39 protein-coding genes and 6 pseudogenes are annotated in these 57,671 nt (G+C 70.0%); 28 read left to right on the forward strand and 17 right to left on the reverse strand.

Translation table 11 applies throughout. The annotated features are described in order from the left end of the window. Nucleotides 1-1,032: pseudogene (locus SNE206_RS31590) on the reverse strand (hypothetical protein); the annotation flags it as partial. Nucleotides 1,033-1,626: 594 nt separating this feature from the next. Here SNE206_RS31590 and cas7u point away from each other — a divergent pair. The 6 genes from cas7u (at nt 1,627) to SNE206_RS31620 (ending at nt 14,866) form a co-directional block, all read left to right on the forward strand. Then, on the forward strand, nt 1,627-2,847 hold the full coding sequence (gene cas7u / locus SNE206_RS31595; protein ID WP_407916970.1) for a type I-U CRISPR-associated RAMP protein Csb1/Cas7u: 1,221 nt from the start codon (nt 1,627-1,629) through the stop codon (nt 2,845-2,847). A 6-nt stretch (nt 2,848-2,853) separates the two neighbouring features. Then, entirely contained in the window at nt 2,854-4,326 is a 1,473-nt protein-coding gene (gene csb2 / locus SNE206_RS31600) for a type I-U CRISPR-associated protein Csb2 (protein WP_407916971.1), read from the forward strand. Further along, entirely contained in the window at nt 4,323-7,421 is a 3,099-nt protein-coding gene (gene cas3u, locus SNE206_RS31605; protein ID WP_407916972.1) for a type I-U CRISPR-associated helicase/endonuclease Cas3, read from the forward strand. The genes csb2 and cas3u overlap by 4 nt, the downstream gene beginning before the upstream one ends. 2 nt (nt 7,422-7,423) lie before the next feature. Beyond that, on the forward strand, nt 7,424-8,530 hold the full coding sequence (locus SNE206_RS31610; protein ID WP_407916973.1) for a hypothetical protein: 1,107 nt from the start codon (nt 7,424-7,426) through the stop codon (nt 8,528-8,530). 2,338 nt (nt 8,531-10,868) lie between these two features. After that, complete coding sequence (locus SNE206_RS31615; protein ID WP_407916974.1) at nt 10,869-12,935, forward strand: ATP-dependent nuclease; 2,067 nt, start codon at nt 10,869-10,871, stop codon at nt 12,933-12,935. Then, nucleotides 12,932-14,866, forward strand: a complete 1,935-nt coding sequence (locus tag SNE206_RS31620) for a UvrD-helicase domain-containing protein (RefSeq protein WP_407916975.1) — start codon at nt 12,932-12,934, stop codon at nt 14,864-14,866. Before SNE206_RS31615 ends, SNE206_RS31620 begins: the two co-directional genes overlap by 4 nt. A gap of 184 nt (nt 14,867-15,050) precedes the next feature. Here the strand turns inward: SNE206_RS31620 and SNE206_RS31625 are convergent, their stop codons facing one another. Then, nucleotides 15,051-15,383 (reverse strand): hypothetical protein, encoded by a 333-nt coding sequence (locus tag SNE206_RS31625; protein WP_407916976.1) that lies wholly within the window; start codon nt 15,381-15,383, stop codon nt 15,051-15,053. Between the two features lie 446 nt (nt 15,384-15,829). Here SNE206_RS31625 and SNE206_RS31630 point away from each other — a divergent pair, with 446 nt between their 5' ends. Beyond that, nucleotides 15,830-16,186 (forward strand): hypothetical protein, encoded by a 357-nt coding sequence (locus SNE206_RS31630; protein WP_407916977.1) that lies wholly within the window; start codon nt 15,830-15,832, stop codon nt 16,184-16,186. On the opposite strand, the pseudogene SNE206_RS31635 reads toward SNE206_RS31630, so the two are convergent. The 3 genes and pseudogenes from SNE206_RS31635 to SNE206_RS31645 all read right to left on the reverse strand — a co-directional run bounded on the left by SNE206_RS31635 (nt 16,178) and on the right by SNE206_RS31645 (nt 18,511). Continuing rightward, a pseudogene (locus SNE206_RS31635) lies at nt 16,178-16,925 on the reverse strand (transposase family protein). The gene SNE206_RS31630 and the pseudogene SNE206_RS31635 overlap by 9 nt on opposite strands. An 84-nt stretch (nt 16,926-17,009) precedes the next feature. Further along, nucleotides 17,010-17,561, reverse strand: coding sequence for a transposase (locus SNE206_RS31640; RefSeq protein ID WP_407916978.1), 552 nt, complete (start codon nt 17,559-17,561; stop codon nt 17,010-17,012). A gap of 110 nt (nt 17,562-17,671) precedes the next feature. Continuing rightward, nucleotides 17,672-18,511: an IS5 family transposase gene (locus tag SNE206_RS31645; RefSeq protein WP_407916979.1), complete on the reverse strand. Its 840-nt coding sequence runs from the start codon at nt 18,509-18,511 to the stop codon at nt 17,672-17,674. A gap of 466 nt (nt 18,512-18,977) precedes the next feature. On the opposite strand from SNE206_RS31645, the gene SNE206_RS31650 reads away from it, so the two are divergent. Further along, nucleotides 18,978-19,817 carry an IS5 family transposase gene (locus SNE206_RS31650; RefSeq protein ID WP_407916980.1) on the forward strand — a complete coding sequence of 280 codons (840 nt, stop codon included), beginning with the start codon at nt 18,978-18,980 and terminating at the stop codon, nt 19,815-19,817. A 114-nt stretch (nt 19,818-19,931) separates the two neighbouring features. Here SNE206_RS31650 and SNE206_RS31655 read toward each other — a convergent pair. Further along, a pseudogene (locus SNE206_RS31655) lies at nt 19,932-20,150 on the reverse strand (transposase); the annotation flags it as partial. Nucleotides 20,151-20,734: 584 nt separating this feature from the next. Between SNE206_RS31655 and SNE206_RS31660 the strand changes: the two are divergent. Continuing rightward, nucleotides 20,735-21,442 (forward strand): annotated as a pseudogene (locus SNE206_RS31660) (transposase family protein); the annotation flags it as partial. 690 nt (nt 21,443-22,132) lie between these two features. Here SNE206_RS31660 and SNE206_RS31665 read toward each other — a convergent pair. Continuing rightward, a complete protein-coding gene (locus SNE206_RS31665) occupies nt 22,133-23,371 on the reverse strand; it encodes an IS701 family transposase (protein WP_407917019.1) in 1,239 nt (412 codons plus the stop codon). 222 nt (nt 23,372-23,593) lie between these two features. Between SNE206_RS31665 and SNE206_RS31670 the strand changes: the two genes are divergently transcribed. Then, nucleotides 23,594-24,163: a hypothetical protein gene (locus SNE206_RS31670; RefSeq protein WP_407916981.1), complete on the forward strand. Its 570-nt coding sequence runs from the start codon at nt 23,594-23,596 to the stop codon at nt 24,161-24,163. A 682-nt stretch (nt 24,164-24,845) separates the two neighbouring features. Here the strand turns inward: SNE206_RS31670 and SNE206_RS31675 are convergent. Further along, the gene (locus SNE206_RS31675; RefSeq protein ID WP_407916982.1) at nt 24,846-26,459 is read right to left on the reverse strand and encodes a recombinase family protein; all 1,614 of its coding nucleotides are present in this window, start codon (nt 26,457-26,459) and stop codon (nt 24,846-24,848) included. Between the two features lie 53 nt (nt 26,460-26,512). On the opposite strand from SNE206_RS31675, the pseudogene SNE206_RS31680 reads away from it, so the two are divergent. Then, nucleotides 26,513-26,844 (forward strand): annotated as a pseudogene (locus tag SNE206_RS31680) (cytosine permease); the annotation flags it as partial. Nucleotides 26,845-27,693: 849 nt separating this feature from the next. On the opposite strand, the gene SNE206_RS31685 reads toward SNE206_RS31680, so the two are convergent. The 4 genes and pseudogenes from SNE206_RS31685 to SNE206_RS31700 form a co-directional block, all read right to left on the reverse strand. Then, nucleotides 27,694-29,136 (reverse strand): non-reducing end alpha-L-arabinofuranosidase family hydrolase, encoded by a 1,443-nt coding sequence (locus tag SNE206_RS31685; protein WP_407916983.1) that lies wholly within the window; start codon nt 29,134-29,136, stop codon nt 27,694-27,696. A gap of 204 nt (nt 29,137-29,340) precedes the next feature. Beyond that, nucleotides 29,341-30,807: pseudogene (locus SNE206_RS31690) on the reverse strand (endo-1,4-beta-xylanase); the annotation flags it as partial. 711 nt (nt 30,808-31,518) lie between these two features. After that, nucleotides 31,519-32,583, reverse strand: coding sequence for a LacI family DNA-binding transcriptional regulator (locus SNE206_RS31695; RefSeq protein WP_407916984.1), 1,065 nt, complete (start codon nt 32,581-32,583; stop codon nt 31,519-31,521). A 256-nt stretch (nt 32,584-32,839) separates the two neighbouring features. Then, nucleotides 32,840-34,354, reverse strand: coding sequence for a glycoside hydrolase family 43 protein (locus SNE206_RS31700; RefSeq protein ID WP_407916985.1), 1,515 nt, complete (start codon nt 34,352-34,354; stop codon nt 32,840-32,842). A 639-nt stretch (nt 34,355-34,993) separates the two neighbouring features. Between SNE206_RS31700 and SNE206_RS31705 the strand changes: the two genes are divergently transcribed. From SNE206_RS31705 to SNE206_RS31715, 3 genes are read left to right on the forward strand one after another with little or no spacing between them, the layout of a single operon-like run. After that, nucleotides 34,994-36,301 carry an MFS transporter gene (locus SNE206_RS31705; RefSeq protein WP_407916986.1) on the forward strand — a complete coding sequence of 436 codons (1,308 nt, stop codon included), beginning with the start codon at nt 34,994-34,996 and terminating at the stop codon, nt 36,299-36,301. A 36-nt stretch (nt 36,302-36,337) separates the two neighbouring features. After that, on the forward strand, nt 36,338-36,832 hold the full coding sequence (locus tag SNE206_RS31710) for a MarR family winged helix-turn-helix transcriptional regulator (RefSeq protein WP_407916987.1): 495 nt from the start codon (nt 36,338-36,340) through the stop codon (nt 36,830-36,832). Next, nucleotides 36,829-37,278 carry a MarR family transcriptional regulator gene (locus SNE206_RS31715; RefSeq protein ID WP_407916988.1) on the forward strand — a complete coding sequence of 150 codons (450 nt, stop codon included), beginning with the start codon at nt 36,829-36,831 and terminating at the stop codon, nt 37,276-37,278. Before SNE206_RS31710 ends, SNE206_RS31715 begins: the two co-directional genes overlap by 4 nt. Nucleotides 37,279-37,486: 208 nt before the next feature. Here SNE206_RS31715 and SNE206_RS31720 read toward each other — a convergent pair whose 3' ends face one another. After that, a complete protein-coding gene (locus SNE206_RS31720) occupies nt 37,487-37,879 on the reverse strand; it encodes a winged helix-turn-helix transcriptional regulator (RefSeq protein WP_407916989.1) in 393 nt (130 codons plus the stop codon). A gap of 148 nt (nt 37,880-38,027) precedes the next feature. Between SNE206_RS31720 and SNE206_RS31725 the strand changes: the two genes are divergently transcribed. From SNE206_RS31725 to SNE206_RS31760, 8 genes are all read left to right on the forward strand, one after another. Continuing rightward, entirely contained in the window at nt 38,028-38,873 is an 846-nt protein-coding gene (locus SNE206_RS31725; protein WP_407916990.1) for an NAD(P)H-binding protein, read from the forward strand. A gap of 226 nt (nt 38,874-39,099) precedes the next feature. Then, nucleotides 39,100-39,648 (forward strand): hypothetical protein, encoded by a 549-nt coding sequence (locus SNE206_RS31730; protein ID WP_407916991.1) that lies wholly within the window; start codon nt 39,100-39,102, stop codon nt 39,646-39,648. Nucleotides 39,649-39,907: 259 nt separating this feature from the next. Beyond that, nucleotides 39,908-41,320: a family 2B encapsulin nanocompartment shell protein gene (locus SNE206_RS31735; protein ID WP_407916992.1), complete on the forward strand. Its 1,413-nt coding sequence runs from the start codon at nt 39,908-39,910 to the stop codon at nt 41,318-41,320. Between the two features lie 328 nt (nt 41,321-41,648). Continuing rightward, complete coding sequence (locus tag SNE206_RS31740; protein WP_407916993.1) at nt 41,649-43,007, forward strand: family 2 encapsulin nanocompartment cargo protein terpene cyclase; 1,359 nt, start codon at nt 41,649-41,651, stop codon at nt 43,005-43,007. 14 nt (nt 43,008-43,021) lie between these two features. Further along, nucleotides 43,022-43,903 carry a geranyl diphosphate 2-C-methyltransferase gene (locus tag SNE206_RS31745; RefSeq protein ID WP_407916994.1) on the forward strand — a complete coding sequence of 294 codons (882 nt, stop codon included), beginning with the start codon at nt 43,022-43,024 and terminating at the stop codon, nt 43,901-43,903. 442 nt (nt 43,904-44,345) lie between these two features. Continuing rightward, a complete protein-coding gene (locus tag SNE206_RS31750) occupies nt 44,346-45,437 on the forward strand; it encodes a vWA domain-containing protein (protein WP_407916995.1) in 1,092 nt (363 codons plus the stop codon). Nucleotides 45,438-45,529: 92 nt separating this feature from the next. Continuing rightward, on the forward strand, nt 45,530-46,195 hold the full coding sequence (locus SNE206_RS31755) for a class I SAM-dependent methyltransferase (protein WP_407916996.1): 666 nt from the start codon (nt 45,530-45,532) through the stop codon (nt 46,193-46,195). A 156-nt stretch (nt 46,196-46,351) separates the two neighbouring features. Further along, nucleotides 46,352-47,128 carry a 2-phosphosulfolactate phosphatase gene (locus SNE206_RS31760; protein ID WP_407916997.1) on the forward strand — a complete coding sequence of 259 codons (777 nt, stop codon included), beginning with the start codon at nt 46,352-46,354 and terminating at the stop codon, nt 47,126-47,128. Nucleotides 47,129-47,233: 105 nt separating this feature from the next. Here SNE206_RS31760 and SNE206_RS31765 read toward each other — a convergent pair whose 3' ends face one another. Then, nucleotides 47,234-48,349 carry a hypothetical protein gene (locus tag SNE206_RS31765; RefSeq protein WP_407916998.1) on the reverse strand — a complete coding sequence of 372 codons (1,116 nt, stop codon included), beginning with the start codon at nt 48,347-48,349 and terminating at the stop codon, nt 47,234-47,236. Between the two features lie 438 nt (nt 48,350-48,787). Between SNE206_RS31765 and SNE206_RS31770 the strand changes: the two genes are divergently transcribed. From SNE206_RS31770 to SNE206_RS31780, 3 genes are all read left to right on the forward strand, one after another. Beyond that, on the forward strand, nt 48,788-48,991 hold the full coding sequence (locus tag SNE206_RS31770; RefSeq protein WP_030918248.1) for a cold-shock protein: 204 nt from the start codon (nt 48,788-48,790) through the stop codon (nt 48,989-48,991). A gap of 362 nt (nt 48,992-49,353) precedes the next feature. Then, nucleotides 49,354-50,931, forward strand: a complete 1,578-nt coding sequence (locus SNE206_RS31775) for a DEAD/DEAH box helicase (protein ID WP_407916999.1) — start codon at nt 49,354-49,356, stop codon at nt 50,929-50,931. A gap of 87 nt (nt 50,932-51,018) precedes the next feature. Beyond that, nucleotides 51,019-51,411 (forward strand): CBS domain-containing protein, encoded by a 393-nt coding sequence (locus tag SNE206_RS31780; RefSeq protein ID WP_407917000.1) that lies wholly within the window; start codon nt 51,019-51,021, stop codon nt 51,409-51,411. Between the two features lie 91 nt (nt 51,412-51,502). Here the strand turns inward: SNE206_RS31780 and SNE206_RS31785 are convergent, their stop codons facing one another. From SNE206_RS31785 to SNE206_RS31795, 3 genes are all read right to left on the reverse strand, one after another. Continuing rightward, the gene (locus SNE206_RS31785; RefSeq protein ID WP_407917020.1) at nt 51,503-53,209 is read right to left on the reverse strand and encodes a dolichyl-phosphate-mannose--protein mannosyltransferase; all 1,707 of its coding nucleotides are present in this window, start codon (nt 53,207-53,209) and stop codon (nt 51,503-51,505) included. Between the two features lie 125 nt (nt 53,210-53,334). Next, complete coding sequence (locus tag SNE206_RS31790) at nt 53,335-53,739, reverse strand: cellulase (RefSeq protein ID WP_407917001.1); 405 nt, start codon at nt 53,737-53,739, stop codon at nt 53,335-53,337. An 11-nt stretch (nt 53,740-53,750) separates the two neighbouring features. Further along, complete coding sequence (locus SNE206_RS31795) at nt 53,751-54,266, reverse strand: SigE family RNA polymerase sigma factor (protein ID WP_407917002.1); 516 nt, start codon at nt 54,264-54,266, stop codon at nt 53,751-53,753. 441 nt (nt 54,267-54,707) lie between these two features. On the opposite strand from SNE206_RS31795, the gene SNE206_RS31800 reads away from it, so the two are divergent. From SNE206_RS31800 to SNE206_RS31810, 3 genes are all read left to right on the forward strand, one after another. Then, on the forward strand, nt 54,708-55,457 hold the full coding sequence (locus tag SNE206_RS31800; RefSeq protein ID WP_407917003.1) for a GntR family transcriptional regulator: 750 nt from the start codon (nt 54,708-54,710) through the stop codon (nt 55,455-55,457). Between the two features lie 596 nt (nt 55,458-56,053). Continuing rightward, complete coding sequence (locus SNE206_RS31805) at nt 56,054-56,629, forward strand: VOC family protein (RefSeq protein WP_407917004.1); 576 nt, start codon at nt 56,054-56,056, stop codon at nt 56,627-56,629. 13 nt (nt 56,630-56,642) lie between these two features. Beyond that, entirely contained in the window at nt 56,643-57,602 is a 960-nt protein-coding gene (locus SNE206_RS31810) for a dihydrodipicolinate synthase family protein (protein WP_407917005.1), read from the forward strand. The last annotated feature ends 69 nt before the right edge of the window (nt 57,603-57,671 follow it).

Here is a 57,671-nt window from a genome sequence, read left to right on the forward strand (position 1 = left end):
GAGTCCGGTGCGGACGTCGTCGAGGTTGATGTGGCCCCAGCCGCCGGTGGCCTGGTCGACGACCTTGATCCGCAGCTGCTGTCCGATGCGGTCGCGGGCGTCCCACGTCACGCGGCGGTACGCCTCGTCGTTGGTGCCGGTGGCCTTCTGCAGCACGGTCCCGTCGGCCGCGACCAGCGCCACGTACAGGTTGTTCAGGTCCTGTCCGCCGGAGACGAGCAGGCTCACCATGCCCGTACCGGAGAGGGTGAAGGCGTCGGAGGTCAGGGTGCCGACCGCTGTGTCCGTGCCGCCCTTGTAACCCCACAGGTGGTAGGTGCCCTGCTGGTTGAAGCAGCAGCCCCAGCCCCAGCCGGCCTCCGAGGTGACCGCGTTCTGGAACGCGGTGCCCGAGGCCGCCCAGCCGTTCAGGTTGCCCGTCTCGAACCCCGGATTGACCAGGGAAGCCGTACCGGCGGGCGGCTGGTCGAGTCCGGTGCGGACGTCGTCGAGGTTGATGTGGCCCCAGCCGCCGGTGGCCTGGTCGACGACCTTGATCCGCAGCTGCTGTCCGATGCGGTCGCGGGCGTCCCACGTCACGCGGCGGTACGCCTCGTCGTTGGTGCCGGTGGCCTTCTGCAGCACGGTCCCGTCGGCCGCGACCAGCGCCACGTACAGGTTGTTCAGGTCCTGTCCGCCGGAGACGAGCAGGCTCACCATGCCCGTACCGGAGAGGGTGAAGGCGTCGGAGGTCAGGGTGCCGACCGCTGTGTCCGTGCCGCCCTTGTAACCCCACAGGTGGTAGGTGCCCTGCTGGTTGAAGCAGCAGCCCCAGCCCCAGCCGGCCTCCGAGGTGACCGCGTTCTGGAACGCGGTGCCCGAGGCCGCCCAGCCGTTCAGGTTGCCCGTCTCGAACCCCGGATTGACCAGGTCGGTCGTGGCGGCAACCGCCTGATGAGCGGTCAGTGCCGAGCCCACGGGCAGACAGAACAGCAGCGTGAGCAGCAGGCGAAGGACGACGTGGCGTCCGGGTGCGGCCGAGTGTCTACGCATGAGGTTCCCCCAGCGTTTCCAGCGTGCTAAATCGAATCTCCATGGGCGCAGATGCTGGTGGCGCTGGCCCTGCTAATACAAGGGCCATGACGTTACTGTTTGCCGATTTGTTACCTTGAGGGGTGTGGATGTCGTCTTGTTAATTCGGTTTAGCATGTTGCCGATGGCCATCAAGTCAAAGTAGGTCGGGAGGTGCGGAAGGTCCGGGGTCGACGGGTTTCTGGGCTGCCCCTTCGCCGTGGCGGTACAACGATCGGGCGCCTCAGGTGTGGTGACCGTCGCAACCAGGTTCGGACCGCCGACAGCGTCGGCGCCTGCGCCAACGGCCCGGAAGCAGCCAACTCGCCGCCGGGCGCGAAAGCCTGAGCCGGGCCCCTTCGCGCTGCTGGCAGAGGGTCGCGGCGAAGCCCGAACGGGCGGCCTTGTCGCCGAGGTGGTGCGAAGAGGCATTGCGCGGCAACGGTGGCACCCTTTACCGCAAACCATGCTTCGGTAAAGCACTTTTGACGATCAGTCACTCGAAGTGGTGAGGGCTGTCGGTGGCGGCTGCTTCGATGCGAATTGTCCGAGAGGTTCTGTCCGAGGAGGGTTTTCATGGAGGCGTTGTACGAGCGGCTGGCCGAGGCAGCGAGTGGGCTGTCGACGGACGGCGGGATCCGGATCACGGCCCGCTATGAACCGGTGGCCGGGGTAGGGGCGCCGGTGGCGCCGCCGACGGTGAAGGTCAAGCAGAAGGATCCGGCGACGGGCAGGGAGAAGGACACCGACGGGCCGGGCCACCTGTTCGAGGACCGGTGGATCGGTGGTGAGTCCGCGCGGGTGGTTCTGCTGGATCAGCGGCAGTCGCAGGCGAACCGCTGCGAGACGGCGTTGCTGGAGGCGGTCGACCAGGGTGAGGTGCTGGTGCCGCATCTGGCGCTGCACCTGACCGCGGAGGGCCGGGCGCTGCGGATGACGAACCTCGACGCCCCGCACCGCTCCCGGGACGCCTACTTCAGGGATGCGACGGACGAGTCCGGTACGAAGTTCGACGACACGGCTCTGGGGCGGGCGCTGCGCGATGCGGGAACGGGGGACGTACGGGCGTTTTTGGCGTCGGCGCCGACGGACCTGGTGTACGGGCTGTGGGACTCGCACCGCAAGCGCCGGGTGCAGCTGAAGGTGCCCCGCGCCTACACCTCGGAGATGGTGGGCCTGCACCCGCTGTCCGGTAAGCGGGCGGCGGGGCGTCTGGATGTGTGGAACTTCCCCGGCGACACGGTAGAGCTGACCGCTGATGGGTGGCGGCCGGTGGAGGGCACGGGCAAGAAGGGCAAGGGCAAGACGCTCAAGGCGTCGGCGGTCGGGCACGGCATGATCCCGCCGGTCGAAGGGCTGGGCGGGGTAACGGTGCGGGCGATCGAACGCAACGCGAGCCTGGCCCCGGCGGGCCTGCGGGCGCTGCGTTTCGGCGACGCGCCGAGGGAGTACGTGCGGGCCGCGCGGGCGCTGTTGGCGGCGCTGGCGCTGTTGGGGGACCGGCTGGCGTTCGCTGCGCCGGCGGTGCGGCTGCGGTCGGGCTGTGACCTGTTGCTGGTGTCGGAGCGCATCGAGTGGGTCGGGCGCGGGCGTGAGGGTGTGGCGGTGACGGAGCCGCTGGAGCTGGAGACAGCGGCGCAGGCGTTGGAGCTGTTCGCGTTCGCGCGGGCCCGGGCCGAGGAGGCGGGCCTGGTGTGGGCGAAGGAGCCGGTGCGGCTGTGGCCGAACGTCCAGGTGCAGCAGGCGATCGAGCGCTCGTTCCGCCTGGAGGGCATCGGCGAGGCGGAAGGCGAGTAGAGCGTCATGCCTTTCCACATCTCGGTGGAGCTGCTGGAGCCGCTCTACCAGGCGACGGGCATGGACGGTGAGCGGGCCGAGTGGCCGCCGCACCCGGCCCGGCTGTTCTGCGCGCTGGTCGCGCACGCCGACCTCGAGGAGGCCGGGCACCGGATGGCGCTGTCCTGGCTGGAGGCCCAGGAGCCGCCGGTGGTCACGGTGCCGGCCAGGCCGCTGGAGGCGGAGCACCCGCGGGCGGCGTGGGTGGTGACCAACATCGTGGACCCGAAGAAGGTGACCCACGGCCTGCTGCCGGGACGCACAGCCGGTGGGGTGCCGCGCACGTGGGCGCAGAAGACGCTGTCCGGGACACGGATGGTGTTCAGCTGGGCCGCGGACCCGGGGGAGGAGCTCGCCCCGGTGCTGAAGGAACTGGCCCACCGGGTACCGTACTTCGGGCGCTCCACCGGTGCCGGTCTGCTGGACGCCTGGTGCGGCCCTGGCCCGGCCGAAGAGCAGGACGGGGGGCGCCGGCGTTGGGTGCCGGCCGCCGACGGCGAGTACCCGGTCGGTGCGCTACCCATCCGGGTCCCCTACCGGGGCTATCTGGCGTGGCTGGAGGAGGCGTTTGCCGAGCAGCAGCCGACCTGGAGCCAGTCGGTCGTCCGGCACTACCTCGACCCCGACCACACCCTCAGGGACGAGGAGACGGTGGTGGACGGGCCGTTCGGTGACCTGCTGACGTTCTCGTTCGTACCGGGTGTGGCGCTGGATCCGCGGTGGACGCTGGAGCTGACTGGCCAGCTGCGGAGCATGGTGATGGGCACGTTGGAGGCGATGGGCCACGACGTCGAGGCGATGACCACGGTCCACGGCCACAAGAACAGCCCGGACGGCCCGCGCCCGGTCGCCTACCTCGCGCTCCCGTTCACCGGCCACCACCACGCCGATGGGATGCTGCGCGGCCTGGGCATCGCCCTACCCCGCGAGATGCCCAGGCAGGACCGCAAGGCACTGCTCGCCGCCCTCCTTCGCCACGACGGGGGCCTGCGCTGGATCCGGTTCGCGGACGGGGAACCCCTGGACCTGGTACGGGTCAGTCCTGCCGGCCAGGACTCGTGGCCGCAGACCGTCCAGCCCTGGACGTGGCAGAGGCCCTCGACCGTGTGGACCACGGTGCTGCCGATGGTCCTCGACCGCTTCCCCAAGAAGTACGAGGAAGCCGCTTGGGCGGACTCGGTCACGGCTAGCTGTACCGCAGCGGGGCTGCCCGAACCCACGCAGGTGCAGGTGACCCCACGCGGCGCGCTCGTACCCGGGTCCCGGGCCGTGGACGGGTTCCCGGTGCGCCGCAAGGAGGGGGAGCGGCCGTTGCCGAGCTGTCATGTGCGGGTGAGGTTCCCGGCGCCGGTCACGGGGCCGGTGGTGCTGGGGAGCAAGAAGAACTTCGGACTGGGCCTGTGCCGTCCCGAGCCGCACCTCCAGGAGGACGAGCAGTGACGGGATCCGAGCGGCTGCCGGTGATCACGCCGGCCGACTTCCCGGCCTTCTTCCGGGAGGTCCACCACCACACCCACTGCCCCGACGGGACCACGACCGTGGTGTGCGAGGGCTGCGCAGGTTGGGCGCCGTTCCCCTGGCAGAGCGCCTACCTGGACGCGGTCGCCGCCGGCGCGGACTGGCCGGACCTGGACGTGCCCACCGCGCTGGGCAAGACCACGTTCATCGACATCTGGCTCTTCCTCCTCGCCCAGGAACACACCCGCAACCAGCGCCAGGGACTGGGACGCGGGCACCGCAGGGTGCCGCTGCGGCTGTTCTTCTGCGTCGACCGGCGCCTGGTGGTCGACCAGGCCCACCAGCAGGCCCTGGACCTGGCCGGCGCTCTCAAGGCTGCGCCGGCCGGCTCGGTGCGGGCGAAGGTCGCTGCCGCGCTGCGCGACCTCGGCGGCGGAGAGCCGTTGGAGGTGGTGCGGATGCGCGGCGGCACCCGCTGGGAGGCGAACTGGGTCCGCAGCCCGGCCCAGCCGCTGGTGGTGACCTCCACCGTCGACCAGTACGGCAGCCGCCTGCTGTTCCGCGGCTACCACACCTCACCCCGGCGCGCCCCGATCGACGCCGCCCTGACCGGGCATGACGCCCTCCTCGTCCTGGACGAGGCCCACCTGTCGAAGGCACTGCTTGCCACCGCCGCCGACGCCGCGGCCTACCAGCAGACCGCGGTGCGCGGGGAACTGGCGGGGCGGGCACCGCGGGTGGTGAGCCTGTCGGCGACCAGCGCCCCCACCGGCCGCCCCCGCCTGGGCGTCGGTGATGCCGACCGCGACCATCCGGTCGCCGGACGGCGCATCGCCGCCCGACGCCACGTGACGCTGCTGGACGCCGCCGGCTGGTCGGCCAAGCCCGCCGAGGCGTTCGCCCACGCCGCCGAGGTTGGCCTGGACGCCGTCCTGCCGCTGCTGCACCTGCCGGTGGTCGCGGTGATCGCCAACACGATCGCCCACGCCCGCGCCGCCCACCAGCAACTGGCCCAACGCGCGGACGTGGACGTGGTGCTGCTGACCGGCCGCTGCCGCGGCGGCGAGCGTGACCTGCTGATCGCCGGACCGCTGGTCGAACTCCTCGACGGCGTCGACCCGGACCGCAAACGCCCCTTGGTCGTGGTCAGCACCCAGACCCTGGAAGTGGGCATCGACTGTACCTTCGGGGCGATGGTCAGCGAGTGCGGCGACTGGGCCGCCGTCCTCCAGCGCCTCGGCCGCCTCGACCGCCGCGGCGACCTCGACGCCGCCCCCGCCATCCTCGTGCGCACCCACCACCCCGAGGACCCCGACCGCATCCCCGTCTACGGCACCGCCGCCGCCCGCACCTGGCAATGGCTCACCCAACACACCCCCGCCCACGACACCCAGGACCCCACCGAGCTGACCCCGCTCCTGCCCGACGGCCTCCTCCTCAACCCCGCCACCCTGCCCACCCTCCTGGCCGGCACCGACACCACACCCCTCACCCGCGCCGGCGCACACATCCCCCCACTCCACCAGGTGCGCCTGGACGCCTTCGCCCGCACCAGCCCCATCCCCGTCCCCGACGAACCCCCCGGCCCCTTCCTCCACGGCCTCGACACCGGCGAACCCGACATCCAGCTCCTGTGGCGCGCCGACCTCCCCACCCACACCACCGACCCCGACACCCTCGCCGAACACATCCGCGCCACCCCCATCCACACCACCGAAACCCTCACCCTGCCCCTGCCCACCGTGCGCCGCTTCCTCACCGAACCCCGCCGCACACCCGACACCAGCGACCTCGAAGGCACCACCCCCGACACCACCCTCGAACCCCGCACCACCCCCACCCGCCTGCGCACCACCGTCCTCCAACGCGAACCCGACGGCACCTGGACCACCCCCCAAACCACCGACGACCTGAAACCCGGAGCCACCCTCGTCCTGCCCACCACCGCTGGCGGCCACGACGCCTACGGCTGGACCGCCGACCCCCACACCCCCGTCCCCGACCTCGGCGACCACCCCACCGACCACACCCCCACCCCGCTACGCCTGGACCCGATCGTCCTGGCCGCCACCACCGGCACCAGCCCCGAGACGTTCACCCCGACCGTCAAACAGGCCATCACCGACCTGACCGCCGACCCCGACCACCCCGGCACCCCGAGCACCACCGACACGGTCCGCACCACGATCACCACCCTGCTCGCCGCCCTGCCCACCGACACCCCCTTCGACGCACCCACCCGCCACACCCCTGCCCTACGCCGCCGCCTGGAGAACCTGCTGGAAGTCACCGCCTGGCGCACCAGCACCCCCACCCGGCAGGACACCCGCTCCGGACTCGTCCTGACCGACCGCACCGCCGCCGCCCGCATCCTCCTCATCCCACCCCGCCTTGCCGACACCGGCCGCTACCAGCTCACCGCCGACGAGGACCCCGACACCAGCAGCCTCACCCGCACCGTCACCCTCACCCACCACCACCAGGCCGTCGCGGAGCGCGCCCGCACCTACGCCCACACCATCGGCCTGCCCGACGACCTCACCCGCGCCATCGAACTCGCCGCCGCCGCCCACGACAGCGGCAAACAACACCCCCGGATGCAGTGCATGCTCTGCGCCGGCGACGCCCTGCACGCCGACTCCCTACCCGAACCCCTCGCCAAATCCAGCATGGACCCCAACAACCGCACCGCCCGCCGACAAGCCGCCCACCTCGCCAACTGGTCCAAAGACCTGCGCCACGAAGCCCTCAGCGCCGCCGCCGTCCGAACCTGGCTCACCACCCACCCCACCACCGCCCACGGCCTCGACCATGACCTCATCACCCACCTCGTCGCCGCCCACCACGGCTACGCCCGCCCCCTGTTCCCCGCCTTCCCCGACCCCGAGCCCGTCCTCGTCGAGTGCACCATGCCCGACCACACCACCATCGAGATCTCCAGCGCCGTGATCGGCACCGACTGGGACGGCCCGGACCGCTTCCGTGCCCTCAACCAGCGCTACGGCTTCTGGGGCCTTGCCGTGCTCGAAGCCGTCGTCCGCCTCGCCGACATCGCCTGCTCCGAAGAAGGCAACTGACCGTGCACCAGCTCGAACTCCCCGCCCTGCGCTCCGACGACGCGCTCGGCTTCCTCGCCGCCCTCGGCGTCCTCGAACTCGCCACCGCCACCCTGCCCACCCCGCCCCGCCTCCACTGGAAGGGCCCGGCTGCCCCCGCCGTCCTCACCACCGACCAGCCCCTCACCATCGAGGACCTCGCCGACCTCCTCACCACCCACCTCCCGCCCAAGCCCACCACCACGGCCGCCGCACCCGAAGAACCCGACGAGGAGACGGACGACACCGAGAACCAGGACGGCGACGAGACCGACACCCCTGATGGGGAGGACGCGCGCTGGGACTGCTTCCCCCACGTTCCCGGGCTCCTGACCCGTACCCGCGAAGACCGCACCGCCCCCAACGAAGCCCTGCGCATGCCCATCGACACCGCCCACCGGCTACTGCGCGAACACGCCGCCACCGAACGCGAGGGCGGCGGTCACCAGGCACGCTGGTTCGCCGCCCTGACCAACAGCATGCGCTTCGACGACGTCGCACCCAAAACCGTCAAAGGCGCCCCCCAACCCGCGGCCGGAGCCGCCACGGTGCCGCGCACCTCCGTCACCCCGCTGATCGCCGCCGCCGGCCAGATGACCACCGCCGTCCTGATGCAGAAAGCCGTCCAGGGCTGCCACCAGGACCCCCGGCAGATCCGGGCCGCCCTCACCGGCTGGCGACGCGTGCCCAACTACGCCTCCGCCAACCTCGACCACCGCTCCCTCGGGGACGCGTACACCAACTCCGAAGGCAAGGCCTACCAGCGCGGCGCCCCCGGCCCCACCTGGCTCGCCCTCCACGCCCTCGGCACCTTCCGCCTCACCGCCACCGGCCGCACCCAGGCTTCCACCAGCTGGGACACCACCGACACCCGCGGCGCCCTGCGCTGGCCCGCCTGGACACCACCCCTCACCACCACCGCCGTCACCGTCCTGCTCGAACACCCCGCCGTCCGCGCCACCGAACCCCGCACCACCCGTAATGCCAGAATGCTCACCAACCTCGGCGTCACCGCCCTCTACACCGCACCCCGAACCGGCCTCAAACAATCCAACGGACCCCTCGCCGCAAGCCACCGCCTCTACCCCTGAACCCCACCAGCCACCCACCACACGATCCTTGACAACTCCACACCGCCAACATGCCGTACCGAAGCCCCGCCGGCCTCGGCCTCGGAACCCCAAGCACACACGAAAACACCCCACCGCACCCAAGCAAAAAGACCGGAATGCCCGAAAAGTGAGCGACATGCCACGGCGGCTGACCCTCCTATCCGGAAAACCAGCAGCTCACGCGCCGTCCCTCCGCACCCTTCCGCTGCGGCATCATCGCAGGGGCGACACCATCTCCTGGATGCTCCGCAACGCCCTGTCCCTCCGCACCCTGCCGGTGCGGCACCATCGCAGGTCGTGATCGGCGAACGCCTGGACCTCCTCCAAGGGGCCGCTCCGCACCCTGCCGGTACGGCACCATCGCAGCAAGACCATGTCCCTGCAGGACGAAGGTGCGCAGACGTCCCTCCGTACCCTGCCGGTACGGCACCATCGAAGGACTGCCGAGCAACTTCGTTTCGTCCTCTGGTTCTACGTCGCTCCGCACCTTGCCGGTGCGGCACCATCGAAGCCCGAAGGGCGAGACATCGCGGGCCGTGGCCAATATGTCCCTCCGTGCATTCCTGGTGCGGCACCATCGTAGGAAGGGCGACCTCGGCGGCCTGGTCACAGCGGCGTAGGCCTTCCGCGCCGGCACCATCGAAGCCGCAGCGGAACCAGGACCTCGGTGCCGTCGGCGAGTTTCCTCCGCTGTAGGTTGAGTTCTCAGGTGTTCTGGCCACCGAAGCCGCCGTTCCTCCGCGCCCTTCCACAGCGGCAAGACCAGTGCCATGCCCGTGCCAGCCGCCGCGTCCCTCCACCCCCTTCCGGTGCGGCACCATCGCAGCAAGCACCCTGCCCCCGTCGACCTGCACTCGACCGAGTCGCTCCGTACCCTGTCGGTGCGGCACCACCGCAGGACCGCTCTCCACCCCGACGCCGGCCGTCTGGACGCCGTCGCTCCGCACCCTTCCGGCGCGGCAGCATCGCAGCCGCCCAATCAGCCCGTAGTACGGGCCGACGGGGTTCGTCGCTCCGCACCCTGTCGGTGCGGCACCATCGCAGCCCGGTGGCGGCGGTCCAGGTGATGTCCGCGCAGTCGAGTCGCTCCGCCCCCCCTTCCGGTGCGGCACCATCGCAGCAACGGCGGCGAGCACTACGACTTCGTGACGGACGACGTCCCTCCATACCCTGCCGGTGCAGCACCATCGCAGTGTCCTGCCCGTTGGCTACCGGCCCGCCAGCATCTAGTCCCTCCGTACCCTGCCGGTGCGGCGCCATCGCAGTTTCGGTAACCGCATCACGGCGGGTACCGGTACTTGGCTGTCTCTCCGCACCCTTCCGGTGTGGCACCATCGCAGGTTGCCGCGCGCCGCTAGGTCGCTACGGTCGGTATTGTCCCTCCGCGCCCTGCTGATACACCGTATCCAGCTGGTCGCCCCTGTCGGGGATCTTCGTACCCTTCCGGTGCGGCACCGTCGTAGCCCCTGCGCGTCGTACGCTGAGAAGCTGAGTTGGTCGTCCCTCCGAACCCTGCCAGTGCGACACCGCGCTGTTCGCCATGGCGACCAGATGCTCGCCGCTCCTTCGCACCTTGTCGAGGCAGCACCATCGCAGCGCCGACGATCTCATCTCCCTCGATCCGGCAGGCGGGGTCCCTCCGCACGGCACCATCGCAGCCCTGTGTCCAGCAGCCACCACAGTGCGTCCCTCTCGTGTCCCTCCGCACCCCGCTGGTGCGGCACCATCGCAGCCGCTGGTCGTAGACACCATGTGGGTGGGGGAAGTCATCCGGTGCGGCACCATCGCAGCTTCCGGGCATTCTTCCAGTCCTCTGTCAAATTGACGTGTTCAGGTCATTCTCCATGGGTCCGTAAGGTCCGCTGACCGTCTTGCCGCCCTTGGGGCGCCAGCAGTCCGCAGTCGGCCCACATCCCCTGAACTGCCGGAGCGGGTGCCGAGCAACCGCAGCTGGGTGGGTCGGCCTCCACGTCGGGCCTGAGGCGGGCCCGTTACCGATGGTACGTCACCTCTGGGGCGCAGCCAGGAACGTCTTTGTCTTCTCGGGCTGGTCCGGCTGGTGCCAGGTGTGGCCGCTCGTCGGGTGCGGTCGCTGTCCTGCCGTTTATCGCCGTTGGACATTCGGATGCGCTGGGGACGGGAGCAGCAGTGACGGGTTGGCGAGGGTCCAGCACTACCGGTTGGCGTGCCATTGGGGTTGAGACTGTTTGCTGCCTTGCGGACTGTCGCGCATTCACGCCCCACGGCCTCGCTACTTCGATACGATGATCCGCGCAATATTTCACCTGATGCCCCCTTGTGTGCGGGAAAGTGAAGAATGTTCATCGAGAAGCTGGTACTGGAGAACTTCAAGTGCTTTGGGCCGGGGCGTACCACCATTCGCCTTGATTCGGGCATGACCGCGTTCATCGGCGCCAACGGGGCAGGAAAGACCGCAGCGTGCGAGGCGCTGCTGAGGTTGTTCGGGATCACCACGCAGGAGCGGACCGTACGGGTGGACGACTTCCATGTCCCGCTCCGGGAGCACGCGGCGGTGGAGAACACCACCGCCGAGCACGCGGTCGCGGAAGCTCCCGCCGCCGAGCAGTCCGCGGGGGAGGCCAGGACGGACAAGCGCGAGCTGACGATCGAGGCGGTGCTCGCGTTCCCTGAACTCGAGGAGGAGTCCGAGCCCGAGGCGGGTGGCGCCGATGGTATGGGCGAGGAGGACGAGGGCGAGTCCCCTGCGCAGGTCGCTGTGGCGCGGGCGGTCCCGGAGTTCTTCAGGCGCATGGTCGCCAGTCAGGACGGTGAGCTGAAGGTTCGGGTGGTCCTCAAAGCCGAGTGGGTCGACGACGGCACGGTGGACGGCACGATCACCGAGGAGCGCGTGGTCGTCAACACGCTGGCCGACGAGTACGGTGATGCTGACTACGCGCCCTTGACTCCCGCTGAGCGCAGCCGGATCCAGATGATCTACATTCCGGCATCCCGCGATGGGGTGCGCCAGGTGGCGAACTTCCTGCGCGGCCGGCTCTGGCGGGCGGCGCAGTGGTCGAACCGCCTGCATGACGCCGTCCGCGGCAATGCAGCCGATGTTGCCCGGACGTTCACCGACGAGCCGGTAGTCAAGGCAGTCGAGACGGCGCTGAGCGCCCGCTGGCAGGAGCTACACGGCGGCGGCACCCACGCTAATCCCCGGCTGCAGCTGCTGGACGACGACTTCGACCAGCTGGTCCGCAACTCCGAGCTGATCTTTGAGCCCGACCACGGAAGCCAGCCCCGGCCGGCTCGCCTGCTGAGCGACGGTCAGCGCTCCCTGCTGCACCTAGCGCTAGTCTCGGCGGCCCTCGACGTCGAGGCCGCTGTCGTCGAGGGTCGCCACAGCGGTGACTTCACCCTGGACACCGCCCGGCTGCCGGACCTGACCCTGATCGCGGTCGAGGAGCCAGAAAACAGCCTCTCGCCGTTCTACCTGTCCCGCATCGTCGGCCAGTTGCACGCGCTGAGTGCCGGGCTCGCGACCCAGGCGGTCCTGTCCAGCCACTCCGCGAGCGTCATGACCCGCATCCGCCCTGAGGACGTGCGCTACTTCCGCGTCGAGCCGCTGACCGCGTCCGCGTCGGTGCGCGAGATCAGCCTTCCTGTCAGCACCTCCGAGGAGGGCAAGTACCTGCGGGAGGCGGTTTACGCGCACCCGGAGTTGTACTTTGCGAAGTTCGTGGTGCTCGGCGAAGGTGACTCCGAAGAGGTCGTCATCCCTCGTATCGCGCGGGCCTTCGGCATCCATCTGGACCCTTCGTTCGTCGCAGTGGTGCCCTTCGGAGGCCGGCACACCAACCATATGTGGAAGCTACTCAACGACCTGAAGATCCCTCACGCGACACTGTTGGACCTCGACTACGGCAAGGACGGCGGCGGCCCGGGTCACCTGCGCGACGTCTGCAACCAGCTCATCGCCAACGGGCACGACCCGCTGCAAGGACTTGACTACGACACCGTCGAAGCCATCCACGACGACCTCGACGTCGCCGCCATCCGGTCGATCCTGAGTCATCTGCGGACATTCGGGATCTTCTACGCCACACCGCTGGACCTGGACTACGCCATGCTGCGGCAGTTCAAGAATGCTTACACCCACCTCGAACCTGGTGATCGCGGCCCTCGGTCCAGTGACCCCAGCAACACCGTCCTGGGCGAGAACGGGGGCACCAGGAAGGACTTTTGGAGCAACGCCGATCGGATCGAACTGTTGCGCTGGTATCGCTACCTGTTCCTGGGCCGCTCGAAGCCGAGCACCCACCTGCGTGCGCTCACGCGTCTGAGTGACGAGGACCTGAAGGCCAGCGCACCCGATTTCCTCAAAACCCTCGTGGAGCACATCCGATGCGAGGCCGGACTGTGAGCCCGGACATCGGCGCCCCGGACCCAGCGCCTTTGCCAGCCTCGCCAGCCACCGGCGCACCCCAGTACGAGGGATGGAAGCCATCTGGGATCGACGACCTGGAGCCGACCGCGTGGGAGGCACTGCAAGACCCGGGCAGCGTGGCGGTCGTGGCGGGACCGGGCGCCGGCAAGACCGAGTTCCTCGCTCAACGGGCCGCTTACTTCCTGCAGACCGGCATCTGCCCGTACCCGCAACGCATCCTGGCGATCTCGTTCAAGCGGGATGCTGCCGCCAACCTGGGCCGCAGGGTCGCAGCCCGGACGCCGGAGCACGCCGGCCGTTTCGTATCGATGACCTTCGACGCCTTCACCAAAGGGCTGGTCGACCGCTTCGCGACGGCTCTGCCCCAGCCCTGGCGCCTGGCCGGGGGATACGACATCCACTTCGCGGCCCAGCGCGAGGTGGACGACTTCCTCAACACCATCGCGCGCACCACCCCTGCCGCCCTGCGGAACGGCGGCGCGCGGATCCAGTCCGGTCGGTTCCTCGCCGACGTTGTCGGCGGATGGGACCTGCCCGCGAATCTGCCCTCGCCTGCCGACCTCGACTCCCGGTCCTACGCCGCCTACGAGTGGTGGCGCACACACCACCTGCTCCGGGAAACGGCACAGCTCGACTTCACCATGATCAACCGGCTGGCCGAACTCCTCGTCCGTACCGTGCCGAAGCTCAAGCGCGCCTTGCGCCAGACCTATCCCATCGTGTTCGTCGACGAGTTCCAGGACACGACCACCGCCCAGTTCTCCTTTCTTCGCTCAGTGTTCGGCGAGGACACCGCAGTAACCGCCGTCGGAGACGGCAAGCAGCGGATCATGGGATGGGCCGGCGCCCTGCCGGAGGCATTCGAGCGCTTCAAGGACGCCTTCAGTGCCACGGTCTACCCGTTGGAGTGGAACTTCCGCTCCAACGCCGCCCTCGTCGAACTCCAGCACATCATCGCAAGCCGACTGGACCCAACCGCAGTGAAAGCCACGTCCAAAGCCGCCTCCGAAACCAGCCAGGATCCAGTGCAGTTGTGGGCGTTCCCCACCCCGGCCAGCGAGACTGAGACCATCGCCGACTGGATCGCCAACGACATCGCCTCCTCCGACCGACGACCAGTCGACTTCGCCCTCATCGCCCGCCAGAAGATCGCCGACTTCGAGCCACGGTTCCGCTCCCACCTCGCCGCCCACGGCATCAAGGTCCGAAACGACGACGAACGCGTCGGCAAGATGACCCTGCAGGACCTGCTGAAGAACGAGACCGCCCGCCTGCTCCTCGGGCTGCTGCGCCTGGCCGACGAGCCCGCGGGCCTGGTCCCGGTGTGGCGAGAGGTCGCGGCAACCATGAGCCGGGTATACGGCGCGGGCGACGACGAGGAAGCCCAGCGCCGCATCGGCGACAAGCTGGCCACCATGACAACTACGCTGCGCACCTGGCTCAAGTCCCACCCGTCGGCAACCACCCCAGCAGCGGAGACCCTCCATCAACTGCTCGACCTCGCCGATCCCGCCGCCCTACACCGGTATGTGAAAGCGACGACGCCCGGCGACGATCTCGACACACTCACCGGCGCCTTCCAGGCGCGCCTGGCGGCCGTGTCCCAGACGGCCAGCAGTTGGAAGGGGGCGCTCGACGATTTCGAGTCTGCGGATGCGGTCGTCCTGCTCACCGCTCACCGAAGCAAGGGCCTCGAATACCACACCGTGTTCTTCCTGGGCATTCGCGAGGATCAATGGTGGGCATTCGGGAACGACCCGGCTGAAGGAACATCCACGTTCTTCGTCGGCCTGTCCAGGGCTGGCCAACGACTGATCTTTACCACCGATCAGAGGCCCCGAACAGGCCTCCTCACCCCACTCTTCAGCTTGCTCAAGCAGGCAGGAGTGCCCGGGGTCCGTCACTGAGATCCACCACGAGCCAGCAAGACCTTCCTACCTCGTGTTCCAGGCGCCGCTGGACGGTGCGGGAGGAGGTCACCCATCTCGTCACTGGCGTGGTATAGATGATCGACCAAGGGCAATCGTCAGGTATGGATGCACTGGACAGCATCGACTAGCCCAGCCCGCCCCAGTCGCCGTTGATCCCCGGTCAGGAGCCCGGGAAACATACGACATTGTCAGGGTCGCCGGGCCGATCTCCGAACGGCACCCCCCGTGAGGACAGGAACGTCAACAGCGGCCGGATGTCCGTCGCGTAGTTCCGCTTCGCCTCCCGGTCCAGTCGCTGGAAGCCGCTCGACAGGACGAACTCCAGGAGTCCGGGGTCCACCGTTCCGTCCGGCGGGACGAACACCGGATCACCGGGCCGGAGTCCGATCCGGGCCACCGCCGCCGGCAGATCCTGGACCCCCAGGACGCCCTCCGGCGGGAGAGCGCCCAAACGGTCCGGATCGGGTACCCACATCACGTGCCACTCGGCCAACCGAAGCCTCCCTGATGCGTGAACTCACGCAATCATCAGGGAAGTATTGTCCAGCACCTACGTCCGAAGTCGCTTCGCACCCTTCCGGTGCGGCACCATCGCAGTAACTCACCTGCGGACTACACCCGGAACCACGCCAAGTCGCTCCGCATCCTGTCGGTGCGGCACCATCGCAGCTCGTGCAGGAACAGCTCGAACTCAGTCTCCATGGTGTCCCTCTGCACCCTGCCGGTGCGGCACCATCGCAGCAACCTGGTCGCCCGCGACCGCGCCACGGCGGCGCTGTTCCTCCGCACTTGCGTGGTGCGGCAACGTGTCAGAGATGCGGCGGGCCGTTCCCCTGCACCTGTGTGGTGCAGCACCGTCGCGGCCACAGTGAAACCCGGTCCTGGGTACCGTCGTTGGCGAGTTTCCTCCGCACCCTCTCGATGCGGCACCATGGCCGCTTGTTGAACACCGGCTGCTCGATCACCGCGCCCTCGTCCCTCCGCGCCTTGCCGGTGCGGCAGCATCGAAGCCTCTACTACTGGCTGGAGGAATTCGACGCTGCGGCGTCGCTCCGGACCCTGCCGGTACGGCACCATCGCAGCCCCGACGACTTGTCCACCAGCTGGACGTTCGACGTGGTCGCTCCGGACCCTGCCGTGCGGCACCATTGCAGCTTCCTGACGACCGGTGCCCCGAGCGTGCCGCTGTCGTCCCTCCGCACTCTGCCGGTGCGGCACTATCGCCCACTGCTCATCTGTCAGGTCCGACTGATACCCGCCCCCAATGCTGATCACAGTGAGCCTCTTTCATCCTGAATTTTCGCAGGTCATGAGGGTGTGGACGGCGGCGATCAGGCGGCTGATGCGGTTGGTCGAGCACCGGGCCTTGCGGAAGATCTTCCATGTCTTGAGCTGGGCGAAGGCGTGTTCGCCCGGGGCGCGTAGGGCGGGCATGGTCGCGGTTGTACTGCTTGTAGTGGTCGGGGAGTTCGTGGTGTCGGTAGTGGGGGGTGCGGACGGTCGCGCCGGCACCTTGGCAGGCCCGGTCGGCGAGCACCAGGATCTCGCGGGTCAGGCAGGCCTGGACGATGCCGTGGGCCCGGGCGGCGGTCAGGTCGTGGGTGCGCCCTGGCAGGGCTCGGGAGAACCACAGCGGAGTTCCGTCCGGTGTGGCGATGACCTGCACGTTCATCCCGTGCTTGCGGTGTTTCTGCGAGTGGTACGGCTCGTCCGCGGCGATCCGGTCGGTCGGGATCGGCGTGCCGTCCACGATCACGAAGTCGCCCTCGCCCAGGACTGCCAGGGCCTCACGCAGACCCGGCGCCCATGCGGCCAGGACCTCGATGGTCTCGTCGACGTACCTCCAGGCCGTCGCCTCCGGCACACCGAAGGCCGCTCCGATCTGCGCGAGGGTCTCGTTCTTGCGCAGGTGGGCCAGGACCGGCAGGGCCTGCCTGAAGCAGCTCAACTTCCGCCATCGCGATCCCAGTTCACGCCTTCGGGTACAGATCAGCCACGAGACGTGCTCGACCAGCTCGTACGGGACGTCGAGCATGATGCCCCTATGGATTTCAAGTGGCGGCCGGCAGAGGTAGGCTGGCACGGATGATCTTGTAGATGGTGCGGGCGAGATAGCGTTTCAGGCAGCGGATGATCTGATGATCTCTCGCTTCGAGAGGCCTTCTGTGGTGCGACGACGCATGTACTCCTGGGTTGCGGGGTCCCAGCGCAGACGGGAGAGAACTGCCCGGAACAGGGCGGCGTTGGTCTGCCGATTGCCGCCGCGGCTGAGCCTGCGCCGATTGGTCTTGCCCGAGGACGCCTCGACCGGGCTGGTTCCGCACAGGGCAGCGAAGGACGCCTCGCCGCGCAGGCGGTCAGGATTGTCGCCTGCCGCCATGAGCAGGGCAGCGGCCGAGTCCGGCCCGATGCCCTGCACCTGCATCAGTTCGGGGGCTGTTGCCTGGATCATCGACGTCATCCGGTTGAGGACGTCCTTGATCTCCGCATCGAGGAACTGGATGCGCCGGGCGAGGCTGCCGAGCGTGTGGACGACAGCCTCCTCCGCCGGTGCCAGTCCACTCCAGCCCTCTGCAGCACACTGGACGATGAGCCGAGGCAGCGGCAGGGCCTCCAGTGGTTCCCGCACCCGGGGGCTCGCGCTGATCAGGACCGACCTGAGCTGGTTCACGGCCTGGACCCGAGCCTTGACCGCGGAGTCCTTGGCAACCTTCGGAACCTGGATCGCCTCGACGGGCCCGTCGCCGTTCTTACTGGGCGTTTCGTCCGCGGTTTCGGGGGTCAGGTTCCGCGCCAGGTGGGGGTGGTTTCACCGGTGAGTCGGCGGGTCATGAGGCCGATCATCGCGACGTAGACCATGGCTTCGGAGCGGGCCGGGAGGGCTTCGTAGTCGCGGGCGAGGCGGCGGTGTTGCATGAGCCAGCCGAAACTACGCTCGACGACCCAGCGGCGGGGCTGGACGACGAATCCCCTGGTCGTGGGGTCGCGGCGGACGATTTCGACATTGATGCCCAGGGCGGCGCCGTGTTCGACAACGGCGTTCTTGTAGCCCATGTCGGCCCAGGCCTTGCGAACAGTGGGATGGTCGGTGGCGACGGCGGTCAGCAGTTGCCGGCCCGCGGCGTTGTCCTGGACGCTCGCGGCGGTGACCAGGACCACGAGCAGAAGGCCGATCGTGTCGGTGACGATGTTGCGTTTCCTGCCGACGATCCTCTTCCCGACATCGGGGCCCTGGGTCGAGGTGGGGACGTTCGTGGAGGTCTTCACGCTCTGGGAGTCGACGATGCAGGCCGTGGGCTCGGGATTACGTCCCTCGTAGGTGCGGACCAGGCGCCGCAGCAGGCTGTTGAGCTGCTCGAACACGCCCTCCTTCTGCCAACGGGCGAAGTAGGCGTAGACGGTCTCCCAGGGCGGGTAGTCGTGCGGGAGGTAGCGCCAGGGGATGCCGGTGCGGTCGACGTACAGGATCGCATCGAGGAGGTCGCGCAGGTCGTGCTCGGGCGGGCGTCCGAAGGCGAGGGCGCGTGCGGTGCGTTCCTGCCGCCACGCGGTCAGGGTGGGCTCAACCAGCGCCCAGCGGGCATCGGACAGGTCACTCGGATACGGTCGACGATCCGTCATGATGACGGAATACTGCGGGACTGCCGTTCTGCCCAGGGGCCGCGGCGACGGCAGGACAAGTACACACAGGCCCGGCTTCCTGGGATGAGACAGGAGAAAGTTCGCAGTTCAGGCGGTGTTCCATGTACAGGCGACACTGCTGTCGACCCGATCTCACCAGTCCCCACAGACACGTCACCGAGCGAACCGCAAAACACTACAAACCAGGGCCTGCAAGGGCAAAACGCCCAGTTACTGGGCGTTTCGCCGCCTGAAGCTACGATTTACGCTGATTTTCAGGCTGCTTGGACGTCCCACGCATGATGCCTCCAGGGGCTGCCGTGACAGGAGTGCAACGCGCGTACGAAAGTCCGCCGGAACTGCACTATTCGTCCTGTCTCATCCCAGGAGGCCGGGCTGCAGCACGATTGTCCCTCGGATCCCGCGGTCTCTGGCCAAGGTGACGATTGCGCAGTATGCCGTCGTCATGACGGATCGTCGACCGTATCCAAGCGACCTGTCCAACGCCCGCTGGGCCTTGATCGAACCCACACTGACCGCCTGGCGCCAGGAACGCACCGCACGGGCCCTGGCCTTCGGCCGCCCGCCGGAGCACGACCTGCGCGACCTCCTCGATGCGATCCTCTACGTCGACCGCACCGGCATCCCCTGGCGCTACCTCCCGCACGACTACCCGCCCTGGGAGACCGTCTACGCCTACTTCGCCCGCTGGCAGAAGGAGGGGGTGTTCGATCAGCTCAACGGCCTGCTGCGGCGCCTGGTCCGCACTGCCGAGGGTCGAGATCCGGAGCCGTCGGCCTGCATCGTCGACTCCCAGAGCGTGAAGACCTCCACGAACGTCCCCACCTCGACCCAGGGCCCCGATGTCGGGAAGAGGATCGTCGGCAGGAAACGCAACATCGTCACCGACACGATGGGCCTGCTGCTGGTGGTGCTGGTCACCGCCGCGAGTGTCCAGGACGGCACTGCCGGCCGCCAGCTACTGACCCGGGTCGCCGCCGAGCATCCCACCGTGTGCAAGGCCTGGGCCGACATGGGCTACAAGAACGCCGTCGTCGAACACGGCGCCGCCCTGGGCATCGACGTCGAGATCGTCCGCCGCGACCCCGCCACCAGGGGATTCGTCATCCAGCCCCGCCGCTGGGTCGTCGAACGGACTTTCGGCTGGCTCATGAACCACCGCCGCCTCGCCCGCGACTACGAGGCCCTCCCGGCCCGCTCCGAAGCCATGGTCCATGTCGCAATGATCGGCCTCATGACCCGCCGACTCACCGGCGAAACCACCCCCACCTGGCGAGGAACCTGACCCCCGAAACCAGGGACGAAACGCCCAGTTAGGCACGACCGCTGCCTCACCGCTGAGCACGGAGCGGGCGGCGGCTTCCGCGTCCACCGCATCGCTCTTGCCCCGCCTGCGGCGCATCGCCCGGTTCGGGCGGTTGACCTCGATGACCTCGACACCGGCAGCCCGCAGGGCCCGGGTCAGGCCGGCTCCGTAGGAGCCGGTGCCCTCCACACCGGCCCGTTTCACCTGGCCGAGCGCGCGGGCCCAGTCCAGCAGCTCCCGGTAGCCGGCAGCGGTTGCCGCGAATGCCCCGGTTCCGAGCACCACGCCGAGCGTACTGAGAGCCACGGCCACGTGGCAGTCCTTGTGCGTGTCGACACCAATGACGACCTCGGCCTGCTCGGCCGCCTCTGTATGAGCGATCATGGACGCGTCTTCCCCAACCCCTGGTAGGAACAGAGTGCCACCGGATTGGAAGAGCGGTCAGACCTGTGACGATGCCGGAGCAAAGCCCCTATTCGGACACGGACCCCCGCCCCGGAGGCACACACACCGTCCCGGGCGCAGCCGGCAGATCACACTCAGGGCATCCACGAGCAAGCCAGGCAGGATATGGGCCAGACCGCCCCAGAACGGCGCTGCCATCCTCACAGGCAGGATACGAGACCAAGCGAGGCTCCTCGGTCGAGGCACGGTGCGTAGAGAACATCAGCGCAACGACCAGGAGCCTCGTCCCGTTACTCCACCCGCTGACCAGCCATTTCACCCTCCCAGGACAGGATGAAAGAGGCTCAGTGAACCCTTCTCATCCTGAGCTGCGAGGGTGACGACAGGATTGAGGAAGTGGTGCGTGACGCAACAGGGCTCCCGGCTGTTGCACTGGTGATCTCACTCGCCAACGCTTCAACCCGGGAGCCCTGTTGGTCCCCCATGCTGCCATGCTCGATGTCCCCCACGAGGTCGTGGAGCACGTCTCCTGGTTGATCTACGCCCGAAGGCGTGAACGGCACTCACGATGGCGACGCCTCTCCTGCTTCCGGCAGGCTCTGCTGGTCTTGGTCCACCTGCGCAGGAACGCCACGCTCGCCGAACTCGGTGCGGCATTCGGTGTCTCCACCGCGACGGCCGGCCGCTATGTCACCGAGACCGTTGACCTCCTCGCCGAGCACGCGCCCACCCTCCAGGAGGCATTGCGTGAGCCGCCCGCGGAGGGGTTCGTCATCCTCGACGGCACCCTGATCGCCACCGACCGTGTGAAGGCCGACGAGCCGTACTACTCGCAAAAGCACAAGCAACACGGGATGAACGTGCAGGTCATCGCCGCACCGGACGGTACTCCGCTGTGGTTCTCCCGCGCTCTGCCGGGCCGGACCGCGGACATCACCGCGGCCCGCGCCCACGGCATCGTCCAGGCCTGCCTGTCCCGGATGCTGCTGGTCCTGGCCGACAAGGGCTACCAGGGAGCCCACGGCACCGTCCGGACGCCGTACAAGGGTCGTGATCTTCCAGAGAGGTACAGGCAGTTCAACCGGGACCATGCCCGTTACCGCGCACCGGGCGAGCGGGCCTTCGCCCGGCTCAAGCAGTGGCAAATCTTCCGCAAGGCCCGCTGCAGCACCAACCGCATCAGCCGCACCGTCGCCGCGTTCACACCATCGAGATCGCCTGGCGCTCAGGATGAGAAGGGTTCAGTGAGCTCAACGAGCTTCTGGGCAAAGGGACATGGCAGACTCAAAAGATTTCTGACGCCGATTCATGTTTTCCTGTCCGGCTGGATTGCTTGGCTGGGAGATATCCCCTCGCGTAGGTTCTCTTTTGAGGGGGCGTCGGGGCTCCGCCGCGAGAGGAGGGGGAGCCTGGTTGAGTCGGCCTGCAGCTTGATGATCATGCCTGGAGTGAAGTCAAGGGATTCCTGTAAGGGTAACGCCCCTCTTTGGATGGACTGATGCCTGACCTCGATGAAATTGCGCTGACCATCGGAATCATGCCCGAGATGATGAAGGTCTGAGGCTCGTAGCAAAATGGACGTCAGCCCGATTCTGCCTTCGGCATGCCGAAAACCCTCTTACCTGAAAATCAGGAGGATTGACCGTGCCCGCCCACCGCACAGAGGCAGAACGCTGGACAGCCTTCTGGGATATAGTAGGCCAAGCGGCCTACCGAATATGGGTCGAGGATCAGAGGGCAATTCGGCCTGGCGACGAGAGCAAGTCGGTTTCTGCTTTTCATGCGCAACTCGGCCGCCAACCTGCGCGAAGGATGGGCGGCTGAATGTCGTGGTAGAGGAATTGGTCAAGGTCGGTAGGGATTAGTACTCCAGCTGTAGATCGTGATCTTCATGTCTCGGATGCGGCTTGTCGGCGATAATGGCTGGCTTGTGATCGTGCCTGGTGGCGACGTCGCCAGGTGGACCAGGCGAGCCGGTGGGCCGTGCCGTGATCGGAGTGGACAGCAACAGTGATGAGCAGGCGCTGGATCTCGTTGCAGGTCAGGGGGATCAGGTCGTCCGGTGCGGGTCGGTGTGCGTGTTCGTCGGCGCGGACGATGGCGAGGAAGGCGTGGGCCAGCATGGCGAGGGTGACCCAGCGGGCCCAGGAGGGGTAGCGGCGGACCTGGTGCTCATCGAGTCCGGCGAGCCCCTTCTCACTTTGGAACGTTTCCTCCACCCGCCATCTGGAACCCGCGACCTTGACCAGGGTGGCCAGGGGTGCCGGCGTGGTGGAGTGGCAGCGGTAGTAGGCGAGTTCCCCGTTGGTGCGGTTGCGGCGGATCAGAAGCTGGTGGTGGCCCGGTGTTGCTTCGGCAAGGTCGATGACGGCCCAGTCGTAGAACCGCTGTCCCTTCACGCCGGGCCCGGCCGAGAGCTTCTGCCAGGCCCGCTTGGGCACCTTTCGCGCCAGGGCATCGGCGCGGAACTTGCCTGCGCCGGTGGGCAGTTCGGCCGGGCAGGCCACCGCGAGAACGTAGCCGACGCCGCGTTCTTCCAGAGCGGTCCGCAGCTTCGGGTTGCCGCCGTAGACCTCGTCCCCGGTGACCCAGCCGACGTGGTGTCCGGCATCCAGGAACCGTTCGATCATCGTGCGGGCCAGTTCCGGCTTGGTCGCGAAGGCGGTGTCCTCACCGAGCCCTGCTGCCCGGCAGCGGTCCGGGTCGCAGGTCCAGGAGCGCGGGATGTACAGCTCCCGGTCGACCGCTGCGTGTCCCCGCTTCGCGGCGTAGACGAGGTAGACCACGACCTGGGAGTTCTCGATCCTTCCGGCCGTGCCCGTGTACTGGCGCTGGACACCGACGGTGTGGGTGCCCTTCTTCACGTCACCGGTTTCGTCGACGACCAGCACCGCGGCCTCGTCGCGGAGGTGTTCGACCACGTATTCGCGCACGTCATCACGGACAGCGTCGGCATCCCAGACGGCCCGGCACAGCAGGTGCTGCATGCCGTGCGGGCTGGCCTCCCCGGCCCACTCCGCGATCGACCAGCAGTTTTTGCGCGGCAGGTCCGACAGCAGCCCGAGCACCAGCCGCCCGGCCCGGCGCCGGGACTCAACCCGCTTGAACCGGCCCGCGATCCGCCCCATCAGGCCCTCGAACGCCTCCCGCCAACGCGCGGGATCTATGCTGTGACCTGTGGCCACCGTCTCTTCGTAAGTCCACACAACTCACGATGATCAACGGTGGCCGCACCCATCTCCGCACCGGCCCAACCAGCGGACCACGGTTGGAGGTCTTCGTTCAGATCCGGTGACGGATGCCAACGGAGCGCGAAGACGCGGACGGCAACGCTCTGCCACGATGGAGTGATGAGCCGACCCGACCTGCGGATCAACCTGGACGACGCCACCTGGCGCGGACTCCTCGCGCTCGCCGAGCTCTACCACACAACCCCGGAACGCATGGTGAAGAGCTGGGCAGAAAGCGAAGTGACCTGTCGGCTCGGCCAGATGCTTGCCGAGATGCCCGCGGAACTCGTCGTCCCCAAGGTGGGCAGGTTCGTCGAGGTGCCAGCTCCAGAGCAGTACCGTTGTTGGACGATCAGCGACTATCGGCCGACCGATGCTGACGAATCGCTGACCGTCAGTTTGATGGTGGCCTCGGGTGAGTTGCCGCCCGACTTCTACTTTGTTGCCCGAACCCTGCGACACTGGGCCGAGCTCGGCAGGCTGGCGCGCGACACCGCCGTGGACAAGCTTGCATTGCCCGCCGACACGGCCCTGGGCGGCCCGGAGGTGACCTTCGGCAGCGGCCGGTGCTGGACACTCCGCTTCGCCGACTGCGACGCCTCCGGCCTGACCGAACTCGGCGTGCTGGTGGAGTTCAACGGAACGAAGGTCACCGGCATCGACGATCTTACGGACGCCACGGAATGCTGACCGGCCCGTACGCCCGCCGGAACGAGAGGGGTGAGATCGGGCTGCGACTGCGCCAAACCCGCTCTCCTCTGGCTGGCGCGCTCGACCGTGTCCATCTCCGGCGGTTCTCGGCGAGGACCAGGCAGCAAGCCGCCCACACATGAAGATCACGATCTACAGCTGGAGTATTAGGTGGCTGACCTGTGGTGCAGGCAGCTGCTGCTGAGGCAGCGAAGAGGGCTGCGGCATCGGAGGTCATCCAGTAGCTGGCGCCTTCGCCAGCAGAGGCGGGGGTGAATTCGATGGGCGAGGGCGCCCCACCTTCCGGCAGTGACGATCGGGCCAGGCCAAGATTTCGGCGACGCCGGCACCGTACCCTCGACCTGCTCCAGGAGGAGCCCGACCGCCCATAGCGCGGCCCGCTTCGGCGACGTCACCCTGGAGACCATGTACAGGCAGCTCGACCGATGGGCCACCAACGGTCTCATCCACAAGATCGGCCCGGGCCTTTACGCCGCCACGGAGCGGCCACCAGACCCCTTGCCGCCAGCGGAAATCCGTTAACTACCCGGCCTTGGGTCAAGCCCCCCTTCTGGGACGTCATCGGCCGGGCGGCCTACCTCATCTGGGCAGAGGATCAGCAGGCTGAGGCAGGAGCCTCGGCCACGGACATCTCTGAAGCCGCCTGAGCCTGTTCGGTTGCCTACCGCTCCCTGCGCTCATTCGCCGCAGCCTCTTCCAGCACCGCCTCCTCCAGGGACACCACCCGCGCCGTATTCGGGGCCTTCCCGGGAGTGGGAATGACCTCGATGCGCTGCACAAGCTGCATCAAGGCTGCACGCTTCTCCAGGGGAAGCATCCGCTGCCACAGGTCGGCGAGCCTCGAGTAGTCCTTGGCCGTCGGCATCCTGTGCGCGGACACCATGCTGTTCAGTACCAGCAGCCGCGCCTTGAGGTAGTCGAGGCCAGCCTCCAGTTCCTCCTTCCGGTCTCGGAAGTCCTCCTCGCTCACCAACCCCTTCAAGGCGAAGTCGGTGAGCCTCTTGCGCTCCTCCTCCTTCTCCGTGATCTGGGACTCGACGTTCGGGATGTCGGCGTTCACTGCGGCCACCTTTGCTGCGCGCTTCATCGCCAGCATGCCGGCGTCCTCGTCGGTGGCCCGCTCAAGTAGCCATCCCAGGGCGATTTCGTCGAGCTTGGCCAGCGTGATCGACACACCTGCGCAGACACCCGCATTTGTGCCTGTGCAGCGAAACACCTCGGTTCTGTACTGGCCCATGACCGTGCGACTCATCTTCCGGCGGCAGGTCTGCCCGCTCTTGTCGATGCGCATGCAGATGGCCAGCCCCGAGAACGCGTGCTTCGGCTGACGGTTGAAGGTCGGGCCAGCACGGTTGGCGCGCTTGTCCTTGTACGCTTCCCACAGAGTGAGGTCGATGATCGCCTCATGTTTTCCCTGGGTCCAGATGTCGTAAGACTCGGGCTTGTTGTTCGAGTAGTACTTCTTATCGGTGATGCTTCGTCCCCGCAGAAGTCCGGCGGCGAACCCCGAGTCCATCGCGGTGAGCCAGGAAGCCGGGGGCATGATCTTGCCTCGGATCGACCGGATGCCTCGCTTCTGCATGTCCAGGGCGATGGAACGTATCGACTCGCCCTTCCATACGTAGCGCTCGTACGCCTCCTTGAGCGCTGGGCCCACCTTGGGGTCGATCTGGAGCACACCCTTGCACGTATTGCAGGAGACGTAGTTCCGGCTGTTCTCCTCGCTGCGCCGGCACTCCTTGCAGCGCATGTAGCCGAAGCGCGGAGCCCCGGTGTGGGGGAGTTGGTTGCGGCGCCGACGGGCGGCCGTGTCCTTCCACGTCGAGCCGATGATGCCGGCCTGGAGCTCGGCGACGAGGAGCATCTGGTCACGGCTGAACTTGCCGTGGTATGTGCTGGTGTCGATGTCCTCGGTGGAGGCGATCAGCTCGCCGCCGGCCTCCTGGAGGGCGCGGAGGTTTATCTGGCTCTCGGCGTTGTTGCGGCCGAAACGTGACCATTTCCACACCAGGACGATGTCGGCTTCGCCGTTGCGGACGCGCTCGATAATCGAGGCGATCTGACGCTTGGCGAACGTCTTTCCGGAGAGGTCGAGGTCCTCAACCGGCTTCCCGGCGATCTCGATGCCGTTCTCTTTGGCGTATGTTGCGCAGGAGAAGAGTTGCTCTTCGGGGCTGGCCATTTCCTCGCGCGCCGTGCTGACACGGATGTAGATGATGGCCCGCAGTTTGCGTCCACGAAGTACGGACAGTGCGGCGAGGAGTTTGTTGGGCACCCAGGTCCTCCGGTTGGTGATCGTACGAAGCTATCGTAAGGTGCTCACGTTAATCCTCCAACGCCGTCTCACCCGCGTACGACCTCGCCAACCTGCTGCCGAAGCGGGTCACCTTCCGCACCGGCGCGTTCATCACCGGTGTGGTCGGCGTCGTCATCATGCCGTGGAAGCTGATCTCCGACCCGCACGTCTACATCTTCACCTGGCTCGGCGTCGTCGGGGCCTCCTCGTCGTCGGCGGCTCCTACGGCGGCCCGTTCCCCGCCGACGGCCTCATCCCCCTCCTCAAGCCGCTGGCCGACTACGGCTGGGCCGTCGGTGTCAGCTCCTCCCTCGCGATCTACACCCTGTCCAGCATCGGCAGCCGCTCCCGCACAGTCGCATGACCGTACGGCGGGTGTACGGGAAGCCGTACGGGCCGGCCAGACTCCCTCCGGCGGTCCGTCGGGCGGTTCAGGAGTCGGCCTGTACCCGGCGTACAGGCCGACTCGTCCGCCGCCGGAACGTTGCCTCGGGACGGGACTCTGACCTGCGTCGTCCCTCGCGCAGAGCGGCAAGTCCCAGAACGTCCGAAGGAATGATCCGGCTCGGTGGCAGCGGCGCGATGTGCGCGCGTGGACGTTCGATCGCGCTGCCACGGGAGGTGCGTACTCAGGGCAGGCGCACGGTGTCGACCGTCGGGCAGGTTCGCAAGCCTCCGCGTCGCCTCCCACCGGCCCCACCGCGCCGGTCGACGGCACGCACGACCTCGGCCGCGCCACCGCTGCCCGGACACCCCTGGACGCGGTGCCGATCGGCGAACAGGCCGGCAGGGACAAGAGGTGCATGCGCGGTGGTCATCGACGTCTCCGCTCCTGAACGGTCCACCGCTGCTCCGGGGCCGGAGGAGGACGGCTTCGCGTCGCCCACCCCCGCGCGGGCGGCCCACCCGCACGCCGACGATGCCGCGCGTTCGGGGACGGCCGGGACGGGGCGCGGTGCATCCCGCCGTCGCTCGTACCGGTCCACCTGCGCAGGAGCGCCGCGCTCGCCGAATCCGGTGCCCGGTGCGGTTCGGTCCGTACCCCACGACGGAAGTCCGCGGAAGAACAGAGGGACGAGCCCCAGCCGGCGTACGGCTGGGGCTCGTCTAGGGGGTGCGCACCGGTCGGCAGGCGGAGCCGCCCGCGCCGTGAACCGCTCGTCCACGCGTCGGCGGACCGCAACCGGTCGCGATCACCGCGGACCGGGCAGGGTCAGCGCTGCAGGGTCAGGACACCCGGACGCCACGGCAGCTGGTCGTAGGGGCCGCTCGCGGTGGGGGACTTGCCCTGGTAGAGGAGCTGCAGGTTGCAGGGGTCGATGGTCATGGTCTGGTCGGGGTTGTTGCGGACCAGGTCACCGTGGCTGATGTCGTTGGTCCAGGTGGCACCGCTGTTGGCCTTGCCCGCGAAGGGGCTGCTTTCGCTGCCGGCCTGCGGGGTCCACGAACCGTTCAGGCCGGAGGCCGTGAACGAGCGGAAGTAGCGCCCGTTCGCACCCACCGCCTCGACGATCATGAGGTACTGGTTCTGGCCCTGAACCTTGTAGACCTGCGGCGCCTCGAAGAGGTTGTTCGTCGAGTCGCTCATGACCGTCGTGTACGACGAGCCGAAGCTGCCGGGGAAGTTTCCGATCGGCATGCTCGCCCGGTAGATCTTGCCGTTGTCACCGGCGAAGAACAGGTACATGTTCTGGCCGTCGGCGATCAGGGTCTGGTCGATCGGTCCGGTGCCGGAGCCGGAGATGCTGCCGGTGAACAGCGGCTGCGGCGAGGACCAGCCGTTGGGGTTGGTGGGGTCGCTCGACGTGCGGTAGATGAAGGGCCACGCACCCCACTGGTACGCCAGCACCCAGATGTTCTTGGGCGCGAAGTAGAACAGCGTGGGCGCCACCGCGGACTGGCTCATCCCGTTCTGGCCGGCCGACGCCATGTCCGACCAGTTCGTGAAGGGGCTGAACATCATCGAGCCGTACGAGGATCCCGACACGTTCGACGCGTAGACCACGTGCTTGCCGTTGTACACCACGTCGGTGAAGTCCTTCACCGCGGCCCACCCGTTCGCCGGCTGCGCCAGCGCGCCCGTCGAGGTCCACCGGTACGCCGACGGAAGGGCACACGTGCCGCCCGTCGGCGCGGGCGTGGTCGGGGTCGACGTCCCGGACAGGCCGGTCCACTTCTGGTTGCTGCCGCCGTTGCACGTCCAGATCTCCACCGCCGAGCCGTTGGCCGTGCCGGAGTTCGTGACGTCCAGGCACAGCCCGGACTCCACGCCGACGATCGTGCCGTCGGAGTTCACCCGCCACTGCTGGTTCGCGGCGCCGCTGCAGGCCCAGATCTGCACCCGGGTACCGGCCGTGGTGGCGTGGCCCGGAACATCCAGGCACTTGTTGCCGTACACGGTCAACTGGCTGCCGGACGTCGAGGTCCACAACTGGTTGGTCCCGCCCGAGCAGTCGTAGATCTGCAGCAGCGCGCCGTCGCTCTGACTGGCGTTCGACACGTCGAGACACCGGCCGGAAGCGACACCGCGCAGGGCGCCGCTGGTGGCCGCTTGGGCCGGACCGGCGACGAGCATCGCCGCCAGCGCCACCACGGCCGCGACCATGGCGGTGAGCACCACGGACAGCTGCCTGCGGCTGGAACTTCGTCTGGGCATGGGATCTCCTCTGTGAGTGGATGGAGCTGTCACACGGCTTTGTGATCGTTAACATGCGCATGTCGCCGTGAGCACGCGCACCCAGGGTCGCTCGTCGGCCGGCGCAGGAGCCCCGCCGTTTCCCCGGGTCACGGCCGCCCGGTGATGCGAGGCGGTCTTCCCGGTGGGACGAAGGGATCCGGCGGTGGCGCGCGGCTCAGCTCACCTGAAGTTCCAGTGCTGGTTGGCGCCGCCGTTGGAGTCCCAGATCTGGACGGGAGTGCCGTTGGCGGTCTGGCCGCCGGGCGTCTCCAGTGCCCGGCCGCTGGCGACGTTGACCAGCGTGTAGGAGCCGTCGCTGTTCCGGCCGGCGCGCCAGTGCTGGTTGGCACCGCCGTTGGAGTCCCAGACCTGCAGCCTCGTCCCGTTGCCCGTCTGGTTGCCCGGCTCGTCGAGGGCCCGGCCGCTGGCGATGTTGGTCAGCGTGTAGGAGCCGTCGCTGTTCCGGTCGGCCCGCCACTGCTGGTTGGAGGCACCGCCGGCGTCCCACACCTGCAGCGGGGTGCCGTTGCCGTTCTGTCCCGCGGGCTCGTCGAGAACGCGCCCGGCGGCCACGTCGGAGAGCGTGTAGACGGTTCCGGAGGTGATGTCCCCGCCCGGTGTGCCGCTGCTGCCGCCCAGGGCGGTGAGTGCCGCGCTGTAGGCGGCCTTCTTGTTGCCGCCGTTGTCGAACAGCAGCGGGTTCTCACCGGTGCGCCACGAGTCGCTGTCGCGGATGCCCCACACCGTGATGCCGGTGCACCGGGCGACGTTCATGCAGCTTTTGACGGTGTTGGTATAGGCGGTCGAGGAGGCCTGGGCGATGTCGAGTTCGGTGATCTGCACGTCGACACCGAGGGCGGCGAAGCTCGACAGGGTGGTCGGGAAGTTGGCCGGCTGCCCACCGGTGCCGAAGTGGCTCTGGAAGCCGACGCAGTCGATGGGTACGCCGCGGGACTTGAAGTCCCTGACCATGCTGTAGACGCCCTGGGTCTTGGCGTCGGTCCAGTTCTCGATGTTGTAGTCGTTGTAGCAGAGCTTGGCGGCGGGGTCGACCGCGCGGGCGGTGCGGAACGCCTCCTCGATGAAGCCGTTGCCCAGCACGTTCTGGAACACCGAGCTGCGGTGCTGGCCGCTGCCGCCGTCGGCGAACGCCTCGTTGACCACGTCCCAGGCGTAGATCCTGCCCTTGTAGTGCGCCATCTCCTGGGTGATGTGGTTGTTCATCACGCTGCGCAGGGTGTTGGCGTCGGTGATGGAACCGGCCCAGCCGGGCAGTTGGGAGTGCCAGACCAGGGTGTGGCCGCGCATGCGCTGGCCGTGGGCGGTCGCGTGGCTGACGATCGAGTCGGCGGGGGCGAAGTTGAACGACCCGCGGGAGGGCTCGATGGTGTCCCACTTCATCTCGTTCTCCGGGGTGATCATGTCGAACTCCCGGTCGAGGATGGTGGAGTACGTGGAGTCGCCGAGCTTGCCGGCCGCCACCGCGGTACCGAAGTACCGGCCGGACTGGGCGGCTTGGGCTCCCAGCGTGTTCGCCCCGGCGGCATGGGCCGCGGGGCTTGCGGTGACGACCGTGACCGAGCTGACGACCGTGCATGCGGCCGCCGTCACGACCGTGCGGAGACGGCGCTTCCTGTTGAGCCGTGGCATGACGAATCGTTCTCCTTCTGTGGGGGGTTGCCTGCGCACCGGCCAGGCCCGGAGTCTCGTCCTGACGGTTGTGCGGGCGTGTGCCCGGGCGGGTCGTTCCGGCCGGACAGGGCGGGTGGTGTGCGTCCCGGGCGTGGTGCCTGGTCCCGCCCGGGAGCTGTGCTGTCGGTCGCTCACGCCCTTGTGGGGTCGGGCCGACGGGGGGATCGGCCTGGCTGCCGGCACTCTCTGTTAGCGCTAACAATTCATGGCGGACACGTGCCCTGCCGGTTGGCTGGCACCAGGGCCGACCGTGCGGACTTGTCGACGGCGACAGTGTTGGCCCGGGCTTGACGGGCTGTCAACAGTTTCGACCGGAACGGTGAAAGTATCGGTTGCCCCCGGGCTGGCCCCTGCCTGAAAAGTCACAGGTCAGGCGCTTGGTGGCCGACGCAAACCCGGGGGCTTGGTCAATGCCCCACCGATTTCCCGGCGATCGACCGCCCGTCGCGGGCTGTCGTGCGCGACGGCGGGTCCTTGAGTTTTCGAAAACTCCCGTGACTGCAGCGGCCTCACCGGGGGGCGACTGGCCGCCGCCCCGGGCCAGGTCGGCCCCGGTCGGCCCGGGCCGGGCCGCTGCCTGACCCGCAGGGCAGGCAGCCCGTGCCACCGGTCTCCGGTGCGTCGTCGTCCGACCGCCGGACCGGGAGGCGTCCCCGGACGGATCCCCGCTCAGATCTTCTTCCGCTCCTCCGGGGGCGCGGCCGTGCTGCTGCGGATGGTGAGTGTCGTGGCGATCTCCAGGCCGATCTGCGCGGGCTTCTCGCCGCGGCCGAGTGACAGCGCGAGCTCGGTGGCTGCCGCGGCCATCTCCGTCAGGGGCTGGTGAACGGTCGTCAGCGGAGGTTCCACCCAGGCGACGACCGGCAGGTCGTCGAATCCCACGACGCTCAGGTCGTCGGGGATGGTGAGCCCCAGGTCGCGGGCGGCCTGGTAGACGCCGAGCGCCTGCAGGTCGTTCGAGGTGAAGATCGCGGTGGGCCGGTCCGCCTGCGTCAGCAGCACGCGCGCCGCCTCGCGGCCGTCCTCCCTGGTGAGCGGCGCATTGACCATCAGGCGGGGATCGGCGGCGAGACCTGCGGCGTCGAGGGCGGACGTGTAGCCGGCCTGCCGTGCGCGGAAGCAGGAGACGTCCCGGGGGCCGGTGATCATCGCGATGCGGCGGTGCCCCAGGCCGATCAGGTGCCGTGTCGCGGACTGGCCGCCGCGCCAGTTGGTTGCTCCCACGAAGGGCACGTCGTCGGGCGGCTCGTCGGTCGGGTCGAAGATGACGAAGGGGATGCCCTTCTCGCTGAGCCGTTCACGCTCCTGGTCGGACAGCTGGGCCACGGACAGGACGCAGTTCGGGCGGCGGCCCACCATGTCGTCCACGGTGCGGGTGGGCGCGTCGTGGAGGCCGAACTCCGAGACCATCATGCCGACCCGGTTCTTGCCGGCCACTCGTTCGACACCGCGGATGATCTCCACCGCCCACAGGCTCTTCAGCTCGCGGAAGACCAGCTCCACGGTGTTGTTGCGACTGCCGGGGGGTTTCTTGTAGCCGTACCGGTTGATCGCCTCCTCGACACGGGTGCGGGTGTCGCCGGAGACGCCGGGCCGGCCGTTGAGCACCTTCGAGACGGTGGGGACCGAGACGCCGGCCGACTCGGCGATGTACGCGATGGTGACCGGCCCGCGCGGTTCGCCGGGCGGGTCCTGCGGGTCTTCCGTCGACACGTCCGAGCCGTTTTCCGCCACAGTCGCCTTCCTTCGTCGCAGCTGGAGGGTCACCTCCGGGCTCACGGGGCTGCCCGGCCTTTATGTTTCGGTGCTGCCGTCATCATTGTGGCACTTCGGGCGGGCCGGGCGGGCAGCCGGACGCGCTCCTCGGCCTCGGTCCGGAACGCCTGTGTTTCGCGCCCGGGCGGGCTCGTCCGGAGGCCGGGGCGCGGGGGTCGGCCCGGCCACGGCGCAGTGCCGTCGTGACCGGGCCGATGCCGTTCCTCCGTCCTCGTCAGCGGTCACCGGGGAGGTAGTCGAACCAGTCGAAGTGCACGGCGCCGTCTGCGGCGTACAGGCCGACGACCCGGCCGGTGAAGCCTCCCGCGACTTCGGTCGAGAGGTAGCGGCCGTCCAGCGAGGCCAGGTCCGTCGCCGTCCCGTCGGACGACTCGACACCGAAGACCAGGCTGTCGGGGCCGGTGCGCGCGTCATGGGGTTCGGGGGCCCTGCCGGTGCGCACGGTGAGGACGACGGGCCCCTCGGGCAGTGCGAGTTCCGCTGCCACGGTGCGCAGCGATCCGATGCGGGCGATCACCCGGGCCGTGCCGTCGGGCCCGGCCTCGACGGCGTAGTGGTGCCGGTCGTCGAGGCGGACGGCGAGGCCGCCGCTGCCCTCGGCGGGGTCGATCAGGGTGCGTGCCCGGAAGGCGAGGTGCTGCTGGCGCCGTCCCAGCAGGACGGCATCGGATTCGTCCAGGGACGTGCCGCGGGCGCGCAGGGTGAGCCAGCCGGGGCGTTCCCCGGTGCTGTAGTGCTCGGCGGGGCGGTCGAGCAGGGAGATCCAGGAGTGCCGCAGCTCGGCGGAGTCGAAGTCGTCGCGCCCGGCGGACGGAGGTGTCGGCACCAGCGGCCATGGCATGGCGGGGAGTTCGGGACCGACCTCGCCGACGACGGGCCAGCCGTCGGCCCAGGAGACGGGGGCCAGGAAGGTCTCCCTGCCCAGGACGTGCCAGCCGGGGGTGCCGCCCTGCGGGCGGACACCGAGCAGCACCATCCACCAGGAGCCGTCCACGGCCTGGACGAGGTCGGCGTGGCCGGTGTTCTGGATGGGCCCGCTGGTGCTGCGGTGGGTCAGGATCGGGTTGGCCGGGCAGGGTTCGAAGGGGCCGTCGGGCGCGGAGGCGCGGGCGACGGAGACGCCGTGGCCGCGTTCGGTGCCGCCTTCGGCGATCAGCAGGTACCAGTGGTCACCGATGCGGTACAGGTGCGGGGCCTCCGGGGCGGCGGCGCCCGGGGTGCCGGACCACACCGGCCGCGGCTCGCCGAAGGTCTCGCCCGTGCGGGGGTCGATGCGGACCTGTGCGACCCCGGCGACGGTGCACCAGCAGGTGCCGTCCTCGTCCCAGGCCAGGTCGGGATCGATCCCGGGGACACCGGGGAGGAAGACCGGGTCGGACCACGGGCCGGCGGGGTCCGTCGCGCTGACGACCAGATTGCCCTCGCCCGGGGCGACGTTGGTGACGATCAGCCAGAACCGCCCGTCGTGGTGGCGCAGGGTGGGCGCGTACAGGCCGCCGGAGGAGGGGGTGTCCCGGGGCAGGCGGAGCTGACCGGGCCGGTCCAGGGCGTTGCCGATCTGCGTCCAGTTCACCAGGTCCCGGCTGTGGAACACGGGGATGCCCGGGAAGTACTCGAAGCTGGAGCAGGCGAGGTAGTAGTCCTCGCCGACGCGGCAGATGCTGGGGTCCGGGTGGAACCCCGGGATCACCGGGTTGGCGGCGGGCGCCGGTGCGTACTCGTCGGACACCTCTGCAGGTCCTTTCGGCAGGATGGTTCGGTCGGGAACGACCCGGATGCGCCGTGCGCACGAGTCGGTGGCCGGTTGCGGCACCGATGGCGCCGGTGGCGCCGTGGTGGGCGTGGTGACGGTTCGGGGCGGGGAGGCCCGCGTACCCGGGGCGGCAGCCGGAGCACGGTTGCCCCGCGCCCCGTGTCCGTGCTCCGGCGGCGGTCGCCGCAGCCCCTCGACGCCACTGGTGAAGCGCTTCGACGCTGGCATGCATCCAATCCCGTGTCAAGAGAAAGTTTCGCGGAAACTTTAACGACGATGGGAGTTGATGTTTCTCTTCGCGGACATCGCCGCACTGCAGCGCCACGCCACCGCCGGCCTGCTGCTCCCCGACGGGCACGGCGGGTGGCGCTGCCGGGAAATCGCCTTTCGCGTGGCGCCACCGAGCGCTAGTGTCCGGGTACGCCGAGTTGATCCACGAGGAGTTGCAGACATGGCCGGTCGCCCGAGCGCGCGTTGACGTCGTAGGCCGATCGGCCTGTCATCGCGTGCTGCCCTTGATGCTGCGGCACAGCGAGCCCTCTCCTGCCCGAACCGTCGGCGCACCCGTCGTGCGCCCGGTGGCGGGCCTCGTTGTCGGCAACCCGAGGGATCCCCGTGCCGTCCACCTCCTCCGCCGTGTCCGATTCCGGGCGGCGCACTCCGTCAGGCCTGTGGCGGGACAGCGACTTCCGCAGACTCTGGGCGGGGCAGTCCGCCTCCCAGCTCGGGGAACACGCGGGTCTGGTCGTTCTTCCGCTCTTCGCCGTCCTGACGCTCGGTGCCAGTGCCACCCAGCTGGGCGTCCTGCGCGCCGTGGGCCAGGCGCCGGTCCTGCTGCTCTCGCTCCTCGTCGGCGCATGGGTGGACAGGTGGCGCACGTGCACCGTGATGGTGCTGTCCGACATCGGCCGGGCCGTGGCCCTGGGCGCCGCCGCCGTGGCCGGCCTCCTCGGACTCCTCGGCCTGCCCGCGCTGTTCGTGATCGCCTTCGCCACCGGGGCCCTTTCCGTGTTCTTCGACGTCGCCTACCAGGCCTCTCTCGTGCGGCTGGTGCAACGCGATCGGCTGGTGCAGGGCACCAGCGCGCTCGAAGGCAGCCGGTCCGCCGCCCAGGTGGCCGGTCCCGCCCTCGGCGGTGCGTTGGTGTCCCTGCTGTCGGCGCCGATCGCTGCAGCCTCCGGCGCACTGTTCTTCGCCCTGTCGTTCCTGTCGATCCGTCGGATCCGCCGGGTCGAGTCGGTTCCGGGCCGGCCGGAACGTCCCGCCCGGATCTGGCGACGCATCCATGAGGGTCTGCGTCTCGTCGCCGGCGATGCCGCCCTGCGGGCCGTGTGCCTGGCCTCGGCCGCCTTCCAGTTCTCGTTCGCGGCCGTGACGACCGTCTGGCTGGTCTTCCTGCCGCGGGAGCTCCACCTGTCCGGCACCGCCGTCGGCCTGGTGCTCGCGGCGACGGGGCCGGGCGCGCTCCTGGGCTCCGTGCTTGCCGCCCGCCTGCCGAACCGGTTCGGCTACGGCCCGGTGCTCGTGGCCGCGGCGGCACTCGGCGACGGCGCGTTCCTGTGCGTACCCGCGCTGCACGGCTCCGCCGCGGTGACCGTTCCCGCGCTCCTGGCGGTCAACTTCGTGTTCGGGGCCGGCGGTCAGTTGGTGAACGTGGCGGTCATGGCCGTCCGGCAGGCGGTCACTCCGGACGGCATGCACGGCCGCGCGGCCGCGACGATCACGTGGGTCGGCATGGGACTGTCCCCGATCGGCTCCCTGCTGGGCGGATTCCTCGCCGAGGAGTGGGGGCTGCGCACCGGTCTCCTGGCGACGGCGGCAGGCATGATGCTGTCCCCGGTGGTGATGGCCCTGTCCCCGCTCGCACGCCTCGGACGGACGCTTCCGGCCCCGCAGGATGCGCCGGCGCAGCCGCCGAAATAGTAGCCATGGACATAATATCCATGTACTCTTTCGAGCATGAGCAAAGGTTCCCCGGGCCCCACGCCCGGCTTCCTGGTGTGGCGGCTCGCCAACAAGTGGCGCGTCGCGGTCGATCGCGCGGTGGCCCCGCTGGGCCTCACCCACGCGCAGTACTCGCTGGTCGCGTCGTTGTACGGGATGCAGCGCGACGGCGAGCGGCCCAGCCAGCGCCGGCTCGCCGACCACACCGGCCTGGAGGCGCTGTACGTCTCGAAGCTGGCACGCGCACTGGAGTCGGCCGGCCTGATCGAGCGCACCCGCGACCCCCGCGATCCGCGCGCCGTGCAGCTTGCCCTCACGGAGCAGGGGCAGGCCGTCACGCGGCAGGCCCTCGTGGTGGTCCAGGAACTGCTCCAGCAACTGCTGGAGCCCCTCGGCGGCCTCGGCGCCCCGCGGGCACGCGCGTTCACCGACGAGCTGACGGCTCTGCTCGACGTACCTCTCGCTCCATCCGTACCGATCGACGAGAACACTCAGGGGGCAACACCATGACCACCACCACCACCACCGCACCTGCCGCCGACGCCCGGGCCCTCGGCCTGGCCCACTACGCCGCCCGCGGCGTCCTGGAGCGCGTCCTGGCCCGGCACGGCATCACGTTCCAGCAGCAGATCGCCCTGCGCGCGGTCGTCACCGCCGATGCTCCGCAGACGCCGGACGATCTGGTCTCCCAGGTCCAGGGCTCCCTCAAGGCCGATCCGGCCGACATCCGCGCCACGTTCGACGAACTGCTGGCCCGGCAGCTGCTCGTCGCGGACGGCGGGCACCTCCGCCCCACGGACGCGGGGCGCGAACTGCTCGCCGCCGCCGCCGCGGAGTCCGCCCCCGTCTCCGCCCGCATCTGGGGCGGGATGCCCGCCGACGACCTCGCCGCCGCCGGCCGCGTCCTCGCCCTGGTCACCGAGCGCGCCAACGCGGAGCTCGCGAAGCTGGCTTGACGGTTCGACGCCTTGGCCGCCCCCCGGCTTCCGTCGGGGCGGCCGTCCGGGCCGTGACGGCCGCTCGCGGGAAACCCGGGCGACGCAGGACGGAGCCTTGGTGGTCGGCTCCGGAAGCCCTGCGGGGGGTCGGATCCGGAGCCGGTCGTGGGCATGTGTGTGGTCAGGTGTCGAGGGGCGGCGCGGTGGAGCCGGGCGGGGCAGTCGACTACCGCGCCGAATCGGTGTCGTAGACGTCCCGGGCCCGCTCGACCTCATCCAGGTTGGTGGCGGCCCATTCGGCGAGATGGGCGAACAACGGCGCGAGGCTGCGGCCGAGTTCGCTGATCTCGTACTCGACCCGCGGTGGGACCTCCGGGTGGTAGGTGCGCAAGACCATGCCGTCGCGTTCGAGTTGCCGCAGCCGCTGGGTCAGCACCTTCGGTGTGATGGTGGCGACCCGTCGTTGCAGCTCTACGAACCGTTGCCGGCCGTGCATGTTGAGGGTCCACAGGATCGGCGTGGTCCACCGGCTGAACACGATGTCCACGACCGGGCCGATCGGACAGGCGTGTTCGGCGTCGGTCGGCGCGAGTGCCGTCCAGGTCGCATGGTCGGCCACGTTGCTCCCTGATGCATAGTCACTTTCCTGTAGGTACCTACTATACCGGCGGTGTTAGCCTCGCCGGGTCGCGACGAGGCCCCCTGGCCTGCGATGTTCTCGCCCGCTCAGGCGTGAAGAACACAGTGAAACGGCACGGGAGTTGTTCATGATCGTAGTGATGGGAGCGACCGGCAACGTCGGCCGACCGCTCGTGGAGGCACTCGCGGCGGCCGGTGAGCAGGTGACGGCGGTATCCCGAAGCGTCTCGGACGCAGTCGTGCCGAAGGGCGTCCGGCACCGGCAGGCTGACCTGACCGTCCCGGAGAGCCTTCGGCCCGTCCTCGACGGCGCTGACGCCCTGTTCCTGCATGACGGCGGCGGCAGTGCCGCTCTGTTGAACCCCCGGGACATCGTCGACGTCGCGAAAGCCGGCGGAGTCGGACGTATCGTGCTGCTGTCCTCCATAGGAGTCGCCACCCGACCGCAGTCGTCCTCCCACGGAGGCATGATGCGGTCCATCGAGGACGGCGTCCGGCAGTCGGGCATGGACTGGACGATCCTGCGGCCCGGTGGCTTCAACTCCAACGCGTACGCGTGGGCCGAGTCGGTCCGCGCGCAGCGGACGGTCGCCGCGCCGTTCGGTGACGTCGGCCTGCCGACCGTCGACCCGGCCGACATTGCCGAGGTCGCGGCCACGGCCTTGCGCGAGGACGGACACGCCGGGCAGTTCTACGAGTTGACCGGGCCCGCCCTCAGCACACCCCGGCAACGGGCCGAGGCGATCGGCGACGCGCTCGGCGAGCCCATCCGGTTCGTCGAGCAGACCCGCGACGAGGCGCACGCGCACATGGTGCGGTTCATGCCCGAGCCCGTGGTCGCGACCACCCTCGATGCCATCGGCGAGCCCAACCCCGCCGAGCAGCGGATCAGCCCCGACGTCGAGCGGGTCCTCGGCCGCGAGCCCCGCACCTTCGCCGACTGGGTCCAGCGTCACATCGCCGCCTTCCGGTAGGAGCGGCACCTGCGCTGCCGGCCCCGGCCGGGGCCACCCGGGGACCTGCACCAGCGATGCCACCCGGATGCCCCGGCTCGGCGGACGGCGATCCCGGACAGGCGCACGCATCGTGCTGTCGACGGCACACGGGCGAGCCGACGCGCGCATCGCCCGTGAGACCGCGGTCCACGTGGACACCGTGCGGAGCCGGCGGGTCCGGTCCGCCGAACAGGGCCTGCCCGGCTTGCCGACCGCAAGCGCCCGGGCCGACCCGCCTCCTTCACCGCGCTTCGGACCGCAGGTCAAAGCCCTGGCCCACCTGGCCGCCCACGACGTCCACCACGCCCGGGTCTTCGGCCGCTGCGAACTGCTCACCGGTATCGACCCGTTCATGACTCCGGCCGCCCGGGTCATGAGCCAGGAGCCGTACGCCGGTGCCAAGCGCGTGTTTCGGGTCGTGGACAACGGCTCCTCCCACCGCGGCAGGACGGCCGCCGTCCGGCCGGCCGCCGCGTTCCCGAACGCGGTGCCGGTCCACACCCCGGTGCACGCGTCCTGGTCGAACCCGGTGGAGATCTTCTTCTCCGTCGTGCAGCGCAAGGTCGTCCAGCCCGACGACTTCACCGACCTCGCCCAGGCCAGGGGCCGGCTCCAGGCCTTCGAAGACCGCTGCAACGCCATGGCCCAGCCGTTCCGGTGGAGGTTCACCGCCTCCGACCTGGACGATCCACCGGCCCGGCTCGACCGGCGCACACTCGACCGGCAGGAATCCTCCGCCGGACCGGCAGCCTGATCAACCCCCGAAGGACTTCCGGGCGCGACCGCCTAGCCGCTTGAAGCGTGATGCAAACACCGGGCCCGAAAAGATCACTGCATCGGGCTATAGCCGTGGGATTGCGGGGCCGATCGGCGCTGCCGACGGCTAACTTCCTCCTGGAGACGAGCGGATCGCGCGGTATGCGCGAATTGCACGGGCATCCGCCTGTTCGTCCCCGGCCGCAGAGAACACGGATGCGTGCCGGGCACCGTTCCTATGAAGGAGAGCCCGCCCGATGACGGTGGACACCAGCCAGCACGCGCAGTCGGAGCCGACCGGGCAGAGCAGCCTGGGCACGGCGGCTGCGCGCAACCTTGCCACCACCACCAAGTCCGCTCCGCAGATGCAGGAGATCACCTCCCGCTGGCTGCTGCGGATGCTCCCCTGGGTGGAGACCAAGGGCGGCACCTACCGGGTGAACCGGCGGCTGACCTACACCGTCGGGGACGGGCGCATCGATTTCGTCCAGGACGGCGCCCGCGTGCAGGTGATCCCCCGTGAGCTCGGCGAACTCGCCCTGCTGCGCGGCTTCGACGACGTGGCCGTCCTGACCGCGCTCGCCGACCGCTGCGTCCAGCGCGAGTTCCGTGCGGGCGAGGTGCTCGCCGAGCGGGGCACTCCCGCCGAGGCGATCCAGCTGATCGCCCACGGCCGGGTCAGCCAGACCTCCGAAGGCCGTTACGGCGAGGTGGTGGCGGCCGGCGTGCTGGCCGACGGCAGCCACTTCGGCGAGAACGCCCTGCTGGACGCCGACGCGAGGTGGGAGTCCACCGCCACGGCCGAGACCGCCGGCACCCTGCTCACCCTCGCGCGCGCCGACTTCCAGGCCGTGCTGTCCGCGGCGCCGGGCCTCCGGGCGCACCTGGAGCGGTTCGCCGAGATTCCGCTCCAGCGGCAGAACCGGCACGGCGAGGCCGAGATCGCGATGTCGGCCGGCCACACCGGCGAAGCCGAGCTGCCCGGTGCGTTCGTCGACTACGAACTCAACCCGCGCGAGTACGAACTGTCCATCGCCCAGACCGTACTGCGGGTCCACACGAGGGTCGCCGACCTCTACAACGAGCCGATGAACCAGACCGAGGAGCAGCTCAGGCTCACCATCGAGGCGCTACGCGAGCGCCAGGAGTACGAGCTGATCAACAACCGCGAGTTCGGGCTGCTCCACAACGCCGCCTTCAAGCAGCGGATCCAGACCTACTCCGGTGCGCCGACCCCGGACGACCTCGACGAACTGCTCTGCCGCCGACGTGGTTCCCGGTTCTTCCTCGCCCACCCCAGGGCGATCGCCGCCATCGGCCGTGAGTTCAACTCCCGCGGGCTCTACCCGGACCACGTCGACCTCGGCGGGCAGCAGGTCCCCGCCTGGCGCGGAGTCCCGATCCTGCCGTGCAGCAAGATCCCGATCACCAAGGAGAACACCACCTCGATCCTCGTGATGCGGACCGGGGAGGACAAGCAGGGCGTCATCGGCCTGCACCAGACCGGCCTGGCGGAGGAGTACGAGCCGGGTCTGTCGGTTCGGTTCATGGGGATCGACGATCGGTCGATCATCTCCTACCTGGTCAGCACCTACTACTCCGCAGCGATCCTGGTGCCCGACGCGCTCGGCGTGCTGGAGGACGTGCAGATCGGCCGCAGGCACGGCTAGACCTGCCTCCGCCCGATCCTGCCGGCCGCGCCCGCGACGTGCGGTGCGGTGCGGTGCGGTGCGCCGCGGCACCCGGTCGGCTCCGGGTGCCGGGGCCGGCCGAGTGCTGCGCCGCTCCGGCATGGCCCGCTCCGGCGCCGCCCGTCCCGCAACGGCGCCGCCCGTCCCGCAACGGCCCGGCCCGGCACGGTCGGCCATGGTCCGGAAGAGATGGTCCGGAAGACGGCGCCCGAAGGGCCCGCCCGGTGCAACCGCAGCACATTCCCCTCGGTCCGGCCCGGCATGCCCCGGGATCCGTGACGTCCCACCACTCACCCAGGAGCTACGGATGCCCGTTCCTGCGCCTCCCCCCGCGCAGTCGAGGCTGTCGTCCGCCGCGGCCCGCCCAGGGCCCCCCACGCACGGCCGCGGTGCCGTGACCGGCACCGGAGCCGGGGGTGGCAGCCTCTTCGGACCGCCCTCGGTCCCCTTCCCCGCCCCGGCGGTCGTCCCCGCGCCCGCGGTCGTCCCCGCGCCCGTCGGCGAGCCGGTCGGCGGCCCGGCCGTGGACGCCGCGCCGCAGGGTGCTGCCGCGGCGCGGACACCGCGCCCCGCGCTCGAACGGATCCTCCGCGGCCCGAGCGGCCTGGGCACGGCGGGGCTGTACATGACCCGTCACGAGGAGCCGGCGGCGCTCACGGAGCCGGCGGCGCCCGTGGCACCGGCGGCGGGCCGTCCGGTGCCGGGTCTCTACCACCACCCGGTGGCGGAGCCCGATCCCGTACGGGTGGAGGAGGTCGGCCGCCGGATCAAGGCCTGGGCGGTGGACGAGGTCGAGCTGTTCCCCCCGGACTGGGAGGACCAGTTCGACGGGTTCTCGCTGGGGCGCTACATGGTCGCCTGCCATCCCGACGCCCCCACCGTCGAGCATCTGATGATCGCCACGCGGCTGATGGCGGCGGAGAACGCCCTGGACGACGTCTACTGCGAGGACCACGGAGGCTCACCCGTCGGACTCGGCGGCCGCCTGCTGCTGGCCCACACCGCGCTCGACCCCCTCCACACGACGACCGAGTACCAGCCGGACTGGGCGGCATCGCTCCGGTCGGACGCGCCGCGGCGCGCCTACCGCTCGGCCATGCAGTACTTCACCCAGGAGGCCAGTCCCTCCCAGGCCGACCGGTACCGGCACGACATGGCCCGGCTGCACCTGGGGTACCTCGCGGAGGCGGCCTGGGCCGAGACGGACCACGTGCCGGAGGTGTGGGAGTACCTGGCGATGCGCCAGTTCAACAACTTCCGCCCCTGCCCCACCATCACCGACACCGTCGGCGGCTACGAACTCCCCGCGGACGTGCACGCGCTGCCCGCCATGCAGCGGGTCATCGCGCTCGCGGGGAACGCCACCACCATCGTCAACGACCTGTACTCGTACACCAAGGAACTCGCCGGTCCCGGCCGGCACCTGAACCTTCCGGTGGTGATCGCCGAACGTGAGGACTGCTCCGTCCGCGATGCCTACCTGAAGGCCGTCGAGGTCCACAACGACCTGATGCACGCCTTCGAGGCCGAGGCCGCCGACCTGGCCGCCACCTGCCCGGCCCCGAACGTGCTCCGCTTCCTGCGGGGCGTGGCCGTGTGGGTCGACGGCAACCACGACTGGCACCGGACCAACACCTACCGCTACAGCCTGCCCGATTTCTGGTAAGAACGGATTCACCTGTGACCAGCACCGACCTCACCACCGCGACCACCCCGGCGTTCGTCCCCGGCCCGGCGACGCCCTACCAGGGCGACATCGCCCGGTACTGGGACCACGAGGCCCGTCCCGTGAACCTGCGTCTGGGCGACGTCGACGGTCTGTACCACCACCACTACGGCATCGGCGACATCGACCACGCCGCCCTCGGCGACACCGAGGACAGCACGTACGAGAAGAAGCTGGTCGCCGAGCTCCACCGCCTGGAGTCGGCGCAGGCCGAGGTCCTCCTGGACCACGTCGGGACCGTCGGCCGCGGCGACACCCTCGTGGACGCCGGCTGCGGCCGCGGCGGATCGATGGTGATGGCCCACCAGCGGTTCGGCAGCAAGGTCGAGGGCGTCACCCTGTCGGCCAAGCAGGCCGACTTCGCGAACCGGCGCGCCCACGAACTGGGCATCGACGACTCCGTGCGCGCCCGCGTCTGCAACATGCTCGACATGCCCTTCGAGACAGGGCAGGCCTCGGCTTCGTGGAACAACGAGTCGAGCATGTACGTCGACCTGGACGACCTCTTCGCCGAACACGCCCGGATCCTCGGCGTCGGCGGTCGCTACGTGACCATCACCGGCTGCTGGAACCCCCGTTACGGCCAGCCCTCGAAGTGGGTCTCCCAGATCAACGCGCACTTCGAATGCAACATCCACTCCCGCCGGGAGTACATGCGGGCCATGGCCGACAACCGGCTCGTTCCCCAGGCCGTCATCGACCTGACCCCGGCGACCCTGCCGTACTGGGAGCTCCGGGCCACTTCCTCGCTGGTCACCGGCATCGAGGAGGCGTTCATCAGCTCGTACAAGGACGGCTCGTTCCAGTACCTGCTGATCGCGGCCGACCGCGTCTGACCACCGCAGGGCGGGGACGCCGCGCCCGGAGGGATGCTTCCGCCCCTCCGGGCGCACACGGCCCCGGCCGCGACGTGGACCGACCCCCGTGCGAGTGGCTGCCGGTGAGTGCCGGCGCCGAAGGGGTGCGCCGCGACGTGCCGGCGACAGGCCGGCGACGGGTCGGCGACGGGTCGGCCTGCCGGGGAAACACGACGCACGACGCACCCGGTGTGCACGCGTACACCACGTACGCGTGCCATTCGGGGAAATCACGGGAGGAAATCCCCGGCGACCGGCACCCTCCGATCAACCGTCAATTCCCCTACCTCCGGGTGCGGGCGGCCGGAGTCTGCAGAACCCCAGGTCGGAAGGGGCTGTCAGTGTCCCGCCGTAGTGTGGGAACAACGCTGGAGGGGACGCCGGAAAGGCGTCGAAAGGGCGTTGGAAAAGGGGTAGAACCATGTCTGCGAAGAGGATCGACCACAAGGTCAACCACGTTTCGCTCGTGGTCGACAAGTCGGGCTCGATGCGCCAGCACGAGGCGCAGCTCGTCCGTGTGGTGGACGAGTTCGTGAAGGGCCTCCAGGAGGAGTCCGACCGGCTCGGTCACGAGACCCGCATCAGCCTCTACGCCTTCGACCACGAGGTGCAGAACCTCGTCTGGGACATGGACGTCAAGCACCTGCCGTCCCTGAAGGGCCTGTACAGGGTCGACAACGGTGCGACCGCGCTCATCGAGGCGGCCGTGAAGTCCATCGACGACCTGAAGAACATCTGGGAGGGCTACGGCGAGCACTCCTTCCTCCAGGTCGTCGTCACCGACGGCGAGGAGAACGCCTCCGGCTGCTCGGAGACCGGCCAGATGCACACCCGCCTGGGCGGCGGCCGGGGCACCGCCGTCCTGCGCACGTGGATGGACCGCATCCAGAGCGGCATGGACGACCTCCCCGACCACTGGACCTCGGCGATCCTGGTCCCGAACTCCCTGGCCAAGCGCACCGCCCAGGAGTACGGCTTCCCCGCGGGCAACATCGCGATCTGGGACGCGGACTCCAGCCAGGGCGTCGAGGAGGCCATCGGCACCGTCAAGTCGGCCGCCACGAGCTTCCTGCGAGGCCGCGAACAGGGCGTGCGCGGCACCAGGAACCTGTTCGCCATGGGCCAGGACCTGAACACCGCCGAGGTCAAGGCCAACCTCGACGCCCTGGACACCGGCAGGTACATCCTGGTCCCGGTCGACCAGCCGATGCCGATCCGCGACTTCGTCACCAGCGCCGGACACCCGTACAAGACCGGCTGCGCCTTCTACGAGCTGTCCAAGCGCGAGAAGATCCAGAGCGGCAAGCAGCTCGCCGTGGCGGAGAAGGACCCGGCCACCGGCCGGATGACGGGCAGGGTGTTCTCGGGCCCGGCGGCCCGCCGGCTCCTCGGCCTGCCGCAGTCGGAGGCCACGGTCAAGCCGGGTGACAACCCGTCGTACACCGTGTTCGTCCAGTCGACCTCCGTCAACCGGAAGCTGGTGCAGGGCACCAAGCTGCTCGTTCTCCTGTAGCCGGCATCGCGGCCGCTTCCCGGGCGAACGGGCGGGGGAGGAGATCGTGACTTTCCCGGCTCGCCCCGGTGCCAGGAACTACTGTCGCGGGCATGGTCGAACACGATGCCTTCCGCGCCACCCGCGAGGCCTACGACGCCGCTGCCGTCACCTATGCGCAGCTGTTCCGCGACTCGCTGCACGACAGGCCCCTGGACCGCGCGATCATGAGCGCCTTCGCCGAGGTCGTACGTGCGGGCGGGGACGGCCGGGTCGCGGATCTGGGGTGTGGACCTGGCCATGTCACCGCCCATCTCGATGAGTTGGGACTCCCGGCGTTCGGCGTCGACGCCTCTCCCGCGATGATCGGGCTGGCCCGGCAGGCCTATCCGGGTCTGCAGTTCGACGTGGGGTCGATGGCCGCGCTGGACATCCCTGACGGCGTGCTGGGCGGCGTACTCTCACGGTGGTCCGTCATCCACACTCCGCCGCAGGAACTCCCCGTCGTCCTGGCGGAGTTCCACCGGGTGCTGGCACCCGGCGGTCACCTCCTGATCGGCTTCTCGGCAAGCGACGGTCCGTCCCACCCGACGCAGGTCTTCGATCACACGGTCGCGCCGGCCTACCGGTGGTCGCCGGACCACCTCGCCGCGGTGCTGCGCACGTCCGGGCTGACCGAGGTGGCCCGGATGGTTCGCGAGCCCGAGCCCACCGACCGGCGCCAGTTCCAGGAGATTCACCTGCTCGCCCGCAAAGCCCGGGCAGGAGCTGCCCGGTGACCCGTGCTCCCGACGGGCACCGAGTCGGCCGGTCTTCTCTCCGACCCGGCGAGGCCGGCCCGTAGCCCTCCGGCCTCGCCGGGTCCGCCCAGGACGGCGGTGTGACGCGCATCACTGCCGGGGTGCACCGGGCCGGCCCCGCGCGATCATGGTCGGATGGACTCTCGATTTCTCGGTATCGCCGATCTGGTTGAACCGCCGTCCGTGGCGGTCGTGGTCGACGTCATGCGGGCGTTCACCGTGGCTGCCTGGGCCTTTGCCCGGGGGGCGGAGGAGATCGTTCTCGCCGGGTCGCTGGAAGAGGCGCTGGCACTCAAGGCCCGCCATCCGGATTGGGTGGCGCTCAAGGACGGTCCGCCCGCGCCCGGGTTCGACGCCGTCAACTCACCGGCCCTGCTGCGGTCGGTCGACCTCGGCGGACGGACCGTCGTGCAGAAGACCACGGCAGGCACGGTCGGCGCCCTTGCGGTCAAGGAGGCGTCGCTGGTGCTGTGCGCCGGCTTCGTGGTGGCGGGTGCGACGGCGCGGCTCCTGCAGGCGCGCGGGTGCGACAGCGTCACGTTCGTGGTCACCGGCGAGGACGGGCGTGCCGACGAAGATCTGGCGTGCGCCCAGTACATCGCCCGGAGGGCCACCGGTGCCGGGACGGATGCAGCCGAGTTCCTCCGCCGCGCAGGCGAGTCGCGCGCCGCCGCCGAGCTGGCGGAGGGTATGCGACAAGGGGCTCACCCCGATGACGTCGCACTCTGCCTTGAACTCGACCGGTTCCCCTTTGCGATGGTGGCAACCCTGGAGGACTCGCTCATGGTCCTTCGTCCGTACGCCGTGCCTTCGGCGGCCGCGCGGGTGCGATCTGAGCGCTGGCGAGGCCCGGCTCCCGCCGTACGGGAGCCGGGCCGACCGGGTGGACGGGGACCGCTGCCGATGGCCTGACCTGACCTGACCTGACCTGATCTGGCCTGACCTGGCGTGGTCCGGTACGGCCCGCAGGGCGAACGCGGACCGGTGCATCGGCGCCGGCTGCCCGGCCGCGGGCGGCTACTGCCGGTCGGTGGTCTCCGGGGTGATCGTGTAGATCTCCACCTCGCCGAGGTAGAGCAGGTCGTCGACGTACTCGTCGAGGTCGTCGTACAGCAGGTTCTCCGTCCAGGTCCGGTGCTCCATGATCCACGCGGCCAGGGCCGTCCGGTCCCCGGCGGCGAGCAGCCGGTCGAGCGCGGTCTGTGCGGAGCGGGCCTGGTCGGGGGTGATCGACTCGTGCTTGCCGGCCGCCGCGCGCTTGAGCGTGACGTCGATCTCGTCGCCGTAACGCAGCACGGTCTGCAGCGCGAGCGCGTGCTTCATGGCCGCGGCCGACAGGATGCCGAACGGGTGCGAGGCGTACGTCCCGTCGGGCAGCTTGACGGTGTTCTCCCGTTCGAAGTCGCTGCCCTCGGCCTTCGGATCGGCGTTGACGAACGCCACCCGGCTGCCCGGGGGAGCGGACCGCAGCAACTTCTGCTCGTCCACGTCGGCGACGGGCTCCTGGGCCCTGACGCGGTCGGTGGCGGGGGTGCGCAGCCGGTACTCGGCGCCCTGCGACTCCCTGAACCAGAGCTTGTGGTGGGTCAGCCCGGTGGAACCGTGCTCCTTGAGGTTGAACGGCCGCGCGACCGACCGGTCGAACTCCGCCTTGCCGACCGCCGCGGCCCACGCGCCCAGCTGCACGGCCTGCACGAACGTGGCGCAGTCCAGCGTCCAGGCGCCGGAGTCGTCCGCCAGCTCGCGCACCGCGTCGTACGGCGACCTGCCGTTGCGCAGTTGCAGGAAGGCGTCGTCCCCCTGCCCCTGCTGCACCCAGTTCGGCAGGCTGTACGCCTTCGCCCGCCCGGTGTTCTCGAACACCGGGGCCCCGGCGAGGATCTTGCGCGCGGTGAGGTCCACCTGCCCCCGGTACGCGTACGCGTAGGTGCTGCTTCCGGTGAGGCACCCGCCGAGGCCCAGCAGGACCGCGTCCATCGAGGCGAACACCGTCCGTCCGGCCTGTGCCAGCTCCGGCAGTGCGGCGACGTACCCGTCGTGCCAGACGACGCCGCTCTCCTCGTCGGCCGCCGACTCCCTGAGCTCTGCGAGCAGTTCCTGTCCCGTGTACTGCCGACCCGCAACGGTGAACACCGATGGTCCCCCCATCCGCTTCGAACCTGACGGTTCCCCTGTGGTGAACATTAGTGACACTCGGTCACCTCGTCCATGGATTCGGCACCGCCGGACGCTCCTGCGGGGCGGGCGGGTCGGCGGCGGGGATCCGGACGGTGCGGTCGGTCCGATCGGCAACTGCCCCGGAGGGGCTGCCTGTTGCCGGGGGCGCTGTCGCGGCGAGGCCGCCCCGGAAGGGGTGCGGGCGGCACTGGCGGCCGAATATTCCACTGCCGCGGGCCCGGACCTGCTAAAGTGCAGGTAGTTGCAGTAGTGGTTCCCATGAACTTGTGTGCGCCTGCTGATGTGTCGCAGGCGCATTTCTGTTTTCCCGGCTCTTCCCCGGGTGGGTCATCATCGCGGCACTCGGGGTTCGCACGGTGCGGACCCCGGACAGCCCCTCGAAGGAGATTTTTTATGGCTAATGGCACTGTGAAGTGGTTCAACGCGGAAAAGGGCTTCGGCTTCATCGAGCAGGAGGGTGGCGGCCCGGACGTCTTCGCCCACTACTCGAACATCAACGCCAACGGCTTCCGTGAGCTGCTCGAGGGCCAGAAGGTCGAGTTCGACGTCACGCAGGGCCAGAAGGGCCCGCAGGCCGAGAACATTCGTCCGCTGTAGTTTTCGCCAGGGAACCTGCCTGGCAGCAGGGGTCCGCACCGCGTACACGTACGGTGCGGGCCCCTGCGCATTGCGCCCGACGTGTCCTTCCCGGCCGCTCGGGCCCCCTGGCTCCGCCACCGGTGCCGCCCCCACGCGAGCCACACGGTGCCGCGTCCGGATCGGCGCCCTGCCGTGACATCTCACGGTTCGAGGCTCTTCGCTCCCGTACTTCGGTGAGCGCCGGCCGCAGGTGACGTGCCGCACGGTTCTACCGTCCACGCCCCGCTCTTCACACGTTCTGGCCCGTTCCTTGCGATCTCCGCCGGCGCCCGCGCCGCGGAGTCCTCCTGGCGACGTGCCGCCCTGAGGAAGGTTTTCGCATGAACCGCTCCAGTCGTTCTTCGTACCAGAACTCCAACTCACGCTCCGCCGCGGGCTCACGCGCCGGCGGCAGCGGCTACGGCTCCCGCTTCGGCAGCGGATCCGGCTCCAACTCCGGTTCCGGCTACGGCTCCAGCTCCGGTTCGGGCTCCCGCTACGGCGGGGCATCGCGTTCCTCCGGCTCGGCCCGGCGTCAGGGATCGTCCGTCCAGGGCGAGTTCGCGATGCCGGTCAGCACCACTCCGTCGCTGCCGGCCGTCGAGTCCTTCGACGAGCTGGACATGCCGAAGGCGCTGCTGCAGACGCTGACCCGGCAGGGCGTCACCTCCCCGTTCCCGATCCAGGCCGCCACGCTGCCGAACTCGCTGGCCGGCCGCGACGTCCTCGGGCGTGGCCGCACGGGCTCCGGGAAGACCATCGCCTTCGGCCTCGCCGTGCTGGCGCGCACCGCCGGACAGCGGGCCGAGCCCCGCCGTCCGCTGGCCCTGGTGCTGGTCCCGACGCGCGAGCTGGCCCAGCAGGTCACCGAGGCCCTCACGCCCTACGCCCACGCGGTCCGGCTGCGCCTCGCGACGGTGGTCGGCGGGATGTCGATCGGCCGCCAGGCGCAGGCGCTGAACCGCGGTGCGGAGGTCGTGGTGGCCACGCCGGGCCGGCTGAAGGACCTGATCCAGCGCGGTGACTGCCAGCTCGACGGGGTGAGCATCGCGGTGCTGGACGAGGCCGACCAGATGGCCGACATGGGCTTCCTGCCGCAGGTCACGGAGCTGCTGGAGCAGGTCGCCACCGGCTGCCAGACGATGCTGTTCTCCGCCACCCTGGACCGCAACGTCGACCGGCTGGTCCGCAGGTTCCTGGAGGACCCGGTGACGCACTCCGTGGACCCGTCCGCCGCGACGGTCAGCACCATGGAGCACCACGTGCTGCACGTGCAGAACCGCGACAAGGACGCCGCGATCGCGCACATCGCCTCCCGCGAGGGCGGCGTGATCATGTTCACCGACACCAAGCACGGCGCCGACCGCCTCGTGCTCGACCTGCTCGCGAACGGGGTGAAGGCCGCGGCCCTGCACGGCGGCAAGTCGCAGCCGCAGCGCACCCGCACCCTGGAGCAGTTCCGCACCGGCCAGGTGACCGCGCTCATCGCGACCAACGTCGCCGCCCGCGGCATCCACGTCGACGGCCTCGACCTGGTCGTCAACCTCGACCCGCCGGCCGACCACAAGGACTACCTGCACCGCGGCGGGCGCACCGCCCGGGCCGGCGAGTCCGGCCGGGTCGTCACCCTGGTGCTGCCCAACCAGCGCCGCGAGATGGCCCGGATGATGGCCACCGCCGGCATCACCCCCGCCTCCGCCCAGGTGCACTCCGGCGACGAGGAGCTGGCCCGCATCACCGGCGCCCGCGTGCCCACCGGCGTGCCCGTCGTGGTCGCCGCCCCCGTGGTGGAGCGTCCCCGCCGCAGCGCCTCCACCAGCCGCAACCGCCGCAGCCGGCCCTCCTTCACCGGTCGCACCCAGCAGACCGGCACCGGCTCCCGCGGCGCCGCACCGAGGCGCGACGCCCTCTCCGCCTGAACACCGCGTGGGCCCGGCCCGCTCCACGGGCCGGGCCCGCGCCGGGCACCGACCACCAGAACCCGTTCCACGCGAAGGAGTTCGCCCATGACCATCGTTCTCGAACAGCCCGCCGTCACGGTCGGCGACCTGATGAAGCACCCGGAACTGCAGATCGGCGACGACGTCACGGTCGACACGGCGATGGACATCCTGCGGAGCTCCGGCGCCGACCACGCCCTGGTCCGCGACGAGGAGGGCCGCTGCGCCGGACTGCTGACCCGCCTGCACCTCGCGCCGTTCCAGGCCCGGTCCTGGTACACCGAGCGCACCCCGGTGCGCAACATCGTGCACGACCGTGCCCCGTTCGCCACCGTCGGCATGCCCGCCGCCGTCGCGGCCGCCGCCATGCGCTCCCGCGGCCTGGAGACCTGGCCGGTCGTCGACGAGGACGGCCACGTCGTCGGCCTCCTCGGCGCCCACGGCCTGTCCGGGAACTGATCGCGCACCCCGGCGGGGAGCGTCGGCGGATGCGGCGGGGGAGCGGGCGCCGCCGTCGCAGCCCCGGAGGGCGAGCCGGGTGCCCGTCGGTTCAGACCCAGGTGCCGAACCACATCCGGGCGTGCCAGTCGGCGTACGGGATCGCCTGCCCGGTGTAGACCGGCAGGAAGTAGAGGAAGTTCCCGACGATGAGCAGGACGAGCACGCCTGCGGCCGCCACGCCTCGTACGCGGCGCCTCCCGTCCGCTCCCGGGGGGCCCAGCACGGCCGCCAGCATCATCGTGACGGCCAGGCACAGGTACGGCACGAGGACGACCGCGTAGAAGGAGAAGGTCGTGCGGTCCTGGTACAGGAACCAGGGCAGGTAGCCCGCCCCCACGGCGCAGAGGACGGCGCCGGCGCGCCAGTCGCGGCGGAGCGCCCACCGGTACAGCAGGTACACGAGTGCGCCGCAGGCCGACCACCACAGGAGCGGTGTCCCCAGCGCGAGGATCGTCTGCGGGCAGTCGGCCGTCGCGTGGCAGCCGTCCGTCCCGGGCTTCGCCGACGTGTAGTGGAACAGCACGGGGCGGCCGAGGACCAGCCAGCTCCAGGGGTTCGACTGGTACGTGTGAGGGCTGTGCAGCCCCACGTTGAACTGGTACACCCCGTACTCGTAGTGCCACAGGCTGCGGAGCGGGGCGGGGATCCACGACCAGGTGCCGCCGCGGCCGTCCGCCCAGTGGCGTCCGTAGCCGTTGTCGGAGAGGAACCAGCCGGTCCAGGTCACCAGGTACGTCACGGCGGCGACCGGGACGAGGGACAGCACCGACCCGCCGAGGTCCCTGCGCAGCACCGCGCGGTAAGGACGGTGCGCCCCCGCCACGCGGCGGGAGCCGACGTCCCACAGCAGGGTGAGGACCACGAAGGAGGCGAGGAAGTACAGGCCGTTCCACTTGGTCGAGGCCGACAGCCCCAGGAAGACGCCGGCCGCGAGCCGCCAGGGGCGCACCCCCGTCCCGGCACGGTCGGCGGTGTGTCCGTCCGGGCGTGCCCGGCCGTCCTCGCCGACCGGCAGGGCCGCCGCGAGCCGGGCCCGCGCACCGTCCCGGTCGACGAGCAGGCATCCGAACGCCGCCAGGACGAAGAACATGACGACGAGGTCGAGCAGGGCGGTGCGGCTCAGCACGTAGTGCAGGCCGTCCACCGCCATCAGCGCTCCGGCCACGCAGCCCAGGAGCGTCGAACGGAACAGGCGGCGTCCGATGCGGCACAGCATCAGCACCGACAGCGTGCCGAGGACCGCCGTCACGAAGCGCCAGCCGAACGGGGTGAGGCCGAACATCCACTCGCCGAGGGCGATCACCCACTTGCCCGCCGGCGGGTGCGCGACGAAGGCCCCGGCGTCGGAGAGCGGGATCACCCGGGGACGGGCCAGGATCTGCGGGTCGGAGACCGTGCGGTCCGGCCAGGTGCCCTCGTAGCCGAGCCGCAGCAGGGACCAGGCGTCCTTGGCGTAGTACGTCTCGTCGAACACGACGGCCCGCGGACTGCCCAGGTGCCGGAAGCGCGGCAGCCCGGCGCAGAGCGCCACCAGCAGCGGCCCGGCCCATCCCGACCACCGCGCCAGCAGGCCCGCCACTGCCGGGGACAGCCCGGGCACGCGCCACGTCCGCGACCCGGGCCCGGGGAACGGCACGACCAGGCGGTCCCGTACGGACACGGGCGGACGCCCGACGTGACCGACGCCGCGCAGCCGCCGCTCCCAGGAGGCCGGCCGGCTTTCCACCACCTCTCGTGACACGTCGACTCGTGACACGTCGACGGACGCGGGCGCGTTCTCATGCACCACGGGGTGAGCTCCCTACTCGTGGACGGACGGACGGGACGTGTGGGGACCTGCCGCCGGGCCACCGCCGGTGGTCGTGCGGGCCCGGTCGGGCCTCAGCCGACGGGGCTGCTCGAAACCGGCCGGGGCGCCGCTCCGGAGACCGGGGTCCGGGCCGGCAGGGTGGCCGGCTCGGGCGCCGACGGGCGGAACGGCACCGGCGCCCCCTCGGCCGTGGAGACGGGGCGGACCGTCGACGGCATCGGGGCGGACCCGGTGGAGGCGAGGGGGCGCGGCTGCGGACCGGTCGGGCCGCCCTGGGCGAAGGGGCTCGTCAGGACCACCAGTCCGACTCCGAGTCCGGCCACGGCCAGCACCGATCCGGTGGCCGTCCAGGCCGTCCGGGCCCGCTGCCGGGCGCGGACGCCGACGTGCAGCCGGTCCCGGTGCCGGGTCTCGTAGGGCGTGTCCTCCTGACCGTCACGCATCATCCGTGCGAGTTCCTGCTCGAAGTGATCCATGGTTCCCCTCCTCACCCGACCGGCTCGACGGCCTCGGCCAGGAGTTTCCGCAGCCGCGCAACACCGCGTGCCGTGAGCGAACGGGCGGTACCCACCGGACACCGCAGCACCTCCGCGACGTACTGCTCGGGCAGGTCCTGGTAGTAGCGCAGCACCACCGCGGTCCGCTGCCGGGCCGGCAACAGCGCCAGCATCGCCTCCAGCCGGGTCCGTTCGTCCACGGCGGCGGTCTCGTCGCCCACCCCCGGCGGGTCGGGCAACTGGTCGACAGGGTGCTCGCCCCACCAGCGCCGCCGTGCCGAACGGGCCGCGGCACGGGCCAGGATCCTGCGCACGTACGCCTCGGGGGCCTGCTCGGCCACCTTCGGCCAGGCGAACCACAGTTTGACCAGCGCCTCCTGCAACAGGTCCTCGGCCCGGTGCCGGTCCCCGCCGGTGAGCAGCCGCGCCAGGTGGAGCAGCGCCGACCACCGGGCCGCCACGAACCGGTCGAACCCGTCGGCCCGCACCTGCCCCGTCAACGCCACCCCTCACCTCCCTGCCGGGTACGCCGGCCTCTCCTGCACTCCCGCAGTCCCGTACTCCCGGGATGCAGCGCGGTGCACGCGTCATCGACCGTGCACGGCGCCGTCGCACGACCGCGGACACGGCCCTGCACCCTTAACAAAGACGCTGGCCCCTGCCTCGCTATGCACCCCCGGCCTGTGGCGTGGGTCACATGTCCGGCCCGGTCGTGTCCGCGGGCCCGGCGTCGACGTCCGGAGCCGGAGGGCCGTCACCGGCGACGCGGCGGGGCGGGCCGTACGGCCGGGTCGTCCGCCGGCCGTGGCGGACGGCGCGTCAGGTGCGGCGCGGAGCGGCGGCCTTGCGGGTCGGCGGGAGGTGTCGACGCGTACCGGGTGGGTCGTGTGTACTGCACCGGTCCGCTCCCGCGGACCGTTGCGTCACAACCGGGACACTGCTGTGATATGTCTGATAACATCTGGGCGCTGGCGGTGCTTGTGGAGCTGCCCCGAGGGAGGGCCAACGTGGCAGGAGTGAGCACGGCCGGCGTACGCCGCGTGCAGCCACTGTCGGTGGTGGAGCAGGTGACCAAGGAGATCCGTCGGTCCATCCTCGCCGGTGACCTGCCCCCCGGGCAGGAGTTCTCCCTGCGTGAGATCGCGGGTCGCCTCGGCGTCAGCATCATCCCAGTCCGCGAGTCCCTGCGGCACCTCGAAGGCCAGGGCCTCGTCATCACCGCGCGCGGGAAGAGTGCCACGGTCGCCCCGCTCAGCCACGACGACCTGCGCGCCGTCTACCGGCTGCGCCGACAGATCGAACCGGAGCTCGTCGGGCGGGCGTGCCTCCTGCTGACCGACCGCGACCACGCCCGGCTCATGTCCCACCTGGCCATCTTCGGCAACGAGCGCCTCGGACTCGACGAGATCTACGAAGTCCACCACGAGTTCCACCTCGACCTGCTGCGTCCCGCGGCCACCGACTGGGACCTCCGCATGCTCAACATGCTCTGGCACGCGGCCGAACGCTACGTCCGCCTCGCCTTCGGCGGCCGCGACAACGACCCCGACGAGCCCCACCGGCGGGAAGCCGCGCACGCGCAGCTCCTCGCCGCGGTGGCGGAGCGCGATCCCGGCCGCGCCGCCCAGGCCGTCATGGTCCACCTCGACACGAACGAGCGGATCGCCCAGCAGGGCATCTCGGCCATCGTCGACTGACCGTTCCGTACTCGGCACCGCGGCCCCGCCTGCCCGGCGTCCCGGCGGCGTTCCCCCGGGCCCGCCCCGGGCCCGCCGCCGTGTGTCACGACGCCGGTGATGCCGCCCGGCGCGGCGTGACGATCTCCACCGCCCCCCTGTCGCCCCCCTCCGCGTGAGCGCTGCCGGCTGCGCCGGTTTCCACCGCGCCCCTCCGCACCACCCTCCCTCTGTGCCTCTCCGCGCTCTGTGCCTCGCTGCGCCGCCCTTCCGCTGCGGGGCCGCCGCTCCCGGTCGCGGGGGAGGGCGGCGGCGGGGGCCTGCTGCCGTGTGCCGGGCCGGGCGGCGCCGGGGTCCGGTTCCCCGGGCTGTGCGCCGGGGGCGACATCTGCGCAGGTCACGGGCGTTCGGGTGGCTGCTGCACGCCGTGTCGACCGCTGGTGTTCGAAGCCCCGCCGTCACGCGCGGAGGTCTCGATCCGGGGAAAGAAGCCGCCCGGAGGGTTCCTGTTATCACATATCACCGCTAGGGTGAGGCGCACGACAGGCCATCGAAGCGCCCGGAGCGACGCCGGCGCCGCCTGTCCCGGTCCGACGGAAGAGCCAGGGAGATCCGCCATGCCCGCGAGCCCGAAGTTCGCACACGTCGTCTTCCAGACGGCCCAGCCGCAAGAGATGCGCGACTGGTACTGCACCGTCCTCGACGGCCACGTCGTCTACCGAGACGACGCCCTCTCGTTCATCACGTTCGACGAGGAACACCACCGGGTCGCCCTGATCCACCCGCCCGTCCCGCTGAAGCGCAAGACGCCCGACACGGCCGCGATGCACCACGTCGCGTACACGTTCGACTCCATCGACGACCTGCTCGCCAGGTACGTCCTGCTGCGCGACAAGGGCGTGCTGCCCACGGTCTGCATCGCGCACGGCGTCACCACGTCGATGTACTACCGCGACCCCGACGGCAACATGGTCGAGATGCAGATCGACCGGTTCGCGGAGCCGGACGACGCCACCGCCTACATGAAGGGGCCGGAGTACGCGGCCGACTCCGTCGGCCCCTCCTTCGACCCGGAAGCACTGCTCGACGCCCGCTCCAACGGCGCCACGGTGGAGCAGCTCTCCGACCGTGCCTGGGCGCTCGACTCCCACCTGCCCGACCCGATGCCCATACTCATGGGCGGAGGCAACTGAGGGAAACAGACGCATGATGCGAGAGCCACGTACGGCCGCCCGGCCGCCCGGCCTCCCCGCCGGTTCCTACGTGATGGGACTGACCCCGTTCAACCGGGACGGCGACCTCGACGAAGGTGCGCTCCGCGCCCACGTGCAGTGGATGGCCCGCGAGAACGTCGGCTTCTGGCCGGCGAGCCCCGCCACCGGCGAGGGCGCGCAGATGAGCGACCCGGAGATCCTCCGGGTCCTGGAGATCGTGTCCGAGGAGGCGGCGGGCCGCAGCCCGGTGGTCGCGGGCAACCGGGAGTTCCCGACGGCGGCGCAGAACATCCGCTTCGCTGCCGAGGCCGCGGCACGCGGGGCCGACGCCGTGCAGCTCTACCCGCCGACCCTGGGCCACTCGTTCTCCCCGACCGCCGGGATGCTCCGGCAGTTCTACGACGAGGTGCTCTCGGCGGTCGAGGTGCCCGTCGTCCTGTCCAGCAACTTCATGACCGGGTTCGAGGTGCCGGCGTCCGTCTTCGACCGGCCGCTGGCGGACCACCCCCACGTGGTCGGGATCTTCAAGCACCACCCCGACCAGCACAACGTCGCCGAGTTCGTCGCACGGTTCGCGCCGCGCACGACGGTGCTGACGATGACGCAGAAGCTGATGTTCTCCTTCGCGGCCGGGGCGGCCGGGGAGCTGGACAACCTGCAGAACGTGGCCCCGCGCCTGTGCCGCAGCCTCCACGACGCGCTGCACCGGGGGGACGTCTCCGCGGCGGGGGAGGCCTACCGCACCGTGACCCGGCTGTGGAGCGGGATCTCCGGGTTCGCCGCCGAGTTCTCCGCGCCGCGGGTCGTCGTCTACAAGGCGATGCTGCGCATCCTGGGCCTTCCCGGGGGTCACGCCCGCAAGCCGTACCTCGAACTGGGCGAGGACGCCACCAAGGCCCTCGCCCTGATGATCGACGCCGTCGGCCTTCGAGACCTCGAAGGCCTGGCATGAGGCCGGGCCGCACCGTGGCCGTCGGCACGGTCGCGCCGCGACCGGCCGGCCGCCCGGCGAGGCGCGGTG

The sequence above is a fragment of the Kitasatospora sp. NE20-6 genome (assembly GCF_045862635.1).

Bases quoted from the DNA above. Each gene is read 5' to 3' on its own strand.
- SNE206_RS31805 (WP_407917004.1), top strand. From the start codon at position 56,054: ATGCCCGCGAGCCCGAAGTTCGCACACGTCGTCTTCCAGACGGCCCAG.
- SNE206_RS31770 (WP_030918248.1), top strand. From the start codon at position 48,788: ATGGCTAATGGCACTGTGAAGTGGTTCAACGCGGAAAAGGGCTTCGGC.
- SNE206_RS31775 (WP_407916999.1), top strand. From the start codon at position 49,354: ATGAACCGCTCCAGTCGTTCTTCGTACCAGAACTCCAACTCACGCTCC.
- SNE206_RS31790 (WP_407917001.1), bottom strand. From the start codon at position 53,739: ATGGATCACTTCGAGCAGGAACTCGCACGGATGATGCGTGACGGTCAG.
- SNE206_RS31715 (WP_407916988.1), top strand. From the start codon at position 36,829: ATGACCACCACCACCACCACCGCACCTGCCGCCGACGCCCGGGCCCTC.
- SNE206_RS31615 (WP_407916974.1), top strand. From the start codon at position 10,869: ATGTTCATCGAGAAGCTGGTACTGGAGAACTTCAAGTGCTTTGGGCCG.
- SNE206_RS31760 (WP_407916997.1), top strand. From the start codon at position 46,352: ATGGACTCTCGATTTCTCGGTATCGCCGATCTGGTTGAACCGCCGTCC.
- SNE206_RS31665 (WP_407917019.1), bottom strand. From the start codon at position 23,371: ATGGGGCGGATCGCGGGCCGGTTCAAGCGGGTTGAGTCCCGGCGCCGG.
- SNE206_RS31800 (WP_407917003.1), top strand. From the start codon at position 54,708: ATGTCTGATAACATCTGGGCGCTGGCGGTGCTTGTGGAGCTGCCCCGA.
- SNE206_RS31735 (WP_407916992.1), top strand. From the start codon at position 39,908: ATGACGGTGGACACCAGCCAGCACGCGCAGTCGGAGCCGACCGGGCAG.
- SNE206_RS31740 (WP_407916993.1), top strand. From the start codon at position 41,649: ATGCCCGTTCCTGCGCCTCCCCCCGCGCAGTCGAGGCTGTCGTCCGCC.
- cas7u (WP_407916970.1), top strand. From the start codon at position 1,627: ATGGAGGCGTTGTACGAGCGGCTGGCCGAGGCAGCGAGTGGGCTGTCG.
- SNE206_RS31685 (WP_407916983.1), bottom strand. From the start codon at position 29,136: ATGCCCAGACGAAGTTCCAGCCGCAGGCAGCTGTCCGTGGTGCTCACC.
- SNE206_RS31725 (WP_407916990.1), top strand. From the start codon at position 38,028: ATGATCGTAGTGATGGGAGCGACCGGCAACGTCGGCCGACCGCTCGTG.
- SNE206_RS31650 (WP_407916980.1), top strand. From the start codon at position 18,978: ATGACGGATCGTCGACCGTATCCAAGCGACCTGTCCAACGCCCGCTGG.
- csb2 (WP_407916971.1), top strand. From the start codon at position 2,854: ATGCCTTTCCACATCTCGGTGGAGCTGCTGGAGCCGCTCTACCAGGCG.
- SNE206_RS31755 (WP_407916996.1), top strand. From the start codon at position 45,530: ATGGTCGAACACGATGCCTTCCGCGCCACCCGCGAGGCCTACGACGCC.
- SNE206_RS31645 (WP_407916979.1), bottom strand. From the start codon at position 18,511: ATGACGGATCGTCGACCGTATCCGAGTGACCTGTCCGATGCCCGCTGG.
- SNE206_RS31780 (WP_407917000.1), top strand. From the start codon at position 51,019: ATGACCATCGTTCTCGAACAGCCCGCCGTCACGGTCGGCGACCTGATG.
- SNE206_RS31810 (WP_407917005.1), top strand. From the start codon at position 56,643: ATGATGCGAGAGCCACGTACGGCCGCCCGGCCGCCCGGCCTCCCCGCC.
- SNE206_RS31670 (WP_407916981.1), top strand. From the start codon at position 23,594: ATGAGCCGACCCGACCTGCGGATCAACCTGGACGACGCCACCTGGCGC.
- SNE206_RS31750 (WP_407916995.1), top strand. From the start codon at position 44,346: ATGTCTGCGAAGAGGATCGACCACAAGGTCAACCACGTTTCGCTCGTG.
- SNE206_RS31710 (WP_407916987.1), top strand. From the start codon at position 36,338: ATGAGCAAAGGTTCCCCGGGCCCCACGCCCGGCTTCCTGGTGTGGCGG.